General features: G+C 43.9%; 52 protein-coding genes (2 of these 52 running past the window's edge). 47 read left to right on the top strand and 5 right to left on the bottom strand.

Annotated features, from left to right (window positions below; translation table 11 throughout):
* Positions 1-108 carry the final stretch of a GerW family sporulation protein gene (locus tag DXB15_RS05690; protein WP_109214420.1) on the top strand. 333 nt of this gene lie to the left of the window's left edge, so only the last 108 of its 441 coding nucleotides appear in the window; the start codon falls outside the window, past its left edge; the stop codon is at positions 106-108.
* 71 nt (positions 109-179) lie between these two features.
* The gene (locus DXB15_RS17030; protein WP_177957333.1) at positions 180-335 is read left to right on the top strand and encodes a hypothetical protein; all 156 of its coding nucleotides are present in this window, start codon (positions 180-182) and stop codon (positions 333-335) included.
* 169 nt (positions 336-504) lie between these two features.
* Here the strand turns inward: DXB15_RS17030 and rpmB are convergent, their stop codons facing one another.
* Positions 505-690 (bottom strand): 50S ribosomal protein L28, encoded by a 186-nt coding sequence (rpmB, locus tag DXB15_RS05685; protein ID WP_109214421.1) that lies wholly within the window; start codon positions 688-690, stop codon positions 505-507.
* Positions 691-974: 284 nt separating this feature from the next.
* Between rpmB and DXB15_RS05680 the strand changes: the two genes are divergently transcribed.
* Genes DXB15_RS05680 through recG form a run of 3 tightly spaced genes read left to right on the top strand, consistent with a single transcriptional unit; the run spans position 975 to position 5,097 of the window.
* Positions 975-1,334, top strand: coding sequence for an Asp23/Gls24 family envelope stress response protein (locus DXB15_RS05680; protein ID WP_022036706.1), 360 nt, complete (start codon positions 975-977; stop codon positions 1,332-1,334).
* A gap of 13 nt (positions 1,335-1,347) precedes the next feature.
* On the top strand, positions 1,348-3,030 hold the full coding sequence (locus DXB15_RS05675) for a DAK2 domain-containing protein (protein WP_118702294.1): 1,683 nt from the start codon (positions 1,348-1,350) through the stop codon (positions 3,028-3,030).
* Positions 3,031-3,039: 9 nt separating this feature from the next.
* Positions 3,040-5,097 carry an ATP-dependent DNA helicase RecG gene (recG, locus tag DXB15_RS05670; protein ID WP_109214423.1) on the top strand — a complete coding sequence of 686 codons (2,058 nt, stop codon included), beginning with the start codon at positions 3,040-3,042 and terminating at the stop codon, positions 5,095-5,097.
* Between the two features lie 148 nt (positions 5,098-5,245).
* On the opposite strand, the gene DXB15_RS05665 is transcribed toward recG, so the two are convergent.
* Positions 5,246-6,508, bottom strand: a complete 1,263-nt coding sequence (locus tag DXB15_RS05665) for a chloride channel protein (protein WP_109214424.1) — start codon at positions 6,506-6,508, stop codon at positions 5,246-5,248.
* A gap of 231 nt (positions 6,509-6,739) precedes the next feature.
* Between DXB15_RS05665 and DXB15_RS05660 the strand changes: the two genes are divergently transcribed.
* The 11 genes from DXB15_RS05660 (at position 6,740) to DXB15_RS17845 (ending at position 21,704) form a co-directional block, all read left to right on the top strand.
* Positions 6,740-9,868, top strand: a complete 3,129-nt coding sequence (locus tag DXB15_RS05660; RefSeq protein ID WP_118702293.1) for a DUF5717 family protein — start codon at positions 6,740-6,742, stop codon at positions 9,866-9,868.
* Between the two features lie 5 nt (positions 9,869-9,873).
* Positions 9,874-11,169 (top strand): DUF5716 family protein, encoded by a 1,296-nt coding sequence (locus DXB15_RS05655; protein WP_118702292.1) that lies wholly within the window; start codon positions 9,874-9,876, stop codon positions 11,167-11,169.
* A gap of 1 nt (position 11,170) precedes the next feature.
* Positions 11,171-11,983: a hypothetical protein gene (locus DXB15_RS05650; RefSeq protein ID WP_118702291.1), complete on the top strand. Its 813-nt coding sequence runs from the start codon at positions 11,171-11,173 to the stop codon at positions 11,981-11,983.
* Between the two features lie 156 nt (positions 11,984-12,139).
* Positions 12,140-12,982 (top strand): Rossmann-like and DUF2520 domain-containing protein, encoded by an 843-nt coding sequence (locus tag DXB15_RS05645; RefSeq protein WP_109214428.1) that lies wholly within the window; start codon positions 12,140-12,142, stop codon positions 12,980-12,982.
* The gene (gene panB / locus DXB15_RS05640) at positions 12,979-13,806 is read left to right on the top strand and encodes a 3-methyl-2-oxobutanoate hydroxymethyltransferase (protein WP_109214429.1); all 828 of its coding nucleotides are present in this window, start codon (positions 12,979-12,981) and stop codon (positions 13,804-13,806) included. Before DXB15_RS05645 ends, panB begins: the two co-directional genes overlap by 4 nt.
* 158 nt (positions 13,807-13,964) lie before the next feature.
* Positions 13,965-14,804, top strand: a complete 840-nt coding sequence (panC, locus tag DXB15_RS05635) for a pantoate--beta-alanine ligase (protein WP_109214430.1) — start codon at positions 13,965-13,967, stop codon at positions 14,802-14,804.
* A gap of 34 nt (positions 14,805-14,838) precedes the next feature.
* On the top strand, positions 14,839-15,246 hold the full coding sequence (gene panD / locus DXB15_RS05630; protein WP_109214431.1) for an aspartate 1-decarboxylase: 408 nt from the start codon (positions 14,839-14,841) through the stop codon (positions 15,244-15,246).
* A gap of 9 nt (positions 15,247-15,255) precedes the next feature.
* On the top strand, positions 15,256-16,443 hold the full coding sequence (gene coaBC / locus DXB15_RS05625; RefSeq protein WP_118702290.1) for a bifunctional phosphopantothenoylcysteine decarboxylase/phosphopantothenate--cysteine ligase CoaBC: 1,188 nt from the start codon (positions 15,256-15,258) through the stop codon (positions 16,441-16,443).
* 235 nt (positions 16,444-16,678) lie between these two features.
* Positions 16,679-17,008, top strand: coding sequence for a metal-sensing transcriptional repressor (locus DXB15_RS05620; protein WP_109214433.1), 330 nt, complete (start codon positions 16,679-16,681; stop codon positions 17,006-17,008).
* A gap of 141 nt (positions 17,009-17,149) precedes the next feature.
* Entirely contained in the window at positions 17,150-19,717 is a 2,568-nt protein-coding gene (locus tag DXB15_RS05615; protein WP_118702289.1) for a heavy metal translocating P-type ATPase, read from the top strand.
* Between the two features lie 226 nt (positions 19,718-19,943).
* Complete coding sequence (locus DXB15_RS17845; RefSeq protein ID WP_118702288.1) at positions 19,944-21,704, top strand: HAD-IA family hydrolase; 1,761 nt, start codon at positions 19,944-19,946, stop codon at positions 21,702-21,704.
* A gap of 143 nt (positions 21,705-21,847) precedes the next feature.
* Here DXB15_RS17845 and DXB15_RS05605 read toward each other — a convergent pair whose 3' ends face one another.
* On the bottom strand, positions 21,848-22,741 hold the full coding sequence (locus tag DXB15_RS05605; protein ID WP_158582198.1) for an AraC family transcriptional regulator: 894 nt from the start codon (positions 22,739-22,741) through the stop codon (positions 21,848-21,850).
* A gap of 141 nt (positions 22,742-22,882) precedes the next feature.
* Here DXB15_RS05605 and DXB15_RS05600 point away from each other — a divergent pair, with 141 nt between their 5' ends.
* Positions 22,883-24,202, top strand: a complete 1,320-nt coding sequence (locus tag DXB15_RS05600; protein ID WP_109214437.1) for an MATE family efflux transporter — start codon at positions 22,883-22,885, stop codon at positions 24,200-24,202.
* A gap of 186 nt (positions 24,203-24,388) precedes the next feature.
* Here the strand turns inward: DXB15_RS05600 and DXB15_RS05595 are convergent, their stop codons facing one another.
* Entirely contained in the window at positions 24,389-24,970 is a 582-nt protein-coding gene (locus tag DXB15_RS05595; protein WP_118702287.1) for a xanthine phosphoribosyltransferase, read from the bottom strand.
* 164 nt (positions 24,971-25,134) lie between these two features.
* Here DXB15_RS05595 and rlmH point away from each other — a divergent pair, with 164 nt between their 5' ends.
* The 25 genes from rlmH to DXB15_RS05470 all read left to right on the top strand — a co-directional run bounded on the left by rlmH (position 25,135) and on the right by DXB15_RS05470 (position 53,277).
* Complete coding sequence (rlmH, locus tag DXB15_RS05590; protein ID WP_118702286.1) at positions 25,135-25,614, top strand: 23S rRNA (pseudouridine(1915)-N(3))-methyltransferase RlmH; 480 nt, start codon at positions 25,135-25,137, stop codon at positions 25,612-25,614.
* Positions 25,615-25,742: 128 nt separating this feature from the next.
* Entirely contained in the window at positions 25,743-26,003 is a 261-nt protein-coding gene (gene yqfC / locus DXB15_RS05585) for a sporulation protein YqfC (protein WP_242979760.1), read from the top strand.
* A gap of 14 nt (positions 26,004-26,017) precedes the next feature.
* Entirely contained in the window at positions 26,018-27,271 is a 1,254-nt protein-coding gene (locus tag DXB15_RS05580) for a sporulation protein YqfD (protein WP_158582197.1), read from the top strand.
* On the top strand, positions 27,234-28,253 hold the full coding sequence (locus DXB15_RS05575; RefSeq protein ID WP_109214442.1) for a PhoH family protein: 1,020 nt from the start codon (positions 27,234-27,236) through the stop codon (positions 28,251-28,253). The genes DXB15_RS05580 and DXB15_RS05575 overlap by 38 nt, the downstream gene beginning before the upstream one ends.
* Complete coding sequence (gene ybeY / locus DXB15_RS05570; RefSeq protein ID WP_109214443.1) at positions 28,243-28,740, top strand: rRNA maturation RNase YbeY; 498 nt, start codon at positions 28,243-28,245, stop codon at positions 28,738-28,740. Before DXB15_RS05575 ends, ybeY begins: the two co-directional genes overlap by 11 nt.
* Before the next feature lie 21 nt (positions 28,741-28,761).
* Entirely contained in the window at positions 28,762-29,874 is a 1,113-nt protein-coding gene (locus DXB15_RS05565; protein WP_118702284.1) for a DUF3048 domain-containing protein, read from the top strand.
* A 47-nt stretch (positions 29,875-29,921) separates the two neighbouring features.
* On the top strand, positions 29,922-31,580 hold the full coding sequence (locus DXB15_RS05560; protein ID WP_118702283.1) for a putative polysaccharide biosynthesis protein: 1,659 nt from the start codon (positions 29,922-29,924) through the stop codon (positions 31,578-31,580).
* 127 nt (positions 31,581-31,707) lie between these two features.
* Complete coding sequence (locus DXB15_RS05555; RefSeq protein ID WP_109214446.1) at positions 31,708-32,136, top strand: hypothetical protein; 429 nt, start codon at positions 31,708-31,710, stop codon at positions 32,134-32,136.
* Between the two features lie 87 nt (positions 32,137-32,223).
* Complete coding sequence (locus DXB15_RS05550; RefSeq protein WP_158582196.1) at positions 32,224-33,111, top strand: DUF308 domain-containing protein; 888 nt, start codon at positions 32,224-32,226, stop codon at positions 33,109-33,111.
* Between the two features lie 12 nt (positions 33,112-33,123).
* Positions 33,124-34,365: an aminoacetone oxidase family FAD-binding enzyme gene (locus DXB15_RS05545; protein WP_118702281.1), complete on the top strand. Its 1,242-nt coding sequence runs from the start codon at positions 33,124-33,126 to the stop codon at positions 34,363-34,365.
* A gap of 113 nt (positions 34,366-34,478) precedes the next feature.
* Positions 34,479-36,074 (top strand): NAD(P)/FAD-dependent oxidoreductase, encoded by a 1,596-nt coding sequence (locus tag DXB15_RS05540; protein WP_118702280.1) that lies wholly within the window; start codon positions 34,479-34,481, stop codon positions 36,072-36,074.
* Positions 36,075-38,732, top strand: a complete 2,658-nt coding sequence (mutS, locus tag DXB15_RS05535) for a DNA mismatch repair protein MutS (protein WP_243115600.1) — start codon at positions 36,075-36,077, stop codon at positions 38,730-38,732.
* A gap of 9 nt (positions 38,733-38,741) precedes the next feature.
* Complete coding sequence (gene mutL / locus DXB15_RS05530; protein ID WP_118702279.1) at positions 38,742-40,949, top strand: DNA mismatch repair endonuclease MutL; 2,208 nt, start codon at positions 38,742-38,744, stop codon at positions 40,947-40,949.
* 14 nt (positions 40,950-40,963) lie between these two features.
* The gene (miaA, locus tag DXB15_RS05525; protein ID WP_109214451.1) at positions 40,964-41,917 is read left to right on the top strand and encodes a tRNA (adenosine(37)-N6)-dimethylallyltransferase MiaA; all 954 of its coding nucleotides are present in this window, start codon (positions 40,964-40,966) and stop codon (positions 41,915-41,917) included.
* Positions 41,914-43,233, top strand: a complete 1,320-nt coding sequence (locus DXB15_RS05520) for a methionine gamma-lyase family protein (protein ID WP_330427472.1) — start codon at positions 41,914-41,916, stop codon at positions 43,231-43,233. Before miaA ends, DXB15_RS05520 begins: the two co-directional genes overlap by 4 nt.
* A 122-nt stretch (positions 43,234-43,355) precedes the next feature.
* Positions 43,356-44,063 carry a RadC family protein gene (gene radC / locus DXB15_RS05515; RefSeq protein ID WP_109214453.1) on the top strand — a complete coding sequence of 236 codons (708 nt, stop codon included), beginning with the start codon at positions 43,356-43,358 and terminating at the stop codon, positions 44,061-44,063.
* Positions 44,063-45,076, top strand: a complete 1,014-nt coding sequence (locus DXB15_RS05510; RefSeq protein WP_109214454.1) for a rod shape-determining protein — start codon at positions 44,063-44,065, stop codon at positions 45,074-45,076. Before radC ends, DXB15_RS05510 begins: the two co-directional genes overlap by 1 nt.
* Positions 45,077-45,088: 12 nt before the next feature.
* A complete protein-coding gene (mreC, locus tag DXB15_RS05505; RefSeq protein WP_118702278.1) occupies positions 45,089-45,964 on the top strand; it encodes a rod shape-determining protein MreC in 876 nt (291 codons plus the stop codon).
* Between the two features lie 3 nt (positions 45,965-45,967).
* Positions 45,968-46,486 carry a rod shape-determining protein MreD gene (mreD, locus tag DXB15_RS05500; protein ID WP_118702277.1) on the top strand — a complete coding sequence of 173 codons (519 nt, stop codon included), beginning with the start codon at positions 45,968-45,970 and terminating at the stop codon, positions 46,484-46,486.
* Complete coding sequence (locus tag DXB15_RS05495; RefSeq protein ID WP_242979762.1) at positions 46,479-49,304, top strand: penicillin-binding transpeptidase domain-containing protein; 2,826 nt, start codon at positions 46,479-46,481, stop codon at positions 49,302-49,304. Before mreD ends, DXB15_RS05495 begins: the two co-directional genes overlap by 8 nt.
* 78 nt (positions 49,305-49,382) lie before the next feature.
* Entirely contained in the window at positions 49,383-50,186 is an 804-nt protein-coding gene (gene minD / locus DXB15_RS05490; protein ID WP_109214458.1) for a septum site-determining protein MinD, read from the top strand.
* Between the two features lie 19 nt (positions 50,187-50,205).
* Positions 50,206-51,342: an FtsW/RodA/SpoVE family cell cycle protein gene (locus DXB15_RS05485; protein ID WP_118702276.1), complete on the top strand. Its 1,137-nt coding sequence runs from the start codon at positions 50,206-50,208 to the stop codon at positions 51,340-51,342.
* Positions 51,342-51,737 (top strand): methylglyoxal synthase, encoded by a 396-nt coding sequence (locus tag DXB15_RS05480; RefSeq protein ID WP_109214460.1) that lies wholly within the window; start codon positions 51,342-51,344, stop codon positions 51,735-51,737. Before DXB15_RS05485 ends, DXB15_RS05480 begins: the two co-directional genes overlap by 1 nt.
* The gene (locus tag DXB15_RS05475; RefSeq protein WP_118702275.1) at positions 51,721-52,710 is read left to right on the top strand and encodes a D-alanyl-D-alanine carboxypeptidase family protein; all 990 of its coding nucleotides are present in this window, start codon (positions 51,721-51,723) and stop codon (positions 52,708-52,710) included. The genes DXB15_RS05480 and DXB15_RS05475 overlap by 17 nt, the downstream gene beginning before the upstream one ends.
* A 147-nt stretch (positions 52,711-52,857) precedes the next feature.
* A complete protein-coding gene (locus DXB15_RS05470; protein ID WP_109214462.1) occupies positions 52,858-53,277 on the top strand; it encodes a twitching motility protein PilT in 420 nt (139 codons plus the stop codon).
* 87 nt (positions 53,278-53,364) lie between these two features.
* On the opposite strand, the gene DXB15_RS05465 is transcribed toward DXB15_RS05470, so the two are convergent.
* Positions 53,365-53,583, bottom strand: coding sequence for a DUF378 domain-containing protein (locus DXB15_RS05465; RefSeq protein ID WP_109214463.1), 219 nt, complete (start codon positions 53,581-53,583; stop codon positions 53,365-53,367).
* A gap of 98 nt (positions 53,584-53,681) precedes the next feature.
* Here DXB15_RS05465 and DXB15_RS05460 point away from each other — a divergent pair, with 98 nt between their 5' ends.
* The 5 genes from DXB15_RS05460 to DXB15_RS05440 all read left to right on the top strand — a co-directional run.
* Positions 53,682-55,094 carry an HlyD family efflux transporter periplasmic adaptor subunit gene (locus DXB15_RS05460; protein ID WP_118702274.1) on the top strand — a complete coding sequence of 471 codons (1,413 nt, stop codon included), beginning with the start codon at positions 53,682-53,684 and terminating at the stop codon, positions 55,092-55,094.
* Between the two features lie 49 nt (positions 55,095-55,143).
* Complete coding sequence (locus tag DXB15_RS05455; RefSeq protein ID WP_109214465.1) at positions 55,144-55,836, top strand: YggS family pyridoxal phosphate-dependent enzyme; 693 nt, start codon at positions 55,144-55,146, stop codon at positions 55,834-55,836.
* Between the two features lie 27 nt (positions 55,837-55,863).
* Positions 55,864-56,418 carry a cell division protein SepF gene (locus tag DXB15_RS05450; RefSeq protein WP_118702273.1) on the top strand — a complete coding sequence of 185 codons (555 nt, stop codon included), beginning with the start codon at positions 55,864-55,866 and terminating at the stop codon, positions 56,416-56,418.
* A gap of 180 nt (positions 56,419-56,598) precedes the next feature.
* Entirely contained in the window at positions 56,599-57,141 is a 543-nt protein-coding gene (lspA, locus tag DXB15_RS05445) for a signal peptidase II (protein ID WP_109214467.1), read from the top strand.
* A 19-nt stretch (positions 57,142-57,160) separates the two neighbouring features.
* Positions 57,161-57,671, top strand: the 5' portion of a protein-coding gene (locus DXB15_RS05440; protein ID WP_118702336.1) for an RluA family pseudouridine synthase. 413 nt of this gene lie beyond the right edge of the window; 511 of the gene's 924 nt are visible here — the first part of the coding sequence; the start codon lies at positions 57,161-57,163; the stop codon falls past the right edge of the window.

The following is a 57,671-nucleotide window of genomic DNA, read 5'->3' as shown; positions in this document are numbered from 1 at the left end:
AAGAAGATGGATGAGAAAAAGAATCCGGAAGAGGCGGAAGCCAGAAAAGAGGCAAAAAAAGAAGCTGCTGAAGAGATGAAAGACATGCTCAATCTCAGTGAAGAATAGAACCTTCCCTGAGATTAAGCAGAGTCATAAAATCCCCCGCATTGTCATAAGATAGTGCAGGGGACTTTTTTATGTGTAACAGAACGACCAAACAACTGGCAGGTTTTATCCTGTTCTGGATTGGGATCGGCATGATCGTGATGCTGTTTATGCCAAATGATTTTGTTGGAATTTTAATTGCCAGTGGATTTATGCTGCTTGGCTATACATTATATTGTAAATCGTGAGAAATGCGTAAGTTATATGAATTGAGAAATCTGCTTTTCTTTCTAGTGCTCCAAGTGAAATAGGAATAAGGTGAATTGCATAAACAGAGCGAGAAAGAATAGTGGTTAGTTTGTCTGATAAACGCAAAAATGACTGGCAGATTTCTGCCAGTCACTTCAATGTTTTTTCTTATGCTCTTTCAACTTTGTTGGATCTCAGACAAGAAGCACAAACGTATAATGATTTATGAGAACCATTAACATTACATTTAACTTTCTTGATGTTTGATTTCCACATTCTATTAGATCTTCTATGAGAATGACTCACATTGTTTCCGAAATGAGCGCCTTTTCCACAAACACTGCACTTTGCCATGATTGCACCTCCTTGCGTTTACTAAGTTCGTATGTTCTGCGAACTCACAACAAATGTATTCTATCAGATGAATCCCGATAATGCAACAATTATTTTGAAAAAAATGAAAAAAATTCCGAAAACTTGATATATTTTTGATTTCACTATTCCTTTTTTATGAAAAAATGGGTATAATAAGGCATATATGAAAATATGGGTAAGACTGCATTTTGAAAGTAAGGGTATATTTTATGTATTCTGATGCAGAAACATTGCCTGAAAATAAGAAGCGTGGAGGAGCAAGTATGAGAGGTCAGTTTGAAAATTCTCTTGGAACGGTTAGTATAGATTCGGAAGTAGTAGCAACTTATGCCGGTTCTGTGGCCGTAGAATGTTTTGGTATCGTAGGAATGGCAGCTGTCAATATGAAAGATGGTCTTGTAAAATTGTTAAAAAAGGATTATCTTCATCATGGTATCTCTGTAAAGATTGAAGAGAATAACCGGATCACATTAGATTTCCATGTGATCGTATCATACGGTGTAAGTATTTCCACCGTATCAGATAATCTGATTTCCACAGTAAAATATAAAGTGGAAGAATTCACCGGCATGAAGATCGAGAAGATCAATATCTTCGTAGAAGGTGTCAGAGTCATTGATTAAGGAGGAATTGAGTGTGGATATACAGACAATAGATGCAGCGCTTCTGTCAAAAATGTTTTTAGCGGGAGCGAAGAATCTGGAAGCAAAGAAAGAGTGGATCAACGAGCTGAACGTGTTCCCGGTTCCGGATGGTGATACCGGTACAAATATGAGCATGACGATCATTTCCGCAGCTAAGGAAGTTGCTGCTGTGGAAAAACCGGTAATGAAAGATCTTGCAAAAGCAATTTCATCCGGTTCCCTGCGTGGAGCACGAGGAAACTCAGGTGTTATCCTGTCCCAGTTGTTCCGTGGATTTACAAAGACCATCAAGCATTATGATAAGATCGACAAAATCGTTCTTTGTGAGTCTTTCCAGAAAGCATGTGAGACTGCATACAAGGCAGTTATGAAACCAAAGGAAGGAACAATCCTTACCGTTGCCAAAGGTGCAGCTGAGAAGGCACTGGAGCTTTCCTGTGATGACAATTACAACATGGAGCAGTACATTGCCGCTATTATCGCAGAGGCAGAGCGTGTACTTGCCCTGACTCCGGAGATGCTTCCGGTATTAAAACAGGCAGGTGTTGTGGATTCTGGCGGACAGGGACTGGTAGAAGTTCTGAAAGGTGCACAGGATGCATTTCTTGGCAAAGAGATTGATTATACCATCGAAGCTGCTCCGGCATCTTCCGGTGTGGTTAAAATCTCCGCACAGACAGAAGCAGAGATTAAATTCGGTTACTGTACCGAGTTTATCATTGTATTAAATAAACCGCTGACCGAGGCAGAAGAGGACGAGTACCGTGCATTCTTACAGTCCATGGGTGATTCCATTGTACTGGTGGCAGACGAGGAGATCGTTAAAACACACGTACATACCAATGATCCGGGACTGGTATTACAGAAAGCACTGACTTTTGGTTCCTTAAGCCGTATCAAGATCGACAACATGCGCGAAGAACATCAGGAAAAACTGATCAAAGACGCAGAGAAACTTGCAAAAGAGCAGGAAAAAGAAGTAGAAGAAAAAGCAAAAGCAGCCGCAGGTCCGAAAAAAGACATGGGATTTATTGCAGTTTCCATCGGTGAGGGTGTCAACGAAGTATTTAACGGACTTGGCGTGGACTATCTGATCGAAGGTGGACAGACTATGAACCCAAGTACAGAGGATATGTTAAATGCCATTGATCATGTCAATGCAGATCATATCTTCATCTTTCCGAACAATAAAAATATCGTGCTGGCAGCAAATCAGGCAGCATCTCTGGTAGAGGATAAAGATATTATTGTCATCCCGACAAAGACCATCCCGCAGGGTATTTCCGCAATGATCAACTTCATTCCGGAGCAGTCCCCGGAGGAAAATAAAGACAACATGCTGGAAGCAATCGCAGCTGTAAAAACCGGACAGGTTACTTACGCAGTCCGCGATACCATCATTGATGACAAAGAGATCAAAGAGGGCGACTACATGGGAATCGGTGATTCCTCCATCCTTTCTGTCGGTGCAGACCGTGAGGATGTTACCAAAGATATGGTAGCCCAGATGATCGATGAGGAGTCTTACTTCATCTGCATTTATTATGGAGAGGAAGTACTTCCGGAAGCTGTCAATGCATTACAGAAATACTTTGAGGAGACTTATCCGGATTGCGAAGTAGAAGTACAGTTCGGTGGTCAGCCGATCTACTATTATGTTATTTCTGTAGAGTAAGGAGTTCGTATGAATCTTAATTCCCCTGTTCGTGAAATCAAAGGGATCGGGGCGAAAACAGAACAGTTATTTCAACAGTTAGGAGTATACACCATTGGTGATATACTCCTATATTTTCCCCGTGATTATGAAAAATATCCGGATCTGTGTGACGTAGATCAGGTGGTGGAGGGCAGAAAAAATGCTTTGTATGTGTGTGTGAAAAAGACACCCACCGTCAATACCCATTCCCGCCAGCAGGTGGCTTTGCTGGATCTGAAAGGCGAGAATCGGACCCTGCGTCTGATCTGGTTTCGCAGTCCTTATATCCGATCACTGATCCGTCCCGGCGGATGGTACGTTTTTTATGGAAAAGTCAACCAGAAAGATGATCGGCTTACCATGGAGCAGCCCCAGATGTTCAGTTTGGGACAGTATGAGGCGTTGCAAAAGACATTGCAGCCACACTATAGTTTGACCAAAGGTGTCACTAATAATTTAATTGTAAAAACAGTGCATGCAGCCATGGAAGAGATTCCCTTGGAAATGGAATATTTACCAGAGGATATCCGCATCCGCAATCATCTAAGCGAGTACAACTTTGCCTTAAAAAACATGCATTTTCCGGAAAACGAAGAAAACTGTATCATTGCCAGAAACCGTTTTGTGTTTGATGAGTTTTTCTTCTTTTTGCTCAGTATGCAGTTGTCAAAAGAGAATACCCAGAAGCTGAAAAATGAGTTTACTTTCGCAGAGGATTCCTTTGTGGAAGATCTGATGAACGGTCTGCCTTATGAGCTGACCGGCGCACAGAAGCGTGCAGTAGCACAGATTCGCTCTGACTTGCGGGAACCGTGTATCATGCAGCGATTAGTACAGGGCGATGTTGGCTCCGGTAAGACCATCGTCGCTTTTCTGGCAATGCTGGAAGTGGCGCACAATGGTTATCAAGCGGCGATTATGGCGCCTACGGAAGTATTGGCGCAGCAGCATTATGAAAAACTGACACAGTTTCTGGAAGTGAACGGCATTGATATCCCGGTTGTGTTATTGACTGGTTCCATGGGCGTGAAAGCCCGCCGCGCAGCGTATGCAGTATTAGAGTCGGATCAGCCGGCTTTGGTCGTGGGAACTCACGCGTTGATTCAGGAAAAAGTACAGTATCGGAATCTGGCACTGGTTATTACCGATGAGCAGCACCGTTTCGGTGTAAAGCAGAGAGAGACTTTTTCTTTAAAAGGTTCGCATCCGCATATTCTAGTTATGAGCGCGACGCCGATTCCACGAACATTGGCTATTATTTTATATGGTGATCTGGATATTTCCGTGATCGATGAAGTTCCGGCGAAGCGGCTGCCGATCAAAAACTGTGTGGTGAATACGTCCTATCGCAAGACAGCATATAAATTTATGGAAAAAGAGATCCGTGCCGGACATCAGGTGTATGTCATTTGTCCGCTGGTAGAAGAAAGTGAACTGGCAGAAGGCGAAAACGTGCTGGATTATGCGGCGCAGCTTCAGCAGATTTTTCCATCCGATATCAAAGTTGGTATGCTGCACGGAAAAATGAAACCGGATGAGAAAAATGCTGTCATGCAGGAATTTCAGGAAAACAAAATCCAGATTCTGGTATCCACAACGGTAGTGGAAGTTGGCGTGGATGTGCCAAATGCTACTGTTATGATGATTGAAAATGCAGAACGGTTTGGCTTGGCTCAGCTTCATCAGCTGCGCGGTCGTGTCGGTCGTGGTGATGCGCAGTCATATTGTATTTTGATGCAAGGCAAAGAGCAGCAGACAAAAAACAAACGTCTGGAGATCTTGAATAAATCAAATGACGGTTTCTTTATCGCCGGTGAAGATCTGAAACTGCGTGGACCGGGTGATTTCTTTGGTATTCGCCAGAGTGGAGATTATCAGTTCCAATTAGCAGATGTATTTCAGGATGCAGACGTGCTGAGTAAGGCATCTTACGAGGTATCGGTGTTGATGAAGGAAGATCCACATCTGGAGAAGGAAGAACATCAGAGACTGCTGGTACGGTTGCGGCAGTATGCCGGAGATCAGTTTTCTTTGTTAAATTTGTAAAAAACGCAAATGGTTAAAAAAATGACGATCCAAATGATGTTTTGTATTATGGAATTGCATTCTGTAAGGAAAATGTAAAGCAGTTATAGAAAAAGGTATGTGAAAAAAGCCGGTGGGAGCAGGTGCGCTTCCATCGGCTTTTTTTGTCTTAATGTGTTTTTCGGTTAATATATTCTGTCTTATACTTAGAATAAATAATTTTCTGACTACTATACAGTCCATAATATCCGGACAACATATAACTCAGCGCGATCGCAATCAGAAAATACGGCATTCCCTCAAATCCAAACAGCTCAAAACAGATCAGCAGGGAAGTGATGGGACTGTTGGTAACTCCACAGAATACCGCGCCCATGCCAACAGCGGCACACAGCGGAATGGAACATCCCGTAACGGTTGCAAAAAAGGTTCCGAAGGTTGCTCCGATAAAGAGAGTCGGGACGATCTCACCGCCTTTGTAACCGGCGCCGAGCGTGGCACCAGTAAAGAGCATTTTCAATAGGAAAGCCAGTGGAAAGACCGGTTTTCCTTCCATGCAGCTGGCAATAATGCTCATACCGGTGCCGTTATAGGTCTGATCACCCACCAACAGCGTCAGTGCAATGACGATGCATCCGCCAATAATTACCCGCAGATATGGATTTTTAAAAAATCGTTTATACAGACGTTCTGCATTGTGCAGGATCGTACAAAATAAGATGCTGACCACCGCGCATAACACAGCAAATACACCGATGATCAGAGCGGTTTTCGGTGCAAATGCCGGAATAGAACTGATCGGAAAGATTTCCGGTGTAATGCCACAGACGGCTGCCACACCGTGAGCGGTCAGTGATGCGATGACACATGGCAGCAGTGCGGAATAATGCATAATGCCGACACTGACCACTTCCATGGAAAAGATCGCAGCAGCCAGCGGTGTGCCAAACAATGCGGAGAAAGCAGCACTCATACCACACATGATCATAATGTGCTGGTCTTTTTCATCAAAGTGAAAAAGTTTTCCAAGGGAATTTCCAATACTTCCGCCAAGCTGCAGGGCAGCACCCTCACGACCGGCGGAACCGCCGAATAAATGTGTCAGCAGGGTGGCAATAAAGATTAACGGTGCCATGCGCAGTGGGATATTTTCGTTGGAGTGGATGGCGGACAGTACCAGATTGGTTCCCGTGTCCTTTTCGTCATGTAACAGCTGGTACAATCCCACGATGGCGGCACCTGCTCCCGGCAGCAGAAAGATCAGCCATGGATGCTGTAATCTTGTGCGTGTGACAAATTGCATTCCATAGTAAAAAGCAGTTCCGACAAATCCCAGTATAATTCCGCTCAGAACTGCAAAGATGACGTCACGGAGTGATGTGACCAGATGCGAACCGCCTCTTTTTAGTACATTTCTATATGATTCAAACATAACTTTATCTCCCGTTATAAAAACTTGCTGTTTCTTATTTTTTCCTTATTTGCCTGAAAAATCTGCTTGGAAAAATGTTACATGTAAATAGTTGTTTTTCCCGAACAGAAAGCACATTTTCTTATTTCCTTGACATTGCAAGAAAATCTAAAATGTTTTATACTTTATTATTATAGAGAAATCGGGAAAAAAAGCAATGAAAAACAAATTCCCGGGAAGCAGGTTGTACGAATGAAAAGAAAATTGCAGGATATCATACAGGAAAAATTTACATATGAGGATACACACCTGCTGTTGCCGGATATGGATCTGAATTTTACAGCGATTGAGAGTGAACCCTTTGAGGGAACGTTTTCTTTTCACAGCAGTAATGAACATCCGATCCGCGGAATTGTCAGTTGCGAGCACCCATGTGTCACCTGTCTGGATACCGAATTTAACGGGACAGATATCCAGATCCGGTTCCGGTATGCCGACAGTCAGCAGACGGAAGGAATGACAGATCAGGGTGTGTTTGTGATCACCAGCAATGTGGGTGAGTATCTGCTGCCATTTCGGGCAAATATTACCCGCCGTTATCTGATGTCTTCCATTGGAAAAATTAAGACACTGAATGATTTTACGAATCTGTGCAAACTGAGCTGGAAAGAAGCGCTGCAGATTTTTAAATCCCAGTATTTTTGCAATATTTTACATCATGACAGCGGATTCCAGAAGCTGCTTTACCGTGGCTTGACAGAGCATGCCTGCGGTGCCGCACAGATGGAGGAGTTTCTGATCGGGTGTGGAAAAAAGGAGCGGAATCATCTGATCATCAGCCGTCCGGAACGCGGCTATAAAGTGTCGAAGGGTTCGATTTTGCCACAGTCAGATCTGCTGGATGTGGAAAAAAGCACCTGGGGTTATATCCATGTGGAGATCTCCTGTGATGCGCCGTTTGTCCGGTTGGAGAAGAAACAGCTGCGTTATTATGATTTTGTCGGAAAACATGCGGAAGTTCAGTATCACATTATGCCGGGATTGCTTCATGGGGGCAAAAATTATGCGAAGATCCGGATTCAGACACCATTCCAGACAGAGACGATTAAAATTACAGTTACCGTATTAAAGGAACGTTCTGTGAAGAAGTCTGCCCATTGGGAAAATCGCTACATTCACAGTCAGATGGAGAAATATTATCTGGATTACCGCAAGGAGGAGATGACAAAGGAACTTTGGATGCAGGAGATGGAAGTGCTGCTAAAACGTGCCATCAGTCTGGATCCAGAAAACGAATGGCTTCCTTTGTATCGTATTTTTGTTCTCCTGACCGGAGGGGACAAACTGGGGGCAGAAGCAATTTCGGAAAAACTGCCGAAAAATATTCAGAATCAGCGGACACCGTTAGGAGCATTTTATCTGTATCTGACCACCATTGGGGAGACACCGGCTTACAGCCGGGAAGTGACCAGAAGGGTGAAAGAGATTTATCTGAAATATCCGTCACATCCGGTACTGGTGTGGGTGTTATTGCACATTGATGAAGTGCTGCTTCGCAATCCGGAGCGAAAATATCAATGGATTCGCAAATATATGTTAAAAGGAAATATCAGTCCGATTTTTTATGAGGAAGCAACCTGCCTGCTGGAAAATCATCCGGAAATGCTGCATGAGGTGGATGTATTTGAACGAAGACTGCTGATCTGGATGATGAAGCACAATCGGTTGTCACCGCGTATCATTGACCGCTTGGTTCCTATGGCACAGTTGCAGAAGACCTTCGATCCGGTTTATTTTCGCGTATTATGCCGCTGTTACCGTCAGGGTTCGGAGACAACGGTGATCAAAAATATCTGTATCTATCTGATCAAATGCAATCGGTATGGTACGGTTTATTTCCCATGGTTTCAGCGGGGGATCAGCCGTCATTTGAAGATTGCGGGACTGTATGAGGCATATATGCTTTCCTGGACGAAGGCAAACGGCGCACTGCCGGAGGAGATTTTGCACTATTTTGTCAGAAGTAAAGCACTTCCGGCGAAACGGCGGGCAATGCTTTATGCTTATGTGGTGCGCAATAAAGAACGGATCGGTAAGATCTGGCAGTCATATCAGCCGGTGATCCGGGAATTTGCCTCTCAGGAATTGAAAAAAGAACATATGAGCGAAGATCTGGCTGTAATTTATGAAGATATGAAACAACAGCTGACAGATGGCGCATGGAAGTACATGCGTAAATCCGCGGATGATGCATATCGGATCCGGGTGCCGAATCCGGACATGACAGAACTTTGGGCGCTTCAGGCGGATTCCGACCAGATACAGAAAGTGGCATTGTATGAACGGAGTGCCTATGTTTACTTGCATTCGAAACCGTTTGCTATTTTGTATGCGGATCAGGCAGGAAATGTGTATACTGCCGGAAAACAGTTTCACTTGAAAAAAATGCTCTCCGGAGCGCATGTTTATCAGAAAGATCAGATAGAATCGGAGCAGCACCCGGACAATTCAGAGATTTCAAATGATGTGGATCTGGCAGAACAGATCAAAACATTTGATGCGCCGATGACAGTGATGCAGCGGAGAATTACTGCTGCCAGAGAAGAAGGCATGGACACAGCAGATGCAGAAGAAAAGCTGCTGGTTTATATGCTGTTTACCGGAAATTTCCTGCCGGGACACGAACAGTTGTTTGAACGCATCGTTGCACGAAAAGGAGAGCCATTGCTTTTGCAGGCATATATGACATGGTTTTCTTATCAGTATCTGTTGGGAACGGCAGAACTTCCGGCACAGGTACAAAAATGTTTGCTGGAAGAATTTTCGGCAGGAAGAATGCATCAGCGCTGCTGCCAGGCGGCATTTTTAAAACGGTATGTGAAAACTGTAACAGACGACAAGGAAGAAGAAATGCGTCATACAGAAGAAGTGCTGGCAACAAAACTGCTGGAGCATTTTCTGTTAAAAGGCATTTATTTTCCGTTTTATCAGGAGCTTCCGGCAAAATTACAGCGAAAGTATCTGCTGTTTGGTGAAAATGTGATTTCCTGTGTGGCACAGCCGGAGCAGGTGCTGCATGTGATGATTTACAATGAAAAGCATGAAAAAGTACAGTCCGTTGGAATGCAGGAAATATTACCGGGATTGTATACCTGTGTGCTGCATACCTTTTTTGAAAAGGAAATGCAGTATGAGGCAGTGACAGGAAGTGGAGAGGTGCTGGAGAGCGGCACGCTGGAAGCAAAACCGGGATCCGGATATGAAGAGACACGATATGGTCGGCTTGCAGCATGGATGGAGAAGAAAGACAGGCAGTCTGCTTATGAATATGCAGAACTGACCGATCTGGCAGATGCTTTGTTTCTGCCGATAGAGGAGTAAGAGCAGTGGATCAGAAAAAAGAGTTCTATGTAGGAATTGATATTGGAAGAGACAGGGCGATGATCAGTCTGTACCGGGAGGATCAGAAAGAACCGGAGACGATATCGACGGTCAGAGGAATGGAAAAATTTGGGATTCCTCTGGTAATGTTTCTGGAAAAAAAGGGAACAACGTATTATGGGGATGAGGCTCTGAAACGAAAGGAACAGCCGAACGGAGATTTTTTTGAAGATATTTACGAAGGCGCATTGCAGGAGCAGACGGAAGAGACCACATTGTATCATGGATTGTTTGTGCAGTTTGTACGGCGTCTGATCCGGTTGAAAGAGCGCTATGGTCTGAAGGGAGATCCGACTTGTGTGGCAATCACAGTTCCGGTATTGTCACAGCAGGCGATTGCGTTGCTTCAATACGTACGTCAGGAGCTGGATTTCTCAGAAAAAGAACTGATCTTTATGGATTATGCGGAAAGTTTCTTTTTACATACGTATCATCAGGAAGCGGTGTTGTGGCAGCATGATGTGGCAATGTTCTATTTTCAGGGGGCAGAACTGAGTTTTTATCTGCTGCATAGAAAAAGCGGTTTGAAAGTACAGTTTGTGACGGCAGAGCAGAAACACTGGCAGGTGCCGGAATCAATCTGCACGCATGCGGAGCTGATGGATGAATATTTTTCCAATGTTGTACGGGAATCTTTTGCAAAACATGCGATTTCCACGGTATATTTTGTGGGAGATGGATTTGACGGCAACTGGTTACGGGAATCTCTCCGGGTGATGGGAACGAACAAGCGGGGATTTTTAGGGAAAAATCTGCTGACCAGAGGTGCGGCATATGGTGCATGGCGCTACAGTAAGCCGGAAACATGGGGATTTTTCTTTAACTGTGAATACAAAATGCAGGGGGAACTGGATCTTCGGATTGAAAGTCAGGGAGCGGACGGTTTTATCCGTCTGATCGAAGCCGGACAGAACTGGTTTTGCCAGACACCGTCTTTTAAATTACTTTACGGCGGTACTCCGGAAATTGTGTTAAAAATCAGTCGGATCGGTGCCGCAAACAGTCAGGTGCTGCATCTGGAGCTTACAGATCTTCCGGATCGGCCGGAAGCAGCTTTGCGGTTTCGCATTCAGGCAATTCCGAAAAACGGAACAGAAGTGACATTGCGGCTTTCCGATGATGGATTTGGTGAATTTTTCAAAAGCTCCGGTAAAATCTGGGAGTTTCCGGTAGCCTTGGATATGGAAGGTGGCAGCACGATGGAAAAAGCACGGTATGGTCAAAAAAAAGGAGGCAGATAATATGGGAACATTGAAACTGTGCAGGGACAGACAGGCGCAGAATCCGTTCTTTCTTGAGGGATTGTCTGTTTCTGTGTATACCTTAGAGGAACTTTGCTATGCGATAGAATCGAATCTGTTTTTGCTGGATGAAAAATGGATCTGCACATCCCTGTTTCAGTGGTTGGAAAAAGAACTGGGAGAGGCAGATCTGACAGCTCATTTAAAAAACAGCTATCGAAAATCTAAGGATGTTTATGAATGTGCGGAACTGATTTTGTCTGCGTCCGGTTTTTACACCGTGGAAAGACTGCGCCAGATTGATGAGATGCTGACGCGGATGCGGGGGAAAAGTCCGATGGAGCGCCGCAAAATGAAAGCGGATTATTTCCTGTCTGAGAAAAAATACCGCCATGCGGCATATGGTTATCTGGAATTGCTGCAGCAGGAAAATCTGATCTATATGACAGAGGAACTGCAGGGGGGAATCCTGCACAATCTGGGCGTGGCATATGCGCGTCTGTTTTTGTTTCAGGAAGCGGCAGAAATGTTTGCAGCAGCTTATCAGAAAAACAGATCAGAGCAGAGCCGGTATTGTTATCTGTATGCTATGAATTATGTGCCGGAGGATGAGGTGCTTGGTAATCTGGAACCGGAGATTCATTTTGGTACGATGAAAGAGGCATTTTCCCGTTTTACGGAAGTATCGGATCAGGAGCAGTATTATCAGGAACGGAAAAAACTGTCAGATGCATCCAATTCCTTCAACTGGAGAGGCAGAGAGGAAGACCTGCGCAGACAGTGGATTGCCGATTATAATCAAATGAATTGCTGAAAATCCTTTACAAATGGGTACCCGGGCGGTATAATGTCGGGCGGATGGTATTCCGAAAGGAAACGATACCTTGTATTTATTATTTTGAAACGGAGCTTGTATTGCTGTTCGCAAACAAGACTCACTGTCCCACCATTAGGAAATGGAGGGATGCTTATGAATATTGGATTTATTGGCGCAGGAAAAGTCGGTTTTTCACTTGGAAAATATCTAACCGAGCGCAACGTAAGGGTGAGTGGTTATTATAGTCGTAATCCACAGTCATCCAGAGAAGCAGCAGATTTTACAAATACCAGACAGTACCTGAATTTGAGACATCTGGTAGAGGACAGTGATGTCCTTTTTGTGGCAATTCCGGATTCGGCGATTGCTCAAATGTGGGAACAATTGAAAATGCTTCCGATTCAGAATAAGATTATAAGTCATTTCAGTGGCGCGTTAAGCTCCGCTGTCTTTTCGGATATTGAGCGTTATCACGCTTATGGATATTCTATCCATCCGTTATTCGCCATCAATGATAAGTATGAATCCTATAAGGTGATTTCCCAGGCGTTTTTTACGATTGAGGGAGATCCGAAGTATCTGAACTGGTTTTTACGGCTTTTTGAGAGTTTTGGAAATCCGGTGGAGGTTATTTCAAAAGAGGATAAGGTACGTTATCATGCGGCAGCAGCTATGGCCAGCAATTTATATGTTGGACTGGCAAATATGTGTGAGCAAATGCTGCGGGACTGCGGTTTTTCCGTTGCAAATGCACATCGCGCATTGTCACCGCTGATGATTGGAAATACGGAGAATATCATCCAGTACGGTCCGGTCGGGGCACTTACAGGTCCGATCGAGCGAAATGACCTGACGACGGTGATGGATCATTTGGAGAGCTTGTCAGAGCAGGAACAGAAGGTTTATAAAATTCTGTCCGGCGAAGTGATCAACGTTGCAAAAATGAAACATCCCGAGCGGGATTATTCTGAAATGGAAAGGATGCTCAATTCATGAAAACCACAGTTTCTACATTAAAGAAGCAAAAAGAGAATGGTGAGAAGATTACAATGCTCACCTGTTATGATTATTCCATGGCTAAGCTCATGGATGAAGCCGGCATTGAAATCTTGCTGATCGGAGATTCCCTTGGCAATACAATGCTTGGCTATGAAAATACATTGCCTGTTACGATGGAAGATATGATCGCACACACCGCAGCAGTCAGCAGAGGAGCAAAAAATGCCTTTGTTCTGGCAGATATGCCGTTTATGTCTTATCAGACCTCTGTTTATGATGCAGTTTTAAATGCAGGACGTCTGATGAAAGAGGGACATGCACATGGCGTAAAACTGGAAGGCGGTGCAAGAGTGTGCCCGCAGATCGAGGCAATCGTAGCAGCAGATATTCCGGTATGTGCACATATCGGACTGACACCTCAGTCCATTAATGCCTTTGGTGGATTTAAGGTACAGGGCAAAAGTGAAGAAGCAGCCCGCCAGCTGGTAGAGGATGCGAAAAAGGTTGAGGCAGCAGGTGCCTCTCTACTTGTTATGGAGTGTGTTCCGGCAAAACTTGCCGAAGTGATCACAAAGACAGTTTCTATTCCGACCATCGGAATCGGAGCAGGAGCAGGTTGTGACGGACAGGTTCTGGTAAATCAGGATATGCTTGGTATGTTTTCTGATTTTACACCGAAGTTTGTGAAACGTTTCGCAAATGTGGGTGAGATCATGAAACAGGCGTTTGCAGATTATTCCGCAGAGGTAAAAGCGGGTACCTTCCCGGCACCGGAACATACATACGCGATTTCAGACGAAGTTATTGAAAAACTGTATTAAGAAATGAAATTGACTAACAGTGTTAGTTGATTTTGAAAGTTAATATAAGTAGTGTTCACCTTTCATTTTACACAAAAGTATAGCGTTTTATACAAATGTATAGAGGAGAACAGAACAAAAATAAAAATCGAAAAACAAGTATAGAGGAGAATAGAAAAATGCAGGTTGTATCAACAGTAAAAGAAGTAAGAGATATTGTAGCAGGATGGAGAAAAGAAGGAAAGACAGTCGGATTTGTACCAACCATGGGTTATCTTCATGAGGGACACGGCAGTCTGATCAGCAAAGCCGTAGAGCAGAATGACAAAGCAGTTGTCAGCATTTTTGTCAATCCGATGCAGTTCGGACCGACAGAGGATCTGGAGAGTTATCCGAGAGATCTGGAAAAAGACAGCAAATTCTGTGAGAGCCTTGGCGCTGACCTGATCTTCCATCCGGAACCGGAAGAAATGTATCACGATGGATTCAGTTCTTTTGTGGACATGACGGTTCTGACAGAGGAACTTTGCGGACTGAGCCGTCCGGTTCATTTCCGTGGTGTTTGTACTGTTGTCAGCAAATTATTCAATATCGTTCAGCCGGATCGTGCATATTTTGGACAGAAAGATGCACAGCAGCTGGCAGTCATCAAACATATGGTAGATGACCTGAATATGAATGTGGAAGTAATCGGCTGCCCGATCATCCGTGAGGAAGACGGACTGGCAAAGAGCTCCAGAAATACCTATCTGTCTGCAGAAGAACGAAAAGCAGCACTTATTTTGAGCAAAACTATCTTTATGGGTCAGAAAATGGTTGAAGAAGGGGAGACAGATGCGGTAAAATTAGTAGAAGCAATGAAAAAGAACATTGAGACAGAGCCGCTGGCAAAAATTGATTATGTCAAAGCGGTAGACGGTCTGACAATGCAGCAGGTAACAGAACTGAAGAGTCCGGCACTGGTTGCTATGGCAGTGTATATTGGAAAAACAAGATTAATTGATAACTTCATGATCTAATCAAATTTGTAAAAGTAGAGAGGAAAAAGTTTTTATGACCCTTCAGATGTTAAAAGGAAAAATTCACCGTGCAACTGTGGTACAGGCTGCACTTGATTATGTAGGAAGTATCACCGTTGATGAGGATCTTCTGGATGCTGCAGGTATTCTTGAATATGAGAAAGTTCAGATCGTTAATGTCAATAATGGCGCACGTTTTGAGACATATACGATTGCCGGAGAGCGTGGAAGCGGAATGATCTGCTTAAACGGCGCAGCAGCACGCTGCGCTTCCGTCAAGGATAAAGTCATCATTATGTCTTATGCGGATATGACGCCGGAGGAAGCAAAAACACATAAACCATCAGTTGTTTTTGTGGACGAGATCAATCGAATTGACCGGGTGACTAACTATGAGAAACACGGTCAGTTATTCGATAAAGCAAGACTGGATGAGGAGTAAAAAGAAATCATGTTAAAAGGAAAAACCGTTGTACTGGGTGTGACAGGAAGTATTGCAGCTTATAAAATTGCATCACTGGCAAGTATGCTGATCAAACAGCATGCGGATGTGCACGTGATCATGACACAGAATGCGACAAATTTTATCCATCCGACCGCATTTGAGACATTGACAAGACACAAATGTCTGGTGGATACATTTGACCGGAATTTTCAGTTTGATGTTCAGCATGTAAGTCTGGCACAGCAGGCGGATGTGATGATGATCGCACCGGCTTCTGCAAATGTGATTGGAAAGCTGGCGCATGGAATCGCAGACGATATGTTGACGACCACTGCGATGGCATGCAAAGCGCCGATGCTGATCGTGCCGACGATGAATACAAATATGTATGAGAATCCGATTTTGCAGGACAATTTAAAAGTACTGGCTTCCTATGGAAAGGAAATCATTGAGCCAGCCAGCGGTATGCTTGCCTGCAGAGATGTGGGAAAAGGAAAGATGCCGGAGCCGGAAGTACTGTTCCAGCATATCCTGCGTGTGATCGCCTTTGAAAAAGATCTGGCAGGCAAAAAAGTACTGGTCACAGCAGGACCGACACAGGAAGCCATTGATCCGGTGCGTTATATCACCAATCATTCCACAGGAAAAATGGGATATGCCATTGCGGAAAATGCGATGCTGCGTGGTGCGGATGTAACACTGGTAACAGGACCTTGTGCCATGGAGCCGCCGATGTTTGTCAAAGTAAAACCGGTGATTTCCGCACAGGATATGTATGAAGCTGTGACAGAAGAATATGAGCAGACGGATATCGTCATCATGACGGCTGCAGTGGCGGATTATCGTCCGGTACAGGTCAGCACGGAGAAAGTCAAGAAAAAAGAGGACGATATGTCGATTCCGCTGACACGCACGAAAGATATTCTGGCAACCCTTGGCACTTCTAAGACACATCAGTTCTTATGCGGTTTTTCCATGGAGACACAGAACATGCTGGAAAACTCCAGAACCAAGATTGCAAAGAAAAATCTGGATATGATCGTAGCCAATAACCTGAAAGTGGCAGGTGCCGGATTCGGTACTGATACTAATGTGATCACACTGATCGCTAATGATATGGAAAAAGAGCTGCCGCTGATGAGCAAAAAAGAGGCTGCAGGTTGTATTCTGGATACCATTCTTGAGAGAATGTAGTGTTACAGGTCATTTTGCGAATGGCGCGTGAAAATTGCAATCATATAGTAAAAAAGAGAATTTGAAAAAGAGAGAATAAGAAATTGACCGATCCGGAAAATGCATTTTTGATATTTTTTATCATTGATGTGTTTTCCGGATATTTTTCACTTGAAATATACCCTAAGGGGGTATATAATAAGCCCGTATTAATCAGAAGGATTGAAATAATGAAAAAAGGAAGTGGATAGATTCGATGGAAAAAGAGAAAACTACTCCGGTACAGGAAGAATCCTGCTGCTGTTGTCATAAGAAAAAAGAACGTGACGCGAAAGAGTATAAGGATCTGATGAACCGACTCAGCCGTATTGAAGGTCAGGTGCGTGGCGTGAAAGGTATGTTGGAAAAAGATGCCTACTGTGTGGATATTTTGACACAGGTGGCAGCGATTAACGCGGCGTTGAACAGTTTTAATAAAGTACTGCTGGCAAATCATATCAAAACCTGCGTGGTGGAAAATGTGCGAAATGGTGATGACAGTGTCATTGATGAGCTGGTTACAACCATGCAGAAGCTGATGAAATAAAGGATTCTGCTGTATATGTAATTGAGCAGAACCGCATAGATAAAGTTTAGGTTGTGTATTTGTATGACTTGATGTGATTCTGATGAAAGCAAATGGATAAAATCTGCATAAGCAGAGAAAATAAATGAGGTGAATATTTTTATGGATAAATTTTCAGTAACAGGCATGAGCTGTGCGGCCTGCAGTGCTCATGTGGAAAAAGCGGTGGCGAAGGTACCCGGTGTAACTTCCGTTACCGTCAGTCTGCTGACCAATTCCATGAATGTGGAAGGTACGGCAGCACCGTCAGATATTATTCAGGCGGTTACCCAGGCGGGGTATGGCGCTTCTTTGCAGGGGGGAGAGCAGAATACATCCGCACCGGCATTTGATGAGGAGGCATTAAAGGATCATGAGACACCAAAATTGCGGAAACGTCTGATCGCTTCTGTTGTGATCCTGATTCCGTTAATGTATGTTTCCATGGGACATATGATGTGGAATTGGCCGCTTCCGTCCTTTATGGCGGGAAATCATGTGGCCATGGGATTGTATCAGATGCTTCTGACCATTCTGGTTATGATCATTAACCAGAAGTTTTTTATCAGTGGATTTACAAGTCTGCTGCATAAGTCTCCAAACATGGATACGCTGGTAGCGCTTGGCTCCGGTGCATCTTTTGCATACAGTACTTACGCATTATTTGCCATGACCGGCGCACAGATGCGGATGGATATGGATGCTGTAATGCAGTACATGGATGAGTTTTATTTTGAGTCCGCAGCGATGATCCTGACATTGATCACAGTCGGAAAAATGCTGGAGGCTTATTCCAAAGGAAAAACAACGAATGCATTAAAGAGCCTGATGCAGCTTGCTCCAAAAAAAGCAACGATTCTGCGGGACGGCGAGGAAGTTTCTGTTCCGGTAGAACAGGTACAGATCGGAGATATTTTTGTTGTTCGTCCGGGCGAGAGCGTTCCGGTGGACGGTGTGATCATTGAGGGAAACAGTGCGTTAAATGAATCTGCTCTGACCGGCGAAAGTATCCCGGTGGACAAGGCAGAGGGTGACAGCGTATCTGCAGCTACTTTAAATCAGTCTGGATTCTTAAAATGCCGGGCAACACGAGTTGGAAACGATACAACACTTTCCCAGATCATTCAGATGGTCAGCGATGCGGCTGCAACAAAAGCACCAATCGCAAAAGTTGCAGATAAAGTATCCGGTGTTTTTGTGCCGGCAGTTATTTCTATCGCAATAGTGACAATTATTGTATGGCTTTTAGTTGGTCAGGATTTCGGTTTTGCGCTGGCAAGAGGAATTTCCGTACTGGTGATCAGCTGCCCGTGTGCATTAGGTCTTGCGACACCGGTTGCCATCATGGTTGGAAACGGCGTTGGTGCGAAAAACGGTGTGTTATTTAAGACAGCAGTATCTCTGGAAGAGACCGGAAAAGTCGATATTGTAGCATTGGATAAGACCGGTACGATTACACAGGGTGAACCGAAAGTAACAGATATGATACCGGGTGAGGGTATCACAAAAGACACATTAATGCAGACCGCATTAGCATTGGAGTTAAAGAGTGAGCATCCGCTGGCAAAAGCCATTGTGGCTTACGGCGAGGAACAGCAGATTACCGTTTCTGCCGCTGATGATTTTCAGGCAATGCCGGGAAATGGTCTGTCAGGAATTGTTTCTGGTGCGCGTGTGTTTGGCGGAAATCTGAAATTTATTTCCGGAAAAACAACCGTTTCCGAGCAGATGCAGCGTCAGGCAGAAGAACTTGCAAAACAGGGAAAAACACCGCTGTTTTTTGCAACAGAAGAGAAACTTTTTGGTATTATTGCGGTAGCGGATGTTATCAAAGAAGACAGTCCGCAGGCAATTTCCCAGCTTCAGAATATGGGAATTGAGGTTGTTATGCTGACTGGCGATAATGAGTGTACTGCGGAAGCAATTGGTGCGCAGGCAGGTGTAGATCAGGTTATTGCAGGTGTCCTGCCAGATGGTAAGGAACGTGTGATCCGTGAATTGCAGCAGCGTGGAAAAGTTGCCATGGTCGGTGATGGAATCAATGATGCTCCGGCGTTAACCCGTGCGGATATGGGAATTGCCATTGGAGCAGGTGCAGATGTGGCACTGGATGCGGCAGATGTGGTTCTGGTAAAGAGCAGTCTTTCCGATGTGCCGGCTGCCATTCGTCTGAGTCGTGCAGTACTTCGAAATATTCACGAAAATCTGTTCTGGGCGTTTATTTATAACGTAATAGGTATTCCGATTGCCGCCGGAGTGTGGTATCATTGGTTTGGACTGAAATTAAACCCGATGTTCGGAGCGGCAGCGATGAGTCTGTCCAGCTTCTGCGTGGTAACAAATGCGCTGCGTCTGAATTTTGTAAAGGTTTACAGTACAAAGAGAGATAAAAAGAAAAATCATAAAAAGAATCAGAATCAGCAGGATGTACAGATCGTAGTAGATACAGATGTAATGGCTGAAAAACAGGAGGAGAATGATATGGAGAAAGTAATCGAGATCAAAGGTATGATGTGCGGACACTGCGAGGCACATGTAAAGAAAGCGTTAGAGGCATTAGAGGGTGTTGCATCCGCAGAGACAAGCCATGAGAAAGGAACTGCTGTTGTTCAGTTATCCGGTTCCGTTGATGATGCCGCACTGAAAAAAGCAGTAGAAGAGGAAGGTTACGAGGTAACTGGAATACGCTAGGATATTATTTTGCATCAGATGAAAGAGGAACCAAATTGCTATGAATGATGAGGGGCAAAAATTCTGGTTAAATATTTCTGAATCTGATATAATGCCTAACGCAATGAAAAGGCATTTTGGAATAAAAATTATATGAATGAGAATGTCACTTTGGGTATTCCATATGCGATTGTATATGTGAGTATGCAAAGTGGCATTCTTTGGGTTAAAAAAAGGCAGGTAAGTTATGGCAAAAATCAAGCATTTAATATTTGACATGGGAAATGTACTCATGCGTTATGATCCGGAAGTTCCATTGCGGGAATACGTTTCTTCAGAGGAAGCAAGAGACCTGATCCGGAAAGAACTGTTTCAGGGACCGGAATGGGTAGAACGGGACAGAGGAACGATTTCGATTGAAGAAATGTATGAAAGCGTGGCAAAAAGAATCCCGGAGCAATATCATGAAGAATTGAAGAAATGTGTGTATGGTTGGGATATCTGTATGGAACCACTGGAGAAATCGGTAAAATTGTGTGAGGATGCGCGAAAATGGGGTTACCAGACGTATGTGCTTTCCAATGCAGCAGCAGATGAGTTTTATCAGTATTTCCCGAAATTTTCTCCGTTAGAAGCATTTGACGGCGTCATGGTATCTTCTGAGGTGCATCTGATCAAACCGGACGTGCGGATTTATGAATGTCTGTTAGAAAAATATCAGTTAAAACCAGAAGAATGTCTGTTTTTCGATGATCGGAAGGATAACGTGGAAGGTGCCCGAGAAGCTGGTATGCAGGCGATGGTGTTTACAGAAGATTATGAGAGTCTGCGAGCATTTTTAAAGGAACAAGCCGGAATAATGGACGGTGAGATGAATGTGGATTCTTCAAATAACGAAAAGGAAAAAGAAATAAAAATAACGGAGAATACAAAAATTACAGAAGCAGGTGCTACATCTGCAACATCCGAAAAGAAAAAGGATTTATTACATAAAGTGACAAAAACAATGCGTGCAGTATTGATTCCGCTGATCGTGGCAGCAACCGTCCTTACTTCGGCGTGTTCCCTGTCTCCGGCGCCGGAACCGCGTACCACACAGGAGGAAAATGGCGGTCAGGCAGTCACAGAACAGCAGGGTCAGTCTGCAGATAGCGGTACTGCATCACAGAGCAGCGAAAGTATATCACTGGACAGTATTCCGGCATATTCCGGTCAGTCTTATGTAACGATCAATAATAATGTACCTGATTTTACAGATGCTGATATGCAGACAACATCTTATGAGGATTATTCAGAGCTGGACAGTCTTGGCAGATGTGGCGTGGCAAATGCAATCGTCGGAATTGATCTGATGCCGACAGAAGAACGTGGAGCTATTGGTCAGGTAAAACCAAGCGGCTGGCATACAATTAAGTATGAGGGTATTGATGGTAACTATTTATATAATCGCTGTCATCTGATCGGATATCAGCTCAGCGGTGAAAACGCCAACGAGAAGAATCTGATCACAGGAACACGTTATCTGAACGTGACAGGAATGTTGCCTTTTGAGGATGAAGTAGCAGATTATGTAAAACAGAACAATGCGCATGTGCGTTATCGTGTAACTCCGATTTTTGAAGGGGACAATCTGGTAGCATCCGGTGTGCAGATGGAAGCAAAATCTGTGGAAGATAACGGAGCAGGTGTCTGCTATAATGTCTATGTCTACAATGTGCAGCCGGGAGTTATCATTGATTATGCTACCGGAGACAGCAGGAAGGCAACCGATGAGGAGGCAGCGGCACAGTCCGCATCTACATCCACAGCCACATCTACACCGTCTGGTCAGCAGTCTCAGGCAACGGAAAAGACATATGTGTTAAATACGAATACAATGAAATATCATACGCCGGATTGTTCCAGTGTAGCGGATATCAAGGAAAATAATCGGCAGGAATTTACCGGAACCGCGGCAGAACTTCAGCAGCAGGGATATGAACCATGTGGCAGATGCCATCCGGAATAAAGAAAATAAAAAATGTATTATGTTAGATTGCAATAAAATACATACGCATAGGATTTACATGCATTTATAGTAATTATGATTGCACAATATAATTTCAAAAATAAGCAGCAGGAAGGGAAAAAATATCCCTTCCTGTTTCTGTATCATCGCGTATTGCGATACTCCCTAGGGGTACATCCCATGATCGACTTAAATGTTTTCGTAAAATAGCTTGGACTGGAAAATCCACAACTATTGCAGATATCAATGATACTTTGTTCCCCGGAATCCAGCATGTGACAGGCTTTTTCAATCCGATAGTGGATCAGATACTGGATCGGTGATTGCCGGATGACGTTGCGGAAGGAACGCTGGACTTCCCGTTCGCAGATATTGGCAGTTTGTGCCAGCTGTTTCAGAGAAATTGATTCGGTATAATTATTTTGAATATACCGGATCATTTTTTTGATATGCTGCATTTCCTGAGAACTTTCGTTCTGACTGTGGGAAGCAAGCTCCGTCCGGTTTTGTGCCAGCAGAAGAAAAATCCGGGATAATTTTTCACGGATATAAAATTCATAGCCAAAGGGCTTTTCACGGGCAGATTCCGTAGCATCGGAAACCAGAGCAATGATTTCTTTTTCCCAGGGAACCGCAGGGGTCAGGTGTATGTAGGGCAGGGAAATGCTGGATGTCGCAATGGGTGCCATATATTTTTGCCAGAAGACCGTATGTTTGGAACTATAGATCAGACGTCCATGAAAGACAAGGTCTTCTTTGTAAAAATCTTTTGTAGCCTTGGTCGTTTCCTGAGAATGTAACGTTCCGGTATTGATAAAAATAGCATCACCGGCGTGCAGTGTCAGGTGGTCGGTTCCGACCGATAGCGGACAGGAGCCGCTTCGGACAATGGATAATTCATATTCTTCGTGCCAGTGCCAGCGTATATCGTGGGTATTGGCATCGGTATAATAGGCGGCACAGGGAAATGTGGTATCACCGTGTGCACGGTTTTCCCAGAAATCGTCCTGAACCGAGATTGTTATAGTATTTTTCATAATTATCTCCATATCAATATAAAAAAGTCGCTTTTGTTATATTTTATGTCAGTTCTGTTATGGATGCAAGACTATATTTGCTATAGTATAGAGTGAGTTTTGAAAGAGATTTCATCAGAGAGATTTGAGGAGGAGTATCATATGACAAAAGACATGACTTCAGGTTCCACCCTGCGGCATATTATAAATTTTGCAGTTCCATTGTGTATGGGAATGTTGTTCCAGCAGCTGTACAGTATGGTAGATACCATGATTGTTGGAAAGGTGCTTGGTGTGCAGCCACTGGCAGGTGTCGGTGCCACGGGATCTTTGAACTTTATGATCATCTGGTTTTGCCTGGGTATCTGCAATGGTTTTTCCATTCCAATCGCACAGGCATTTGGTGCAAGCAAAGAAGTGGAATTGCGGCGCTATGTGGCAAACAGCACCTGGCTGTGTGTGTTTTTCAGCATTGTGATCACCTTTTTTGTATGTATTTTCACCAGAAATATGCTGGTGCTTTTGAAAACTCCGGAGGATATTTTTGAATATGCCTATATTTACATATTGATCATTTTCCTTGGAATTCCATGCACGTTTTTATATAATTTTCTGGCAGGTGTGGCGAGAGCACTGGGGGATTCCAAAACACCGCTGATGTTTTTGATCTTGTCTTCGGTTATGAACATTGCACTGGATTTTATTTTGATGATTCCGATTCCGCTTGGTGTGGCAGGAGCAGCGATTGCAACCGTGATTTCTCAGGGCGTATCCGGCGGTATCTGTCTGATCTATATGAAAAAGAAGTTTCCAATTCTAAAGGCAAGCCGTGATGAGTGGCGTATGCGTGGCAATTACATGAAACGGCTCTGTGCCATTGGTGTGCCGATGGGATTACAGTATTCCATTACAGCAATCGGCTCTCTGGTGATCACTGCCGCTGTTAATGTACTTGGTGCGACAGCGGTAGCAGGCGTAACAGCAGCGCAGAAGATTAACAACCTGATCACCTGTCCGTTGGAGTCATTGGGACAGACCATGGCACCATATACCGGACAGAACATTGGTGCAGGCAAAAAGGAACGTGTCAGTGATGGTGTAAAAAAAGCATCAATCTGTGGATTTGTATGGTCAGCGATCTGCATTCCAATCGTGTTATTATTTGGAAAACCGATGACATTGCTGTTTTTGAGTGAGCCAAATGCGGAAGTAGTGAACTATTCCTTCCTGTTTTTGCTGGTGTCTACCCTTGGCTATTGTCTGCTCACACTGGTTGGAACTGTGCGTTTTTCCATTCAGGGTATGGGATATTCCGGCTTTGCCATGACAGCAGGAGTGCTTGAGATGGCAGCAAGAACCATTGCGGGTGTTGTGCTGGCACCGTTGATGGGATATATGGGAATCTGCCTGTCAAATGTGCTGGCGTGGATTTTTGCGGATGCATTTTTGCTGCCGGCGTTCCGACATTGTATTAAAAAGTAGCGGTGCAGGAATAAAAACAGAAACGAAAAATATATGCGATGATACAAAGAAATGCATAAAAGCCTGTAATGATGTGAAAAACAGAATGATATGAAATGATGTCGTTCGTAAATTAAAAAAGCCGAAACATAGGAAAAATCCTGTGCTTCGGCTTTTGCATTTTGGGTTGAAAGGATAATCGGTTGATTATGCTTCTTCCGGAATAAATTCGATATGATTTTCTGCCAGTTTGGAAATTCTTGCCAGTGAATATACATGAATTCCCTGCTCATTTAATTTGTCACGTCCCGGCTGGAAAGATTTCTCAATCAGGATACCAAGTCCGGCAACGGTAGCATGTGCTTTTCTTAAAAGACGGATCGCACCGGTTGCGGCTTCTCCGTTGGCAAGGAAGTCATCGATGATCAGAACGTGATCTGTCTCATCAATCTGCTCAGCAGAAAGTGTTAATTCATAGCTGGTTCCCTTGGTAAAAGAAGTTACCATTGTCTGATAAAGATTTTTGTTCAGTACTTTGGATGGCTGCTTTTTCAGGATCACCATTGGGATTTCCATTTCGATGGCTGTTGTAAGGGCAGGAGCAATACCTGAGCTTTCAATGGTGACAACCTTTGTAATTCCCTGACCTGCAAAATGTGCGGCGAAATCTTTTCCGATCTCTTTCATCAGAAATGGATCAACCTTGTGATTGATAAAACTGTCCACCTTTAAAATATCTTCATTAACGGCAACGCCGTCTGTCTTAATCTTTTCTTCCAGTAACTGCATGATATTCCTCCACTATGTTTTCACCGGAACGTCCGGTCAATAATTTAAAGCTATTATAGCACATATTTTTTACATAAAAAAGACTCTCCATTACTTTTTTCTATGTTTTTAAAATTCTGTTATTTTTTCTTTACAGAAATTTCACCTTGTGAAATAATAGCCGTATGAATATTACAATTTATACCGTAGGGAAAATCAAAGAAAAATTTTACCGTCAGGCGATCGAAGAATACGAAAAACGTCTGGGACGGTACTGCAAACTGAAAATCGTGGAAGTGCCGGATGAGAAGACACCGGATCATGCCAGCGATACAGAAACCAGACAGATTAAAGATAAGGAAGGAGAACGTCTGCTCCGTCAGATCAAGGACGGAACGTATCTGATCGCACTGGCAATTCAGGGGAAAAAGCTGGATTCGGTTGCTTTTTCTGAAAAAATCGCATCTTTGGGTTTGCATGGAACCAGTGATATCGGATTTGTGATCGGCGGATCTTTGGGGCTGTCGGATGCAGTGATCAATCGGGCAGATTATTTATTGAGCTTTTCGTACATGACATTTCCGCATCAGCTTATGCGTGTGATTTTGTTAGAGCAGGTGTATCGGGCATATCGGATCATGTCGAACGAGCCGTATCACAAATAGTGATCAGATCATAAGCAAAGGCTTGGAAAAATCACACAGTTTTTGAATTGTGCAGAAAATAACGCACACAGTTATCATAGCATATGATTTTGACCATATATTGAATTATGAAGAAAAAGAAAAAACATATGCTTGTAAAATCGGTGACGGATCGGTTAGAACTGCCAAAGGATATGATGTTTGGTGTGCCGATCCTGACCATTACCGGTCAGAACGACCTGACCGTGGAAAATTATAAAGGAATTTTGGAATACCGGGAAGATAAGATCCGGCTTTCTCTGAAACAGGGGCAGGTGGAGATCTGCGGAACGCATCTGAAAATTGAATACTATACCGGCGAGGACATGAAAATCAGCGGACAGATCGATAAACTGGAATATGGCAGATAGGGAGCGATGCGTCAGTGCTGAAATTTATCAAATTTTTTCGTGGCTATTTGTATGTGAGGCTGACCGGGTATTCGCCGGAACGCTTTTTTAACCTTTGTGGGAATGCAGGGATCATTCTGTGGAAACTTCACCGGGAGGAGACGGGGTATGTTTTCTGCATCAGTCTGCGGGCATTTCGCCGTCTGAAACCAATGCTGAGAAAAAGTGGGACACAGATCCGGATTTTAAAACGGGTGGGACTGCCATTTTTGTTGTTTCGCTACCGGAAGCATCGTTTTTTTGCAATTGGTATTCTGGCAGCGTTTTTGTTCCTGATGGTTATGTCACGCTTTGTCTGGTCGGTGGAAATATCCGGCAATCATCAGTATTCCACGCAGCTTCTGACAAAATTTCTGGCAGAGGAGCAGATCGGGTATGGCGTGCGAAAGCGTGAGATTGACTGTGAAAATGCAGAAGTACTGCTTCGAAATCATTTTCCGGATATTACCTGGGTGTCGGTGCGGCTTTCCGGAACAAAGCTGTATGTAGCGGTACAGGAGCGGCTTCCTGCAGGAAATGCAGAGGAAGGACCAGCACTTGTGGCATCGGATCTGGTAACAGAAGTGGCCGGAGAGGTGACTTCGGTACTGGTGCGCCGTGGAACGGCACTGGTGCAGGCAGGAGATGAAGTGGAAGCTGGAACGGTGGTCGTATCCGGCATGATCCCGATTCAGGATGACAGTGGGGAAACCGTTTCTTATGATCTGTGTGCGGCTGATGCGGATGTGACGATCCATACGACACTTCCCTATGAAGACCATTTTTCTGCAAAAAAGCAGGTGCGCGAGCAGATTGGAAAGACGAAATATGGAATTGGAGTGCTGACAGGAGACGGTCAGCTGAATCTGTTCTGGCAGCAAAAGGCACAGACGGGATGTATCCGTATTTATCGGCAGATTTGTCTTGGCAGGGATTTTTATCTGCCATTTACCCTGGTGACGGAGCGTCTGTGGCAGTATGAAAACAACGAAACAGACCGCACAGAAGCAGAAATTAAGCGGATTGCACAGGAAAAACTGGATAATTATATCCAAAAATTAGAAAAAAATGCTATTCAAATATTGTCGAATAGTGTTATTATAGAAAAGAATGCCACAGAAGTATCTGTGCATGGGACTCTGGATGCGATGGTGACAGTGAGTCGCAGAACAGAGATTGAAAACACGAAGACACAGGAAGGAACTGACAAATATGGAATTGACACAACAGTTGTTGGACATTCCGATTGAACATATGTCAAATGTATTCGGAAAGTTTGATGCCTGGCTGAAACAGATTGAAAAATATCTGCAGGTCACAATGGTTGTTCGTGATGGAAGCCTGAAAATTATGGGTGAGGACAAAAACGTGGAAGCGGCGCAGAAAGTCCTTACGGAATTACTTGCCATGTCGCAGCGCGGCAATGACATTACCGAGCAGACCGTTACTTATGCATTGGAAATGTGCGGCTGCAGAAAGAATCCACTGCTGGAGGCAGACAGTGAAGTTATCTGTCATACTGTGCAGGGAAAACCGGTAAAACCAAAGACATTGGGACAAAAAGATTATGTGGATCAGATCCGTGATAAAATGATCGTATTCGGAATCGGACCGGCGGGAACCGGAAAGACCTATCTGGCAATGGCGATGGCGATCACCGCATTTAAAAATGAAGAAGTAAGCCGTATCATTCTGACACGCCCGGCAATCGAAGCCGGTGAAAAACTGGGCTTTCTTCCGGGAGATCTGCAAAGCAAGATCGATCCGTATTTAAGACCGTTATATGATGCGTTATATCAGATCATGGGTGCGGAGAGTTTTATCAAAAATCAGGAAAAAGGTCTGATCGAGGTGGCACCGCTTGCCTACATGCGTGGTCGTACACTGGATAATGCATTTATCATTCTGGATGAGGCTCAGAATACGACACCGGCACAGATGAAAATGTTTCTGACGCGTATCGGTTTTGGCTCAAAAGTGGTCGTAACCGGTGATGCATCTCAGAAGGATCTGGCACCGGGGGTGAAATCCGGTCTGGATGTTGCCATGAGAGTATTGAAAAATGTGGATGATATTGCATTTTGCAAGCTGACCAGTCAGGACGTTGTGCGTCATCCTCTGGTTCAGAAAATCGTAAAAGCGTACGATGAATATGAGAGTGCACAGCAGAGAAAAGAAAAAAATGCACGCCAGAATAAGAAAGAAAGCAGAGGACGACGCAATGACAATTAATATTATCTGTGAAACGGCGCCGGGTTTTTCTTTTCATTATAAAAAACTGGCGAAGGATGTGATCGTGCAGTCACTGGATACGGAAGGTTTTCCATATGAGGCGGAAGTAAATCTGACACTGGTGGATAAGGATCGGATTCATGAGATCAACCGCGAGATGAGACAGATTGACCGTCCGACGGATGTGTTGTCTTTTCCGATGATCGAATATGCCGAGCCGGCAGATTTCGACGGAGTGGAACATCAGTTTGACGACTGCGTGAATCCGGACACAGAGGAAGTTCTGTTGGGAGATATTGTTATCTGTGTAGAGAGTGTCTATGAACAGGCGGAAGAATACGGTCACAGTGTAAAGCGGGAGTATGCATTCCTGATCACACACAGTATGCTGCACCTGATGGGGTATGACCACATGGTTCCGGAGGAGGCAGAAGTAATGGAGGAGCATCAGCGCAGGATTTTGGATGTGCTGAAAATCAAGAGATAAATAAGAAAGAGGAGCAGGATTATGAAGAAAGCATTTGTATGGGTAATGATGGGGATTCTGGCAGTGTCAATGCTGGCAGGCTGCGGAAAGAAAGAGACTGAGCCTGTGATCTCTCAGCCGGTGGAAGAATCTGTAGCTGAGCCGGAACCGGAACCGGAGGAGCCGAAAACTCCGGAAGGAATGGCACGCAGTTATCTGACCGGAGAATGGATCGATGAAAACATTGCAGCGCAGCGGCCGGTGGCAGTCATGCTTGGTAATACGAAGATCGCTACGCCACAATATGGCATTACAGATGCAGATGTGATCTATGAGTCTGCTGTAGAAGGTCAGGAGACACGTCTGATGGGCATTTTTCAGGATTATGTGAATCTGGAAAAAGTAATGTCCATTCGAAGCTGCCGTCATTATTATGTACACTGGGCACTGGAGTTTGATGCAATCTATGCCCATTATGGACAGGCAAAATATGCGGTAGAGCTGTTGTCACAGGATTATGTCAACAATCTGTCCGGTCTGGACGGAAGTCTGGAAGGAACGATGTACAAACGTGATTCCGGCAGAAAGGCACCGCACAATGCCTATACGACCGGAGAAGGCATTGTAGCCGGAATCCAGACCAAGGGATATGAGACAAAACATGCTTCTGATTATACCGGACATTATAAATTTAATGAAGATGACAGTACACAGATCGAGCTGACAAACGGACAGGATGCGGCAGTGATTGCACCGGGATATCTGGTAAATAAACCATGGTTTGTGTATGACAGTGAGACTGGTCTGTACAAACGTTTCCAGAACGGGGAAGCACAGACAGATGGCAATAACGGTGAACAGGTTGCTGTAAAAAATGTGATCATTCAGATCTGCGGCTGGAGTCGTATGAGCAATGATGACGAATATCTGGATATGGAGACTATGGCAGGCGGAAATGGTTATTATATTACAAATGGAAAAGCGATTCCGGTTACCTGGTCCAAAGATTCCCTTCAGGCTCCGACCAGATATTTTGATGCGGATGGAAATGAAATTACATTAAATCAGGGAAAAACATGGGTATGTGTGACAGAAGATACCTATGCAGATAAGATCGCTTTCTATGCAAGCGAAGAAGAGTATGCAGATCGATAAGCTACTTAAAAACCAATACTGCCCCTGGCAGGAGAAGAGGTTACTAAATGAGTAAGAAGAAAAATGATACAAGTTTTTTGGTGCAGGGATCGATCCTTGCCATAGCATCGCTGGTCAGCAGGGTAATCGGTCTGGTGTACCGTATTCCACTGACTGCGATCATCGGAGATCACGGAAATGATTATTACAGTTGTGCGTATGAGATCTACAGTCTGTTGCTGCTGATCTCATCCTATAGTCTGCCGATGGCGGTTTCCAAGATGGTTTCTGCACGTATTTCAAACGGTGAACGGCAGAATGCCTACCGTGTATTCAAGGGCGCCATGCTGTTTGCTGCTATTACAGGAACAATTGCCTGTGTGATCGTATTTTTCGGTGCGGAAGAACTGACACGGCTGTTTCAGACGCCGCTGGGTGTATATGCCCTGCAGGTACTGGCACCAACGCTGATCATCGTTGCGGTATTAGGTGTATTCCGTGGATTTTTCCAGGGAATGGGAACGATGATCCCAAGTGCTGTTTCACAGATTATTGAACAGATCGTGAATGCGGTTGTCAGTGTAGGTGCAGCGTATGTGCTGTTTGCTTACGGAAAAAGAATCGCAACGGTTCTTGGAAGTAAAGAACATTATGACGCGGCTTATGGTGCGGCCGGCGGAACACTGGGCACCAGTGCCGGCGCGTTTTTCGGATTAGTATTTATCCTTTTTGTATTTTCTATGTTTATGCCAAAATACAAAAAAGCGATGAAGCGTGAGCGAAAGATCGGACACAAAGAGCCGGAATCTTACCGCAATATTTTCCGTATTCTGATCGGAACCATTGTACCGGTACTTTTAAGTACAACCATTTACAATCTGGTTTCCATCGTGGATCAGTGGCTGTTTAAAAACATTGCAACGATGCAGGGATATTCTGCAACGAATGTATCTGAATGGTGGGGTATTTTCTCCGGAAAATACCGTGTTCTGACCAATGTGCCGATTTCAATCTCTACGGCGTTGGCAGCTTCCTGTGTTCCGGCACTGGCAGCAGCTTTCGCTCAGAAAGATGATGCGCAGGTTCGCTCAAAAATCGGTATGTCCATGCGTTTTATCATGGTGGTTGCAATGCCGTGTACCGCAGGCATTATGGTGCTGGCAGATCCGATCATTCAGCTTTTGTTCCCGGGGTCAAGTGCTTTGGCAGGACATTTGCTGCAGGCAGGTGGAATCAGTGTTATTTTCTATTCTATTTCCACATTGTCTAATGCAGTATTACAGGGCATTGACCAGATGCATGTTCCGGTTCGTAATGCATCCATTGCACTGGTGCTTCATGCAGGTGTGATCGCTGTGGCAATGTTTGGCTTTGATCTGAAAATCTATGGTATCTGTATCGGAACCATTGCATTTTCACTGATCATGTGCATTTTGAATGGATTGTCGGTACGAAAACATTCTGGCTTTAAACCGAATGTAGCCAAGACTTTTGTAAAACCGGCGATTGCATCCGTGATCATGGGTGTTGTGGTATATGCAGCATATTTTGTGGTGCATAAAGCATTACACAGCAATGCAATCGGAGTGGTTGTGGCTGTTCTGGTTGGTATGATCGTATATGCGGCAGTATTGTTACTGATCAAGGGACTGACTGAAGAAGAACTGCATAGCTTCCCGAAGGGTGAGCTGATTATCTGGATTGCAAAGAAGTTCCATTTATTATAAAATAATTGGCAAGAATGATTTCATTGAAATCCATATAAGTTTATTGCTTATGGGTTTTTATGTATAAAAGCTTAAATTGAATAAAAAAAGAAGAAATGTGAATACTACGAAAAAAGGAGTTTTATTTATGATGAAACAGACACGTATGATTCGCATTTCTTTTTTTATTGTAACAGCGCTGATCATCGGTGCTTTCTGGGGCGGATTTTATTTTGGCGGAAGCTTAAGCGGCAACGCGGATTCCGGAATACAGATCGCATCGGTGGAAGATCAGGCACAGGAAGCTGCCAATGAAAATGCGGATGGAAAAAAAGAAAACACTGTGGCAAAACAGGAGACTGTGGAGAGTATGAAGGCACTTTCCGAGGAAAAATATTACCTGAAGGCATCCGGAGAATATTTATCTGTTTATTTTTCAGATACAGACCGTCTGTATTTTGAGACAAGCCTGAAAGTGAGTGATCTGCCGGAAAAACTGCGAAAAAATGCGATCAATGGAATCAAGTTTACCAGTCTTGAGAATCTGTATAGTTTTCTTGAAAATTATTCGAGTTAAACGGGTTCCAAAAAGTAAAAGCTTGTGCTATACTGAACAAAAGTGGGTCATCAGGCAGATTGCCTGATGGATACGGAGGAAAAAAGTATGGCAAGAGAAAATAAATTAAAAAAGGCAAGTCTGGGAACCGGATTTATGATTGGAATAGCCGTGATCTATCTGCTTTTTGGACTGGCAATGCTCTTTGTTCCGCAGTTTCAGGAACGCTATATTATTTATATTGCAGGACTGATCTTTCTGATCTGTGGTGTGATCATGATCGTGAAATATTTTATGGCAGCAAGCTATAATGATCTGGGGAATTATGGATTTTCCGGCGGTGTATTGTGTATTTTGCTTGGTATCTGCCTGTTGGTTCGTACACAGCAGATCGCAGGTTATCTGCCATTGTTTTTAGGTGTTTGTATTCTACTGACAGCGGTGATCAAATTGCAGAATGCCGTGGATTTAAAAAGCCTCAGGAATGGAGCATGGCTTTTGTTTCTGATCATTGCCCTGGCATTTCTGGCAGCAGCAATTTTAGTCATTTTAAATCCGGACGGGAAAGTATTGCAGCACAGAGAGGTGCTGTATTACATATTGATCGCAGACGGTACGGTCAGCATCATCAGTCCGATTTATCTGATGTTTGCGATCCGTGCGGGAAAACGGGCAAAACACAGTAATCGAAGAGAAAACGGAAAAGAAACAGATTCCGTTGAAACGGAAAAATATATAACAGAAGAATCCGGGGATAAGGAAAAAGCAGAAGTTTCTGAACAGAAAAAAGAAGAAAAGAAACATACCGATACCGTATCCAAAGGAAAAATATGGAAAAAGTCAGCGAAAAAGCATGCTTCTGAAAAAGAAGATGACTGGTATTATGATGAGGAAGATTCGGTACCGTCTGTAACAGAAAAACATACAGATGAGAAGGATACCATTGACCATATTTCTGAGGAAATTCTTGGATTTTTTGAAGATGAAGATAAATAAAAGGAGTTTTGAGTGAAAGAACAGATTTATGATGTAATTGTGGTCGGCGGCGGAGCTGCCGGACTGATGGCGGCAATTTGGGCGGCAAAAGAAGGAGCGCATACAGCGATTCTGGATCATCATACTGTTTCAGGAAAGAAAATACTTGCCACCGGAAACGGTAAGTGCAATTTTACGAATGAGCTGCAGGGGGAAAGCTGTTATCGAAGCGATTCTCCTGCCTTTGTATTGCATATCCTGAAGCAATTTTCCGAAAAGGATACCGTTGCATTTTTTGAGGAACTTGGTGTTCTCTCCAAGAGTCGTCAGGGTTACCTCTATCCGCGCAGCGGACAGGCGGCAACCATACGGAATGCTCTGCTTAGTCAGGCAGAACAACTTGGAATTGTGATTTTTCAGGAGATTGGAATCCGAAAAATTCAGCGAAAAGAGAATGGTTTTGTATTTGATACGAAAAATGGTACATTTCAGGCGAAAAGCTGTATTCTTGCCACTGGCGGAAAAGCTGCACCGAAGACGGGAAGTGACGGAAGCGGCTATATTTATGCAAAATCTTTTGGACATCAGATCGAGACACCATTGCCGGCATTGACGGCGTTGTATGCGGATGCCAAGTGGTTAAAGCAGACCAGTGGTGTCCGGGCAGATGCGACAGTATCATTATTTGTAGAGAACCAATGCGTGGCAGAAGATACCGGGGAAGTACAGTTTGCGGATTATGGTATTTCCGGTATTCCGGTTTTTCAGGTGAGCCGCTATGCATCTATTGCGCTGGCGCAGAAGCAGAGTGTGCGGGCAGAGCTTGATTTTATCCCGGATTATCCGGCAGAACAGATCGAAGTATTTTTGAGTAAGCAGATTGCAAATGCATCAGTGCATGAGAGCTGGCAGCAGTTGTTGTCCGGAATTGTCAATGAAAAACTGGCAGGTATGCTCTGTGCGGGACTGCATGCCAAGCATGTGTCAGATATTCCCGAGAAACGGCGGCCGGCAGCGATAAAAAAATTAATGCAGGCACTAAAGCGAACGACACTTACGATCACTGATACCAGAGGTTTTGACTTTGCGCAGGTGACCTGTGGCGGAGTCCCGTTAAATGAACTGACGGAGGAAATGGAATCCCGTCTGGTTTCGGGGCTTTATTTTGCTGGTGAGGTCGTGAACGTGGATGGCATCTGCGGTGGCTACAACCTGCAGTGGGCGTGGTCCAGCGGAACGGTGGCAGGAAAAAATGCCGCAAAGCAGGCAGGATAAGAGCAAGTAGATTAAAAGAATGGGTTTATAAAAACAGAAAACAGGAATGGTTATTAATTTTGGCGCTGAGCAAGCAGAAACAATAACCAGAAGAATACAAATTGGAGAACAATATGAAGAAAGTAATTCGTGTATCGCAGATTTCGGTACCGTTGGCACATACAAAGGAGCAGATTTTGAAAAAAGCATGTGCGCTGTCTCAGATCCCGGCGAAAAAAGTGCTGGATATGCAGATCATCAAGCAGTCTGTGGATGCCAGAAAGAAAGATGCCCTGTCTTATACATATACGGTTCATCTGGTAGTGGACGAGCATCAGAAGGTGAAGAAGAATCCGGCGCATGTGCAGGAAGTACATCCGGTGAAGTACCAGATTCCGGCAAAACCGGAGAATGCTTCGGACATTAAGGCTGCAGTCATCGGTGCAGGTCCGGCGGGACTTTTTGCAGCGTATGAACTGGCACAGTGCGGGTTGTGTCCGCAGGTGTATGAGCGTGGAAAAGCGGTAGAAGAGCGTCAGCAGGATGTGGAAACCTACTGGTCAGAAGGCAGTTTAAATCCGGAATCCAATGTACAGTTTGGCGAAGGCGGAGCCGGTACCTTTTCCGATGGAAAATTAAATACTTTGGTAAAAGATAAATTTGGGCGGAGCCGCTATGTGCTGGAGACCTTTGTAAAATTTGGCGCACCGGAGGATATTTTATATGTGGCAAAACCACATGTGGGAACGGATGTGCTTCGAAACGTAGTAACCCAGATGCGGCAGGAAATCATCCGGCTTGGTGGAACCTTTCATTTTTCTTCCAAAGTAACGGATCTTCGCATGAAAGACGGAAACGTGTGTGCGATTGAGATCAACGGACAGGAATGGCATGAGGTTTCGCATCTGGTACTGGCGATCGGACACAGTGCAAGAGATACGTTTGAAATGCTTTACGAGCGCCAGATCCCGATGGCAGCAAAATCTTTTGCTGTCGGTATGCGTGTGGAACATCCGCAGGAGATGATCAATCACAGTCAGTATGGTACAGATGCGGATATGAGCCTGCTGCCAACCGCGACATATAAGCTGACACATCAGGCATCAAACGGTCGTGGTGTGTATTCTTTCTGTATGTGTCCGGGTGGTTTTGTAGTTAATGCGTCATCTGAGCCGCAGCGACTGGCAGTGAACGGTATGAGTTATCGGAAGCGGGACAGTCACAATGCAAACAGTGCGATCATTGTTTCGGTGACTCCGGAGGATTATCCGGATGGCAGTCATCCATTGTCCGGCGTTGCTTTTCAGAGAGACTTAGAGGAAAAAGCATGGAATCTGGCAAAAGGTAAAGTGCCGCAGCAGTTATTCGGTGATTTTGAGCAGGGAAAGGTAAGCACAGGTTATGGCAGTTTTGAGAGCTGTGTAAAAGGACAGCATGATTTTGCCAACTTAAGAGAAATTTTTCCGGAAGCCTTAAAGGAAGCTTTTTGTGAGGGCATGCATGCCTACGGCAGAAAAATTGTCGGTTTTGACCGGGCAGACTGCATTTTATCCGGTGTGGAAAGCCGGACGTCATCACCGGTGCGTATTCACCGGGATGAGACCTTTCAGAGTGAAATCCGTGGGCTCTATCCTTGCGGGGAAGGTGCCGGTTATGCAGGAGGCATTATGTCTGCTGCCATGGATGGCTTGAAAGTTGCGGAAGCGATATTACAGCAGGAGATGAAATAAATGGAGATAAATATAGAAGAACTGACTCCTATGATGCAAAAGTACATGGAGACAAAGCAGGAATACAAAGACTGTATTCTGTTTTACCGTTTGGGAGATTTCTATGAGATGTTTTTTGAGGATGCCCTGACTGCATCCAGAGAATTAGAGATTACCCTGACCGGAAAAAGCTGCGGATTAAAAGAGCGTGCGCCAATGTGTGGCGTTCCTTTTCATGCAGTAGAAGGATATCTGAATAAGCTGGTATCCAAAGGCTATAAAGTTGCCATCTGTGAGCAGGTGGAAGATCCGAAACAGGCTAAGGGACTGGTAAAACGTGAAGTGACACGAATTGTCACACCGGGCACCAATCTGGATACGTATGCCTTGGATGAGACAAAAAATAACTACATTATGTGTATCGTTTATGTAGATAACAAATACGGCGTGTCTGTGGCGGACGTTACGACAGGTGCTTATTTTGTGACGGAACTGGATTCTGAACGAAAACTTCTGGATGAGATCAGCAAATATATGCCGTCTGAGATTATTTCAAATGAAGCATTTTTTATGAGTGGCATTGATCTGGCGGATCTGCGTCATCGTCTGGGCATCACGATCTATTCTCTGGAATCCTGGTATTTTGGAGATGATCTGGCAGCAACGACGTTAAAAGAGCATTTCCATGTGGCATCTTTGGACGGTCTTGGATTAGGGGATTATAACTGTGGCGTGATCGCTGCCGGTTCCCTCTTAAAATATCTGTATGAAACCCAGAAAACCACACTGGATCATATGACAACCATTGAACCATATTCTACCGGAAAATTCATGGTGCTTGACAGTTCCACAAGACGAAATCTGGAACTGGTAGAGACACTGCGTGAAAAACAGAAACGTGGTTCCCTGCTCTGGGTATTAGATAAGACAAAAACTGCTATGGGTGCGCGAACCCTGCGTTCCTATCTGGAGCAGCCGCTGATCGATAAAAAAAAGATCGAAGCCCGACTGGATATGGTAGAAGAACTGAAAAATAACATGATTTGCCGGGAAGAACTGCGGGAATACTTAAATCCTATCTATGATCTGGAACGCCTGATCAGCCGCGTGGTTTATCAGACTGCCAATCCAAGAGATCTGATTGCGTTTCGTTCCTCTCTGGAAATGCTGCCTGCCATCAAGACATTATTGCAGGATCTGAGCAGTCCGTTAGTGAGGGAACTGGATGAACAGTTAGATCCGCTGACAGATATCTGTACATTGATCACAGAATCTATTGAGGATGAACCGCCAATCTCCATCCGGGAAGGCGGCATGATCAAGACCGGTTATGACGAGCAGGTGGATCATCTGCGTAATGCGAAAACAGAAGGAAAAACCTGGCTTGCCAAGATTGAAGAAGAAGAACGGGAAAAGACCGGTATCAAAAATCTTCGTATCAAATATAACAAAGTATTCGGATATTATTTAGAGGTAACAAATTCTTACAAAGATCTGGTGCCGGAATATTATACACGAAAACAGACACTGACCAATGCAGAGCGTTACATCACACCGGAGTTAAAAGAACTGGAAGAGACCATTCTTGGTGCAGAGGACAAGCTGACAGCGTTAGAGTATGAGATTTTCTGCAAGGTGCGTAACCAGATTGCAGAACAGGTGGTTCGAATCCAGCATACGGCAAAAGCCATTGCAGGTCTGGATGTGTTTGCTTCTCTGGCACTGGTTGCGGAGCAGAATAATTATGTGCGTCCGAAGATGAATGAAAAAGGAATTTTGGAGATCAAGAGTGGACGTCATCCGGTGGTGGAAAAAATGATCACCAACGATATGTTTATTGAAAATGATACCTATCTGGATAATAAAAATAACCGGATCGCCATTATCACCGGACCGAACATGGCAGGAAAATCCACCTATATGCGACAGAATGCCCTGATCGTTCTGATGGCGCAGGTCGGAAGCTTTGTCCCGGCACAGAGTGCCAATATCGGTATCGTGGATCGTATTTTTACCCGTGTGGGTGCATCGGATGATCTGGCTTCCGGACAGAGTACGTTCATGGTAGAGATGAATGAGGTTGCCAATATTTTACGGAATGCCACCAGCAGCAGTCTGCTGATCCTGGATGAGATCGGACGTGGAACAAGTACCATTGACGGACTTTCCATTGCGTGGGCAGTCGTTGAATATATTAGTAATCCGAAGATTTTGGGTGCAAAGACTTTGTTCGCAACACATTATCACGAACTGACAGAACTGGAAGGAAAACTTTCCAATGTCAATAATTATTGTATCGCGGTCAAGGAAAAAGGCGATGATATCGTATTTTTGCGAAAGATCGTATCCGGTGGAGCAGACCGAAGCTATGGTATTCAGGTCGCTAAGCTGGCAGGCGTTCCGGATCCGGTCATCGAGCGGGCAAAAGTCATCTGTGAGGAGTTAGAGCGGGCAAATATGAGCAATCTGGCAGCAAATCTGCCGGAAATCCCGTCACAGCATAAGGCAAAAACCAAAAAGCCGGATGATGTGGATCTGGCACAGATGTCCTTGTTTGATACGGTTAAGGACGATGATATTATTGAGGAGATCCGTGAGATCGACCTGACCAATATGACACCATTTGAAGCGATGAGCAAAATGTATGAAATCCAGAATAAGATTAAAAATCGCTGGTAGGAGGCACGTATGCCACAGATAGAAGTATTAGATGAACAGACCATAGATAAAATTGCGGCGGGAGAGGTGGTAGAGCGCCCTTCTTCCGTAGTTAAAGAGCTTGTGGAAAATGCCATTGATGCGAAAGCATCGGCAGTGACGGTGGAGATCAAAGATGGTGGAACGTCACTGATCCGTATCACGGATAACGGATGTGGTATTGATGCGGCACAGATTCCCATTGCATTTTACCGTCATTCCACCAGCAAGATCCGTAAAGTGGAAGACCTTGTAACGATTTCCTCTCTGGGATTCCGTGGTGAGGCACTTTCCAGTATTGCGGCGGTTGCACAGGTGGAACTGATCACCAAGACACCGGAGCAGTTTACCGGAAGCCGTTATCTGATCGAAGGCGGTAAAGAGATTTCTTTAGAGGAGATCGGAGCACCGAACGGAACGACGTTTCTGGTAAAAAATCTGTTTTACAATACTCCGGTGCGTCGGAAATTTTTGAAATCCAATCAGACAGAGGCAGGCTATGTCAATGATCTGATGGAGCGAATAGCACTTTCCCATCCGGATGTGTCCTTCAAATTTATCAACAACGGGCAGATTCGTCTGCATACTTCCGGAAACGGACAGTTAAAGGATATTATCTATCATATTTATGGCAGAGATATCGCTGCCAATCTGCTGGAAGTGCAGGCAGATTATCCGGGATTTTCCGTCGAAGGCTATATCGGAAAACCGATCATTGCCAGAGGAAACCGGAATTTTGAAAGTTATTTTATTAACGGACGTTATATCAAAAGCAGTCTGATTGCGAAGTCCTTAGAGGACGGCTATCGCGGTTTTATGATGCAGCATAAATATCCGTTTACGGTACTGACCATTTCACTGGATGGTACGTTAGTGGACGTGAATGTGCATCCGAATAAGATGGAAATGCGTTTTTCCAACGGGGAAGAAATGTATCATCAACTTGTAGCGCTGATTTCAGAACGTCTGCGGGGGAGCGAACTGATTCCGAAAGTGGCAGTAAAGGAAGAGCGAAAAGAAGAAAAGCGTCCGGTTCAGGCGGCAGGTGCGGTTCCGGAACCATTTGAGACGAAACGTCTGGAAAAACTGCGGGCTACCATTGCAAAAGACAGTCCTTATGAGCGTAAATATCCGGAGCGGGAGCGAAAGATCCCGGTATCGGTAAATACACAAAATACTCAGAATCAGGCAGAGGGCTTAAAAGAGGAACCTGGAGTAAAAACAGGAGAATCTGTTGGAGCAGAAAAAAACGCAAACGTGAATCTTCCAGAAAATGAGAAGAATATTGCTGCGAATATTGCAGGAAAAGACGATACTGTTACTATCGAACAGAAAGTTCCAGTAATTGGAATGGGCGAAATGCAACAGGTAGCAGTAGCAACAGAAAATTTACAGCAGAAAGATACATTAATTGCTGAAACGGGAACAGTGGAAGTCGGCAATGGATCTGTTTACACAGAAAAAACGGATTCTGTTGTTTATGAAACAAAAACACAGGAGCCAGTTATGGAACAGGCAGTGCAGCAGACATTATATGATCTGGCAGAACAGCGTGAACACAGTGATGCGGTACGGGAAGATTCTGTACGTGAGGAGTTGAAATTGCTTTCCAAAGAAGCACGTCCACAGCATCGGATCATCGGACAACTGTTTGACACGTATTGGCTGGTGGAGTTTCAGGATCAGTTTTATATGATCGATCAGCATGCCGCACATGAAAAAGTGCTGTTTGAGCAGACCATGAAGGCATACCACAGCAAAGAATTTACGTCTCAGATGGTAAGCCCGCCGATCATTTTATCCCTGACGATGCAGGAAGAAATTTTATTAAAGAAATTTTTACCGGAATTTACGAAACTGGGATATGAGATTTCGCCGTTTGGCGGAAAGGAATATGCGGTAACGGCAGTTCCGGGCAATCTGTATGGGTTAAATGGACAGAGTCTGCTGTTGGAACTGATGGACAGCTTAAGTTCCATGTCGGTGAAAGATACGCCGGAATTGGTAGTAGAAAAAATTGCAAGTATGTCCTGCAAAGCTGCCGTTAAAGGCAATCAGAAGTTATCCAGACCGGAGATCGAACATCTGATCGATGAACTACTGACACTGGATAATCCTTATTTTTGCCCGCATGGACGACCGGTTATCGTTGCCATGAATAAATATGAGATAGAAAAGAAATTTAAGCGTATTGTTTAAAGGAAGATAGATAGATGAAGACAGAAAAACAACCATTATTAATTTTAACCGGACCGACTGCTGTCGGAAAAACAGATCTGTCCATTGCACTGGCAAAAAGAATTAACGGTGCCGTGATCTCCGCAGATTCCATGCAGGTATATCGCGGGATGGATATTGGTTCTGCCAAGGTCATGCCGGAGGAAATGCAGGGCGTAGACCATTATCTGATCGATGTGCTGGATCCGGAGGATGAATTTCATGTGGTTCGTTTTCAGGAGATGGCAAAAGCTGCCTTAAAAGAGATCTATGCGAAAGGGCAGATTCCGATCGTGGCAGGCGGAACCGGATTTTACATTCAGGCGCTGCTGTACGATATTGATTTTACGGAACAGGAGGAAGATACCGCACTTCGGGAGCATTATGCGCAGATCGCAAAAGAGCAGGGAAATGAAGTGCTGCATGAGATGCTGAAAAAAGTAGATCCGGCTTCGGCAGCGATCATTCATGCAAATAATGTGAAACGTACGATCCGGGCACTGGAATATTTTGAAAAAACCGGAGAACCGATCTCCAAACACAATGAGCAGGAGCGGGCGAAAGAATCGCCGTATGATTTCCGTTATTTTGTGTTGAACGATGATCGAGCACATTTATATGAACGGATCGACCGCAGGGTAGATCTGATGCTGGAGCACGGACTGGTGGAGGAAGTAAAACGGCTGCGTGCAAAGGGGTATCACAAAGGCATGGTATCCATGCAGGGACTTGGCTACAAGGAGATTCTTTCCTGGCTGGATGGAGAGATCAGCTATGAGGAAGCCATTTATTTACTGAAACGGGATACCAGACATTTTGCAAAACGCCAGCTTACGTGGTTTCGCCGGGAGCGGGATGTGATCTGGCTGAATAAACCGGACTATGATTATGACGATTCCAAAATATTGGAAGCGATTTTAAATGAGATAAAAGCTGGAGGATGGCTATGACAGAAGAATTAATTGAGAATAAGTATATTGAGATGGGAATTTCCAAAGAGGTTTATGAATTTGGAAAAGAAATCGAACAGGGATTAAAAGAACGTTTTGACCGTATCGATCAGACGACAGAATATAATCAGATGAAAGTCATTGATGCGATGCAGAAATGCAGAGTCAGTGCAGAGTGTTTTCAGGCAACCAGCGGATACGGCTACAATGATATTGGACGTGATACGCTGGAAGAAGTATATGCGGAGTGTTTTCATGGAGAAGCTGCGCTGGTACGCCCACAGATCACCTGTGGTACCCATGCGCTTGCACTGGCACTGATGTCTAATCTTCGTCCGGGCGACGAGCTGCTTTCACCGGTTGGTAAACCTTATGATACCTTAGAGGAAGTTATCGGAATCCGCCCGTCCAAAGGTTCACTGGCAGAGTATGGCATTACTTATCGCCAGGTAGATCTGTTAAACAACCGGGATTTTGATTTTGAGGGCATTCGTGCTGCAATCAATGAACGCACAAAACTGGTAACCATTCAGCGTTCCAAAGGATATGAGACACGTCCGACACTTTCCATTGCACGGATCAAAGAACTGATCTCCTTTGTAAAATCTATCAAACCGGATGTGATCTGTATGGTAGATAACTGTTACGGAGAATTTGTAGAGGAGCAGGAGCCATTGGAAGTTGGCGCTGACATGATCGTTGGTTCCCTGATCAAAAATCTTGGCGGCGGTCTGGCACCGATCGGCGGCTATATTGTTGGTAAAAAGGAGTGCGTGGACAATGCGGCTTATCGTCTGACTTCTCCGGGACTTGGAAAAGAAGTCGGAGCTTCTTTAGGTGTGATCCAGAGCTTTTATCAGGGACTGTTTCAGGCACCGACCGTTGTGTCCGGCGCATTAAAAGGAGCAATCTTTGCGGCAAATATTTTTGAAAAAATCGGATTTCCGGTCATCCCAAACAGCACCGAATCCCGCCACGATATCATTCAGGCAGTAACATTTGGCTGCCCGGAAGGTGTGATCGCATTCTGTCAGGGCATTCAGGCAGCAGCACCGGTGGATTCCTATGTAACACCGGAGCCTTGGGATATGCCGGGCTATGACAGTCAGGTCATCATGGCAGCAGGCGCTTTTGTACAGGGTTCTTCTATTGAACTGAGTGCGGACGGTCCGATCAAACCGCCGTATGCGGTATATTTTCAGGGCGGACTGACCTGGTATCATGCAAAACTTGGCATCCTGATGGCATTACAGAAACTGATGGATGCAGGAATTGTGACAAAAGATTTTACAGCTGCAAATGTGAAAGATCTGTAAGGCGTTCTTCATAAAAATTTAAGAGAAATGCAAAAAAATGTTCTCATTTTTCCGGTATACACGAAAAAAAAAATATGCTATGATTATACAGACTGCATAGAGAGAGTAGAAAAGAGAATTTTATGCAGAAAAATATGACAGTAAAAGAGTTACCGGATCAGGAACGACCGTATGAAAAATGTCTGGCGTATGGAGCCGGCGCACTGTCCGATGCAGAGCTGATCAGCGTGATCATCCGCACCGGAAGTCAGGGGGAACGAAGCATCGATCTGGCAAACCGCATTTTAAATGCGGGACCGGACGGACTGCTGAACCTTTTGCGCCTGGACGTGGAACGTCTGACACAGATCCGTGGGATTGGAAATGTCAAAGCAATTCAGTTAAAATGTATCGGTGAGCTGGCAAAGCGTATTGCATCGACAAGCCGCCGGGAACAGATCACTCTGCAGTCTGCCAGGAGCATTGCAGAGTATTTTATGGAACAGCTAAGACATGAACCGCAGGAGCATCTGATGCTGGCAATGTTTGATAACAAAAGCATGCTGATCGGAGAAAAGCTTCTGTCCACCGGGACGAGTAATGCGGCACTGATCTCTGCCAGGGATATTTACCGGACAGCGCTGCAGTATCAGGCAGCGTACGTTGTGGTGTTACATAATCATCCCAGTGGCAATCCGGAACCAAGCCGGGAAGATATTCTGGTGACCCGAAAGATAAAAGCGTGTGGCGAATTACTGGATATTTTACTTATGGACCATATCATTATCGGAGATAACCGATATTTCAGCTTTCGTGAGCAGGATATTCTATTTGAGAAAGGGAGAGACTAATGGCAAACATATACGGAATTGACCTTGGAACCTGTAATCTGAAGATTTTCAGCAAACACAGCAACAAGATCATCAAAGAGAAAAATACAATTGCGATCATCAACAAAAATCAGTTATATGCATATGGAAATGAAGCATATGCAATGTATGAAAAAGCACCGGAGAATATCAACGTATCATTTCCAATCACAGGCGGTGTGATCGCAGATTACAATAATATGCAGGTAATGGTACAGGAAGTACTGGAGAAAAATGTCAAGGGACACGTAAAAGGCTCTGAATTTATCATTGCTGTCCCGACTGATATTACAGAAGTAGAGAAGAAAGCATTTTATGATCTGTTTTACAAAAGCAAAATGAAACCGAAATCTGTTCTTCTCTGTGATAAACCCATCGCAGATGCCGTAGGTCTTGGACTGGATGTCAATGAGCCGACCGGTATCATGGTCGTAGATATCGGAGCAGATACCACAGAGATCTCAGTGATCTCCCTTGGCGGACTGGTTTTAAGTGATCTGCTTCATTTTGGCGGCAACCGCCTGGATGAGTCGATCATTACGCATATCAAGAAAAACTACAATCTGGTCATCGGACAGAAAACTGCCATGCAGTTAAAAGAGCACATCGGCAGCGCACTTCCGGGTGAGGAAGGAATTTATACCATTGTAGGACTGGATGTAGTCAGCGGTCTTCCGATTGAAATGGAGATTACTGCAGATACTGTATATGAGGCGATGAAAGACAACCTCAGTTCTATCTGCAATGCAATCAAGATGATTCTGGAGAAGACTCCGCCAGAACTTGCAAAAGATATCATCCATTCCGGTATTTATCTGACCGGTGGTGGTTCCAATATCAAAGATATGGATAAACTGTTTACACAGATTACCAATATCAAGGTAAATACCTGTGAGGAGCCGGATGAGACCGTTGTCCAGGGCTTAAGTCTTGTTGTGACAAATGACAAGTTCAAACGTCTGGCTTACAGCATGCGTACAAGAATTTTTAAATAACAGAGGCATAGTATGAGGAGAAAGAAAAAAAGTAAATTTCCAGCAAAATATGTGCTGCTTATTATGACTTTACTCTGCGCTGTGATCATCGGATGCAGTTTGAAAGCATCCGAAACCGGTCCGGTATCAACGACAGCCGGTTCTGTGATCGCTCCGATGCAGAAAGGTGTAAACAAACTGGGAATTGCGCTGACGAATGTCAGAAATCATCTGCAGTCCAAGAAAAGTCTGGAGACTGAGAATGAGCAATTGCGCGAACAGCTTGCAGATGCACAGGCAAGTCTGAATCAGGTTCAGTTAAATCAGGAAGAACTGGACAATCTGAAAAAATTGTATCAGATGGATCAGACCTATGCAGACTATGAGAAAGTTGCGGCAAATGTGATCGGAAAAGATGCAGGAAACTGGTTTTCTGTATTCCTGATCGACCGTGGAAGCAACGACGGTATTTCCGTTGGAATGAATGTACTGGCAGACGGAGGACTTGCCGGTATTGTCACACAGGTGGGACCAAATTATGCAAAAGTCCGTTCCATCATTGATGACAACAGCAATGTCAGTGCAAAGAATCTTTCCACTTCCGATCTGTGTATTGTAAGTGGAAGTTTAAAATCAATGAACGAATCCAGTCAGATTGATTTTGATGATCTCAGAGACAAAGATGGGCAGGCAAAAGTTGGGGATCAGATTGTCACATCAAATATCAGTGATATGTTTCTGGAGGGGATTCCGATCGGATACATTACGGATATCCAGACAGATTCCAATAATCTGACCAAGTCCGGACACATTGCAACGATCGTGGATTTTGAACATCTCAGCGACGTGTTTGTTATTTTACAGACAAAAGACGTGGCAGATACGACAGGTACAACAGAGGGGGAGTAGGTTATGAGGAGAAAAATTGTTTTGGCAATTACGATCATCGCCTGCTTCCTTTTACAATGTACGGTGTTTAAAGCACTGTCCATTGCTTCAATCTCCCCGAATCTGCTGATCGTTGTGGTCGCATCATTTGGATTTATGAGAGGAAAAAAGGAAGGAATTTTCGTAGGATTTTTTGCAGGACTGCTGTTAGATATCATGTTTGGAACTGTGATTGGATTTTATGCGCTGATCTATATGTATATCGGATATCTGAACGGTTTCTTCAAACGGATCTTTTTCCCGGATGAAGTGAAACTGCCCCTTGCCCTGATCGCATTGAGTGATTTCTTCTGCAATATAATTATTTTCTTTACGTTATTCTGGTTCCGCGGCAGATTTTCCTTTGGCTATTATCTGCTTCACACGATCCTGCCGGAACTGGTCTATACGATGGTCGTATCCATCCTGCTTTATTTTATCCTGTTGAAGATAAATGAAAAGCTGGAAGACATTGAACGAAGGAGTGCAGCAAAATTTGGTTGATAAGATAAAAGAATGGATTGTAAAAATTGTAACTTCCAGACTGTTTGTGCTGTGGGTAGTGATACTGGCGCTGTTTGCATTTGTATTGCAGCATCTGTTTACCATGCAGATCATCAACGGTGCAGCTTATCTGAAGGATTACACATACAGCATTCAGAAAACAATTGAGATAGAGGGAACACGCGGTAATATTTATGACCGAAACGGTGTCCTTCTGGCACACAACGAATTATCTTATACCGTAACACTGGAAGATAATGGTACTTATGCAAATAACAAAGAGCGTGCAAAGCTTTTGAATGAGGAGATCAGTACGCTTATTGAAATGATTGAAAAAAACGGTGACAGCATCGTCAATGATCTGGATCTGTATATGGATCCGAGCGGGGAACTGTCTTTTAATGTAGACGGCACAGAACTTGACGGTTTCCGCCGTGATGTTTATGGCAGAAAAAAAGTTTCAGACCTGAAATTCAATGCAAAATTAGGTTATGATGAGTCAACGGCAACACCGGAGCAGATGTACGAGTATCTGGTGAATAAGTTTGCGGTAGATACAGAAACTTACGACCGGTATCGGGCATATCAGATCATGGTAGTTCGATATGCGATGTATCTGACTTCTTTCCAGAAATATATCCCGACCAACATTGCGGAGGATGTATCAGATGAGACCGTTGCGATCATCCGGGAACATGCTTCGGATCTGCAGGGTGTAGAAGTGAAGGAAGATACGAAACGTGTGTATGATTATCCGGAATATTTCTCCCATATTCTTGGTTATACCGGAAAAATTTCTGATTCTGAATACGACGATCTCTCTGCACAGGATGATTCCTACAGCAAGAGTGATATCATTGGTAAAGCGGGAATCGAACAGGTTATGGAGTTACAGCTTCAGGGAAAGAAAGGTGCCGAGACCGTTTATGTCAACAATCTTGGTAAAGTATTACAGGTAAAAGATTACAAGGATTCTTCTGCAGGAAATAACGTATATCTGTCTATTGATGCAACGCTGCAGATGGCAGTATATGATCTGTTGGAACAGGAACTTGCGGGTATCCTTAACTCCAAAATCGTAAATGCGAAAACCAGTGAAAGTTCAGAATTATATATTCCGATTTATAAAGTATACAATGCATTGATCGAAAACAGTGTAATTGACACGTCTGCCATGGCAGACGCGGCAGAGGGAACCACACAGGCATCTGTATATCAGACATTTACAAACCGAAAGACAGAGGCGCTGACAGATGTGGCGAATACGCTGCAGTCAGATACTGCCTATGAGGATCTTTCCGACGAAATGCAGGAGATGGTGACCTATGTAGTAAAAATGCTGCAGGATAAATCTGTGTTCCTGACTTCTGCCATTGACAGTTCGGATTCTGTATACAAAGATTGGAAGGACGGCAAGATTTCTGTACAGGAATATCTGCGTCATGCCATTGATTCTTCCTGGATCAATATTACAGAGTTTGATCTGAATGAGAAATATGCAGATACGGATGAAGTATATCAGCAGCTGATCTCTTATGTGACGGATAAATTTCAGAATGATAAGGCTTTCGACAAAATTGTCTATAAATATTTGATCTATAATGATAAGATTTCCGGAAGCCAGTTATGTCTGATCCTGTATGAACAGGGAATTCTGGTACAGGACGATGAGAGCATGGCATCTCTGAAAAATGGTTCCACCAGCGCTTATACGTTTCTGAAAAACAAAATTCAGAACATGGAGATCACACCGGCACAATTAGCCTTGGATCCTTGTACCGGATCCTGTGTGATCATGGATCCGAATACCGGAGAATTGCTGGCGAGTGTAAGTTATCCGGGGTATGATAACAACCGGCTGGCAAATTCCATGGATTCTGCTTACTATAACGCACTGCTTCAGGATGGTTCTCTGCCGCTGTATAATAATGCAACACAGCAGACCACAGCGCCCGGTTCTACCTTCAAGATGGTTACTGCATCTGCCGGTCTGACCGAAGGTGCTATCAGTACCGGAACAGTGATTACAGATACCGGTGTCTTTGACCGACTGGGATTAACTCTGAAATGTTGGGTATATCCGAGCAACCATGGAAGCATTACAGTTTCACAGGCGATTCGTGATTCATGTAACTATTTCTTTGCAGAGACAGCTTACCGTTTAAGTCTGAATGGAGACACGTATAATGAAGATAAAGGATTAAGCGCGATTGCGAAATATGCAACAGAATTTGGCCTTGCGGATAAGACAAATATTGAGATTCCGGAAGGTACACCAAAGATTGCAGATGAATTCCCGATTGATGCATCCATCGGACAGAGTAATCACAGCTATACGACTTCACAGCTTGCCCGCTATGTTTCTTCTATTGCAAATGAAGGTACCGTATATGATCTGACACTGTTAAATAAAGTGACAGATTCTGATGGAAATGTATTACAGACCTATACGCCGGAAGTACACAACCAGATCACAGACCTTTCTGCATCTACCTGGGAAGTACTGCACAGCGGAATGGAGATGGCAATCGGTGAACACGATCAGTTTAAGGATCTTCAGGTGAAACTGGCAGGTAAAACCGGTACTGCACAGGAAGATGAGAAACGTCCAAACCATGCGTTGTTTGTCGGCTATGCTCCGGCAGATGCTCCGCAGATTGCGATTGCAACACGTATTGCTTATGGATATGGTTCCAGCAATGCATGTGTATTTGTAGATCAGGTTATGAAGTACTATTTCAAACAAAATACGGAAGAAGAACTTCTGAATGGAAAAGCAACCAACGTAGGGACATCTTCGAACAGCTTTGGCGATTAGAAAATCAAAGGTGAGAGAAGCCGATGAAAAGTCACATTACAAAAGATAACAGACAAATAACAGGAAGGGATCTTTTGTATGTGTGAAATTATTGTTGTTACTTCAGGAAAAGGTGGCGTAGGAAAGACAACAACTACTGCGAATCTTGGCGCAGGGCTTGCGATGATGCGAAAAAAGGTGCTGATGATCGATACGGATATCGGACTTCGCAATCTGGATGTTGTGATGGGATTGGAACACCGGATTTTGTATAATCTGGTGGATATCGTAGAAGGAAACTGCCGGATCCGTCAGGCAGTGATCCGGGATCGTCAGTTTCCGGGACTGTATCTGATCCCGGCGGCACAGACCAGAGATAAATCAGCGGTGACGCCGGAGCAGATGATCAAGGTGGTCAATGAATTGCGGGATGACTTTGATTACATTCTGCTGGACAGTCCGGCAGGCATTGAACAGGGATTTCAGGTGGCGATCGCCGGAGCGGACCGCGCCCTTGTGGTCACGACACCGGAGATTTCCGCTGTTCGGGATGCGGATCGCGTCATTGGATTATTGTTTTCCGCTGAGATCAATGACATTAAATTAATTGTGAACCGTATCCGCCCGGATATGATCCGGCAGGGACAGATGCTGAATCTGAAGGATATTTCAGATATTTTATGTGTGGATGTGATCGGTGCAATCTGTGATGATGAGCAGGTCGTGATCTCCACAAATAATGGAACACCACTGACCGGAATTGGTACCGTGGCAGGGGAAGCTTATCTGAATATTGTCAGACGACTGCTTGGGGAAGACGTTCCATTGCCAAGATTTGCAGTTCCAAAAACCGGAAAGCGCAGACACCACAGGAAATGGAAACGAAAATACATAACAGGATAAAATAAATCGGAGGAATTTTATGTTTAAGCAATACAAATTAAAAAACTACAGATTTCGGCTGGTAGCATATGTGGTGCTGCTGTGCATTATCGGTGTTATGGTGGTGGGCAGTGCGAAACCGTCGGTTCAGAACAAACAGATCATCGGTATTGCCGGTGGTCTGGTAGTCATGGTGATCGTTTCACTGATTGATTACGGTACGATCCTGAAATTCCGACGTCCCATATATCTGCTGGCAGTTGTATTGCTTGCCGTGATATTTATTCCGGGCGTCGGTGATAATACCGGTGGTGCAACCCGATGGATTCAGGTTACTTCCAGTTTTAAGTTTCAGCCGTCCGAGTTTTGCAAAATCCTGCTGATCATCTTTTTTGCAGGATTTTTTATGAAATATAAGGATCAGTTGAATACCTGGAAGACAATATTGCTCAGTCTGATCCTTGCGGGTATTCCGCTGGTATTGATCGTGAAAGAACCGGATCTGTCAACGACCATTGCAACAACAATGATTTTCATTACCCTCTTGTTTGTTGCAGGATTAAGTTATAAAATAGTAGCAGGAGTGCTGGCACTTGGTGTTCCGGTAGGAATCATAGGCGTGGTACTGATCATGAAACAGGCACTGCCTTTAAAACCATATCAGTACAAACGAATCATGTCCTGGCTGCAGCCGTCGAACCCGGCATATGCGGACGATTCTTATCAGCAGCAAAATTCGATCATAGCGATTGGATCCGGACAGCTCTGGGGAAAAGGATTGAACAACAGTTCCATCACTTCCCTGAAAAACGGTGATTTTATCTCTGAGCCGCAGACGGATTTCATCTTTGCGGTTATCGGAGAAGAACTTGGATTTATCGGCTGTCTGGTCGTCATTATCTTATTGCTTTTGATTGTTTTTGAGTGTATACTAATTGCAAAAAATGCGAAGGATCTTGGCGGCAGACTGATCTGTTGTGGTATGGCAGCGCTGATCGGCTTTCAGAGCTTTATCAATATCTGTGTAACAACAGGATTGATGCCGAATACCGGATTGCCACTTCCTTTTGTCAGTTATGGACTGACGTCGATTATGAGTTTGTTTATTGGTCTGGGGATGGTACTAAATGTAGGTCTTCAGGCTAGAAAATATCACGGATTGGGGGACATAGACTAATGAACATAGGGTTGATCGCACACGACTCAAAGAAAAAATTAATGCAGAATTTTTGTATTGCATACCGGGGGATTTTGGGAAGAAATTCGCTGTATGCAACCGGAACAACCGGCAGACTGGTAGAGGAAGCTACCAACCTGTCTGTACACAAATATCTGACCGGACAGCTTGGTGGTTCCCAGCAGCTTGGCGCTGATATCGAAAATAACTACATTGACCTTGTTATTTTCTTACGTGATCCACTGACACCAAAATCACACGAACCGGATGTAGACAATATTGTCCGTCTGTGTGATACACATAACATTCCGCTGGCAACAAATCTGGCTACAGCAGAATTGTTAATCCATTCTTTAGACAGAGGAGATCTTGACTGGCGTGAAATGTACAAATAAAATAAAAGTAATGATTCCGTTGCTTGGAGTCTGCCTGTTACTGGGCGGATGCCAGGAGCGAACCGATGTGGCAGATGCGTATGATGTCTATGCCACATCTGATACTTATCAACTGACAGAGAGCAGCACAGAGAAATCCATTTCCTTGCTGGGACAGGATCTGTGCGTTGGCGGCACAGAAAACACTGCCGCAGCAGATGGCATTGATACGGATTATGCACAGAGTGCAGCGGTCTTTTCCGTTCAGGATGAAGAAATTACCTATGCACAGAATATTTATCAGAGAATGTATCCTGCCAGCACGACAAAGATCCTGACTGCATACCTTGCATTAAAATATGGCAATCTGGATGATGTACTGACGGTTTCTTCCGATGCGGTCAATACACTGATGTCCGGATCCTCCATCTGTGGATTAAAGCCGGGAGATCAGCTGACGCTGGATCAGGCTTTGTATGGTCTGATGCTTTGCAGTGGAAATGATGCGGCAAATGTTATTGCAGAATATATTTCCGGAAGTACCGATAAATTTGCAGAACTGATGAACAAAGAAGCACAGGCATTGGGTGCAACACAGTCCCATTTTGTGAATCCGCATGGTTTACCAGATGATAACCACTATACGACTGCTTATGATTTGTATCTGATTTTTAACGCAGCCATTAAGGATGACCGGTTTGTGAATTATATTTCCACAAAAAAATATACCACCAGCTATACGGATGCATCCGGAGCGCAGGTGGATCAGGTGTGGGTGAATACCAACGGTTATCTGAAAGGCACTTATGATATGCCGGAAAATGTCACTGTGATCGGTGGTAAGACAGGAACGACAGAAGCAGCAGGAAGCTGTTTGGTTCTGTACAGTGAAAGTCAGGATAAGAAGCCATATATTTCTATTGTATTGAAAGGCAATTCCAAAAAGGAGCTTTATACGCTGATGACGGAACTGCTCACAAATTATTCAAACTAAAGCCACTGAAAATTCAAATTTAACAGTTGTATTTTAGGTATGGATATAATATAATGAATACATAAACAGTTACTTCTTTTTACGATACAAATGACGCATATACCGTGTGTGAAATGGAAGAAGTGACAGAGGTAGGAGGATAAAATTATGGTTGAAATTATTGCCGGCAAAAAAGGAAAGGGTAAGACAAAATATTTATTGGACAAGGTAAATGCAGCAGTGGAAGGCGCTTCCGGTAATATCGTATATTTGGATAAAAGTCAGAAACACATGCATGAGTTATCAAACAAAGTTCGTTTGATCAACGTTGCAGATTATCCAATCAGCAACTGTGATGAGTTCCTTGGATTTATCTGTGGTATCGTTTCACAGGATTATGATTTACAGGAGATGTATCTTGACAGTTTCCTTACAATTGCAAACCTTGCTGATGATCAGATCGTACATGCAATTGAGAAGCTTGATGTTATCAGTGAAAAGTTCAATGTAAAATTCGTTTTAAGCGTTTCAAAGGACGAAGCAGATCTGCCTGAGTGTGCAAAAGCCAGACTGATTGTTTCTTTATAAGAATCGATTTATCAGGTGTCTTAAGGGGGAATCCTTAAGACACCTTTTTACTTGACAGGAAATCGTGGATTTTTTCTGTATTTATTTTTATGCTTCCTCATCACCGATGGATCGGATACGACCAAAAACGCTGATGAGATAAAGTCCACTGATTCCCACAAGCGCATATATGATGCGTGAAATCCAGCTCATGTTGCCAAAAATAAAGGCAATCAGGTCGAATCGGAAAAATCCGATCAGGCCCCAGTTTACAGCACCGACAATGACAAGTGCCAGCAGGACATTATCCAGACATTTTGTGTTCATAGCACTTCCTCCTTCTGGAACAAGTATTGCCGGTATGGGCAATTTTTATGCGTGATAACGCATATTTTTTGAAAAATAACGTTGAAAGGAAGACCGAAATGAAGAAAAAGAAGCGGAAAATAGTACGTTATCGCAGACGCTTTCATCTGAATATCGGCATTATTATATTTTTATTTGTATTTATCTATTTTGTGATCTATCTGATTTCCTATCTGACACAGAATAATATTTCTGCCTATGAGGTACAGTATGGTCAGATCGCACGAAACAGAACGTATACTGGATTGATTCTCCGTCCGGAGCAGGTATTCTACAGTCAGAATACCGGAGATATTAATTATTATAAAAAAGAAGGAGACAAAGCAGGATACAATGACCTGATCTGTTCCGTTGATAAGACCGGAAACATTTCCTCTGAGATTTCTCAGGCAGGACTGGATGCAACGAACCTGTCAAATGATGAATTGTTAAAGATTCAGAATTCCATCACGAATTATGTTTCCTCTTTTTCCAATATGCAGTTTTATAATGTGTATTCTTTCAAGGAAAATGTGAATGCACAGATTCAGGAGAACCTGTATATCAATGCATTGAATGATCTGTCCGACCAGACGAATTCTGCAGTTTCACAGAATACATTTTCTTTTGAGCGGACGTCTGTAGATGGTATCCTTGCCTTGTATACCGATGGTTACGAGGATGTTACAGCAGATTCCTTTACTGCGGATATGTACAATCCGGCATCTTATACGAAGACGAATCTGAAGGGCAATACGCAGATCACATCGGGACAGGCTATGTACAAGATCGCTACCAGTGAGAACTGGTCGATCATGGTTCCGGTTACGGGTGAGGAAGCAGCGCGTTATCAGGAAGAAATCGGAGAAAATTCGGATTCTTTCGTTTTGCATGTGAAATTCCGGAAAGATGATACGGAGACAAATGCAACGACTTATATTAAGGATCTGGATGGGCAGAAATTTTTACAGTTGAATCTGAACAATTCCATGGTACGCTTTGTGTCAGACCGTTATATAGAAGTGGAACTTGGTTCGGATAAGAACACCGGTCTGAAGATACCAAATTCTGCGATCATAGAAAAAGAGTTTCTGGTCGTACCGAAAAAGTATGTCGGAAAAGGGGATAACTCCTCCAGTGACGGTGTGATCAAGATCACAAAGGATAAACGCGGAAAAGAATCCGCGGAATTTGTATCGATCAATGCGTACGCGGAAACAGACGACAGTTATTATGTATCACAGGATAATCTGTCTGTGGGTGATACGATCCAGATGCCGGACAGCAGCGAACAGTATTCGCTGAAAGATACGGCAAAGCGAAAAGGTGTTTACAATATGGATAAAGGATATGCGATCTTCAGACAGATTGAGGTCATATCCGACAATGAGGAATATTCCGTTGTGCAGAGTGGAACAAAATTTGGTATTTCTCTGTATGACCATATTGCATTGAACGGCAGTGAAGTACAGGAAGGCGATTTCCTGAATTAGCCATAGTTTGTGATAAAGTTATTTGATAATAATCAGGAGGGAAAAATAGATGATCTGTGAAAATTTAAAAGAAGTAGAAGCCAAAATTGAAGCAGCCTGCAAAAGAGCCGGACGTGACCGCTCAGAAGTAACACTGATCGCAGTCAGCAAGACAAAACCGGTTGAAATGTTAGAGGAAGCATATGGAATCGGTATCCGGGAATTTGGTGAGAATAAAGTACAGGAAATGATGGATAAATACGAAGTGATGCCAAAAGACATTCACTGGCACATGATCGGACACTTGCAGCGGAACAAAGTAAAATACCTGATGGGAAAAGCTGCCCTGATCCATTCCGTGGATTCCTTGAGACTTGCAGAGGAGATCAGTGCACAGTCTGTCAAACATGAGGTGACGACAGACATTCTGATCGAGGTCAATATTGCCGGAGAAGAGACAAAATTTGGTACAGACAGAGAGGAAGCAATCGCGTTGGTAGAAGCTGCTGCAAAACTTCCGAATATCCACATCTGTGGTTTGATGACGATTGCGCCGTTTGTAGAAAATTCGGAAGATAACCGCAAATATTTTCAGCAAATCCGTCAATTATCTGTTGACATCAAAGAAAAAAACATTGATAATGTAGACATGCGTATTTTGTCCATGGGTATGACCGGAGACTATGAAGTAGCCATTGAAGAGGGCGCTACTATGGTAAGAGTCGGAACCGGCATCTTTGGTGCGCGTAATTATAATATATAAAAGACGTAGATAGGAGATTTTATCAATATGGGTATGATGGATAAATTTTTAAATATAATGCGTTTGAATGCAGACGAAGAAGAAGATTTTTACGATGATGACTATTATGATGATGACGATGATGATGATTACTATGAGGAGCCAAAGCGCAAATCATTCCGTCGTGAGAAAGCACAGCCGGAAGAAGATCCTGCGATCAAATTCTCTGCTGCAAAAGAACAGAAAGCATCTGCAAAATCTAATTCCAAGGTTACGCCGATGCGTCCATCAAAAAAGAATCAGGGAGGAAATGCTGCTATGGAAGTATGTGTGATCAAACCTACATCTGTGGAGGATGCCCGCGAAATTACTGAGACATTATTACGTAACCGTACGGTTGTTTTGAATCTGGAAGGAATCGATCTGGAGATTGGACAGAGAATCATTGATTTTACCTCTGGTTCCTGTTTCGCGATCGATGGAAATTTACAGAAGATTTCCAATTACATATTTATTGTAAGCCCGTCTTCTGTTGACATTTCAGGAGATTTCCAGAGTATTATGGATGCATTTGATGCATCTTCTTTACAGACAGATATTTAATTCGATAGCTGGTGAAATCTATCGAGCAAAGAGCCAGTCGCATATGCGTACTGGTTCTTCTTTTGTAGAAAATGCGAGGAACGAATTGCTTTGCAAAAGTAAGTATCGCATTTTTGACTTTACAGAAACTTAGAATGATAAGTTCCTGAATCATAATGGAAATACAGGGGGGAACATGTGATGTCCGATACGACAAAATCTGCCGTAAGCAGAGGAAAAAGTGTGATTTTCGCAGTGATCAGCTTTGCGATTTTAGTCGCAGCCGATCAGATCACCAAATGGATGGCAGTGCTGCATCTGAAAAATCAGCCTGCAAAAGTACTTATTAACAACGTATTTGAGTTATATTATCTGGAAAACCGTGGTGCAGCCTTTGGAATTTTTCAGGGAAAACGATTTGCTTTTCTGATTATTACCGTAGTGATTTTACTGGTTCTGGCATATTGCTTCTGGAATATTCCATATACCGCAAAATATATGTCTTTGCGCTGTATCATCGTTTTGATCGGAGCCGGAGCAGTCGGCAATTTTATCGACCGTATGAGTAATGGATATGTTGTGGATTTCTTTTATTTTAAACTGATCAATTTTCCGGTATTTAACGTGGCAGATATTTATGTGACATTGTCAGCTGTTTTCCTGGCGATCCTGCTGCTGTTTAAATACAAAGAAGAAGATCTGAATGTTCTGGTGAACAGTTTAAAAAAGAGTAGAAAAGGATAATGCGTACATGAGTGATGCGATGTTAGAAGAATATACCGTGGAGGAAAGCCAGTCCGGAATGCGGTTGGATAAATTTTTGACAGAGATTTATCCGGATCAGACCAGAAGTTTCCTGCAAAAGCTGGTAAAGAGCGGAGAAATTAAAGTAAATGGAAAGCCGGTGATAAAAGCCGGTTTTGTTGTAGAAGGTGGAGACCAGGTAAGTGCATCCATTCCGACACCACAGGCGGTAGAAATCGAAGCGGAGAACATTCCGTTGGACATTCTGTATGAGGATGCGGACGTATTGATCGTTAACAAACCGAAGGGAATGGTGGTTCACCCTTCTGCCGGACATTATAGTGGTACGCTGGTAAATGCCATTATGTATCATTGTGCAGACAGTCTCTCCGGAATCAACGGAGAGATCCGTCCGGGAATCGTACACCGAATCGATATGGACACGACCGGTGCACTGATCATCTGCAAAAACGATGCGGCACATGTGGATATCGCGGAGCAGATCAAGGAGCATACCGTTACACGCCGCT

It is taken from the genome of Roseburia sp. OM02-15 (assembly GCF_003481835.1).
In the GTDB taxonomy this organism is placed as follows: Bacteria; Bacillota; Clostridia; order Lachnospirales; family Lachnospiraceae; genus Eubacterium_I; species Eubacterium_I ramulus_A.
This window is presented reverse-complemented; position numbering and strand designations above follow the sequence as displayed.

What these genes read in the sequence shown, in the direction of transcription:
- DXB15_RS17030 (WP_177957333.1), top strand. Translation starts at nt 180, where the DNA reads ATGTGTAACAGAACGACCAAACAACTGGCAGGTTTTATCCTGTTCTGG.
- rpmB (WP_109214421.1), bottom strand. Translation starts at nt 690, where the DNA reads ATGGCAAAGTGCAGTGTTTGTGGAAAAGGCGCTCATTTCGGAAACAAT.
- DXB15_RS05680 (WP_022036706.1), top strand. Translation starts at nt 975, where the DNA reads ATGAGAGGTCAGTTTGAAAATTCTCTTGGAACGGTTAGTATAGATTCG.
- recG (WP_109214423.1), top strand. Translation starts at nt 3,040, where the DNA reads ATGAATCTTAATTCCCCTGTTCGTGAAATCAAAGGGATCGGGGCGAAA.
- DXB15_RS05665 (WP_109214424.1), bottom strand. Translation starts at nt 6,508, where the DNA reads ATGTTTGAATCATATAGAAATGTACTAAAAAGAGGCGGTTCGCATCTG.
- DXB15_RS05660 (WP_118702293.1), top strand. Translation starts at nt 6,740, where the DNA reads ATGAAAAGAAAATTGCAGGATATCATACAGGAAAAATTTACATATGAG.
- DXB15_RS05650 (WP_118702291.1), top strand. Translation starts at nt 11,171, where the DNA reads ATGGGAACATTGAAACTGTGCAGGGACAGACAGGCGCAGAATCCGTTC.
- DXB15_RS05645 (WP_109214428.1), top strand. Translation starts at nt 12,140, where the DNA reads ATGAATATTGGATTTATTGGCGCAGGAAAAGTCGGTTTTTCACTTGGA.
- panB (WP_109214429.1), top strand. Translation starts at nt 12,979, where the DNA reads ATGAAAACCACAGTTTCTACATTAAAGAAGCAAAAAGAGAATGGTGAG.
- panC (WP_109214430.1), top strand. Translation starts at nt 13,965, where the DNA reads ATGCAGGTTGTATCAACAGTAAAAGAAGTAAGAGATATTGTAGCAGGA.
- panD (WP_109214431.1), top strand. Translation starts at nt 14,839, where the DNA reads ATGACCCTTCAGATGTTAAAAGGAAAAATTCACCGTGCAACTGTGGTA.
- coaBC (WP_118702290.1), top strand. Translation starts at nt 15,256, where the DNA reads ATGTTAAAAGGAAAAACCGTTGTACTGGGTGTGACAGGAAGTATTGCA.
- DXB15_RS05620 (WP_109214433.1), top strand. Translation starts at nt 16,679, where the DNA reads ATGGAAAAAGAGAAAACTACTCCGGTACAGGAAGAATCCTGCTGCTGT.
- DXB15_RS05615 (WP_118702289.1), top strand. Translation starts at nt 17,150, where the DNA reads ATGGATAAATTTTCAGTAACAGGCATGAGCTGTGCGGCCTGCAGTGCT.
- DXB15_RS17845 (WP_118702288.1), top strand. Translation starts at nt 19,944, where the DNA reads ATGGCAAAAATCAAGCATTTAATATTTGACATGGGAAATGTACTCATG.
- DXB15_RS05605 (WP_158582198.1), bottom strand. Translation starts at nt 22,741, where the DNA reads ATGAAAAATACTATAACAATCTCGGTTCAGGACGATTTCTGGGAAAAC.
- DXB15_RS05600 (WP_109214437.1), top strand. Translation starts at nt 22,883, where the DNA reads ATGACAAAAGACATGACTTCAGGTTCCACCCTGCGGCATATTATAAAT.
- DXB15_RS05595 (WP_118702287.1), bottom strand. Translation starts at nt 24,970, where the DNA reads ATGCAGTTACTGGAAGAAAAGATTAAGACAGACGGCGTTGCCGTTAAT.
- rlmH (WP_118702286.1), top strand. Translation starts at nt 25,135, where the DNA reads ATGAATATTACAATTTATACCGTAGGGAAAATCAAAGAAAAATTTTAC.
- yqfC (WP_242979760.1), top strand. Translation starts at nt 25,743, where the DNA reads ATGCTTGTAAAATCGGTGACGGATCGGTTAGAACTGCCAAAGGATATG.
- DXB15_RS05575 (WP_109214442.1), top strand. Translation starts at nt 27,234, where the DNA reads ATGGAATTGACACAACAGTTGTTGGACATTCCGATTGAACATATGTCA.
- ybeY (WP_109214443.1), top strand. Translation starts at nt 28,243, where the DNA reads ATGACAATTAATATTATCTGTGAAACGGCGCCGGGTTTTTCTTTTCAT.
- DXB15_RS05565 (WP_118702284.1), top strand. Translation starts at nt 28,762, where the DNA reads ATGAAGAAAGCATTTGTATGGGTAATGATGGGGATTCTGGCAGTGTCA.
- DXB15_RS05560 (WP_118702283.1), top strand. Translation starts at nt 29,922, where the DNA reads ATGAGTAAGAAGAAAAATGATACAAGTTTTTTGGTGCAGGGATCGATC.
- DXB15_RS05555 (WP_109214446.1), top strand. Translation starts at nt 31,708, where the DNA reads ATGATGAAACAGACACGTATGATTCGCATTTCTTTTTTTATTGTAACA.
- DXB15_RS05550 (WP_158582196.1), top strand. Translation starts at nt 32,224, where the DNA reads ATGGCAAGAGAAAATAAATTAAAAAAGGCAAGTCTGGGAACCGGATTT.
- DXB15_RS05540 (WP_118702280.1), top strand. Translation starts at nt 34,479, where the DNA reads ATGAAGAAAGTAATTCGTGTATCGCAGATTTCGGTACCGTTGGCACAT.
- mutS (WP_243115600.1), top strand. Translation starts at nt 36,075, where the DNA reads ATGGAGATAAATATAGAAGAACTGACTCCTATGATGCAAAAGTACATG.
- mutL (WP_118702279.1), top strand. Translation starts at nt 38,742, where the DNA reads ATGCCACAGATAGAAGTATTAGATGAACAGACCATAGATAAAATTGCG.
- miaA (WP_109214451.1), top strand. Translation starts at nt 40,964, where the DNA reads ATGAAGACAGAAAAACAACCATTATTAATTTTAACCGGACCGACTGCT.
- DXB15_RS05520 (WP_330427472.1), top strand. Translation starts at nt 41,914, where the DNA reads ATGACAGAAGAATTAATTGAGAATAAGTATATTGAGATGGGAATTTCC.
- radC (WP_109214453.1), top strand. Translation starts at nt 43,356, where the DNA reads ATGCAGAAAAATATGACAGTAAAAGAGTTACCGGATCAGGAACGACCG.
- DXB15_RS05510 (WP_109214454.1), top strand. Translation starts at nt 44,063, where the DNA reads ATGGCAAACATATACGGAATTGACCTTGGAACCTGTAATCTGAAGATT.
- mreC (WP_118702278.1), top strand. Translation starts at nt 45,089, where the DNA reads ATGAGGAGAAAGAAAAAAAGTAAATTTCCAGCAAAATATGTGCTGCTT.
- mreD (WP_118702277.1), top strand. Translation starts at nt 45,968, where the DNA reads ATGAGGAGAAAAATTGTTTTGGCAATTACGATCATCGCCTGCTTCCTT.
- minD (WP_109214458.1), top strand. Translation starts at nt 49,383, where the DNA reads ATGTGTGAAATTATTGTTGTTACTTCAGGAAAAGGTGGCGTAGGAAAG.
- DXB15_RS05485 (WP_118702276.1), top strand. Translation starts at nt 50,206, where the DNA reads ATGTTTAAGCAATACAAATTAAAAAACTACAGATTTCGGCTGGTAGCA.
- DXB15_RS05480 (WP_109214460.1), top strand. Translation starts at nt 51,342, where the DNA reads ATGAACATAGGGTTGATCGCACACGACTCAAAGAAAAAATTAATGCAG.
- DXB15_RS05470 (WP_109214462.1), top strand. Translation starts at nt 52,858, where the DNA reads ATGGTTGAAATTATTGCCGGCAAAAAAGGAAAGGGTAAGACAAAATAT.
- DXB15_RS05465 (WP_109214463.1), bottom strand. Translation starts at nt 53,583, where the DNA reads ATGAACACAAAATGTCTGGATAATGTCCTGCTGGCACTTGTCATTGTC.
- DXB15_RS05460 (WP_118702274.1), top strand. Translation starts at nt 53,682, where the DNA reads ATGAAGAAAAAGAAGCGGAAAATAGTACGTTATCGCAGACGCTTTCAT.
- DXB15_RS05455 (WP_109214465.1), top strand. Translation starts at nt 55,144, where the DNA reads ATGATCTGTGAAAATTTAAAAGAAGTAGAAGCCAAAATTGAAGCAGCC.
- DXB15_RS05450 (WP_118702273.1), top strand. Translation starts at nt 55,864, where the DNA reads ATGGGTATGATGGATAAATTTTTAAATATAATGCGTTTGAATGCAGAC.
- lspA (WP_109214467.1), top strand. Translation starts at nt 56,599, where the DNA reads ATGTCCGATACGACAAAATCTGCCGTAAGCAGAGGAAAAAGTGTGATT.